50 protein-coding genes and 1 tRNA gene (2 of these 51 cut by a window edge) are annotated in these 57671 nt (G+C 57.4%); 23 read left to right on the top strand and 28 right to left on the bottom strand.

The window, feature by feature from the left end; translation table 11 throughout:
* Together trpC and O3S85_RS00220 are read right to left on the bottom strand one after the other, a co-directional pair.
* Positions 1 to 30: the 5' end (the start) of an indole-3-glycerol phosphate synthase TrpC gene (trpC, locus tag O3S85_RS00215; protein WP_269536943.1), read on the bottom strand. It extends 762 nt beyond the left edge of the window; 30 of the gene's 792 nt are visible here — the first part of the coding sequence; it begins with the start codon at positions 28 to 30; the stop codon falls past the left edge of the window.
* Positions 31 to 84: 54 nt separating this feature from the next.
* The gene (locus O3S85_RS00220) at positions 85 to 864 is read right to left on the bottom strand and encodes an EI24 domain-containing protein (RefSeq protein ID WP_269536944.1); all 780 of its coding nucleotides are present in this window, start codon (positions 862 to 864) and stop codon (positions 85 to 87) included.
* Between the two features lie 100 nt (positions 865 to 964).
* Between O3S85_RS00220 and O3S85_RS00225 the strand changes: the two genes are divergently transcribed.
* Positions 965 to 2350 carry a lactate racemase domain-containing protein gene (locus O3S85_RS00225; protein WP_269536945.1) on the top strand — a complete coding sequence of 462 codons (1386 nt, stop codon included), beginning with the start codon at positions 965 to 967 and terminating at the stop codon, positions 2348 to 2350.
* Positions 2351 to 2414: 64 nt separating this feature from the next.
* Here the strand turns inward: O3S85_RS00225 and O3S85_RS00230 are convergent, their stop codons facing one another.
* Positions 2415 to 3392 (bottom strand): ChaN family lipoprotein, encoded by a 978-nt coding sequence (locus tag O3S85_RS00230; protein ID WP_269536946.1) that lies wholly within the window; start codon positions 3390 to 3392, stop codon positions 2415 to 2417.
* A 322-nt stretch (positions 3393 to 3714) separates the two neighbouring features.
* On the opposite strand from O3S85_RS00230, the gene O3S85_RS00235 reads away from it, so the two are divergent.
* From O3S85_RS00235 to O3S85_RS00265, 7 genes are all read left to right on the top strand, one after another.
* Positions 3715 to 4401 carry a MazG family protein gene (locus tag O3S85_RS00235; RefSeq protein WP_269536947.1) on the top strand — a complete coding sequence of 229 codons (687 nt, stop codon included), beginning with the start codon at positions 3715 to 3717 and terminating at the stop codon, positions 4399 to 4401.
* Complete coding sequence (locus O3S85_RS00240; protein WP_269536948.1) at positions 4367 to 5113, top strand: M48 family metallopeptidase; 747 nt, start codon at positions 4367 to 4369, stop codon at positions 5111 to 5113. Before O3S85_RS00235 ends, O3S85_RS00240 begins: the two co-directional genes overlap by 35 nt.
* Positions 5114 to 5347: 234 nt before the next feature.
* A complete protein-coding gene (locus O3S85_RS00245) occupies positions 5348 to 5800 on the top strand; it encodes a transposase (protein WP_269536949.1) in 453 nt (150 codons plus the stop codon).
* A 333-nt stretch (positions 5801 to 6133) separates the two neighbouring features.
* Complete coding sequence (locus tag O3S85_RS00250; RefSeq protein WP_269536950.1) at positions 6134 to 7528, top strand: sigma-54-dependent transcriptional regulator; 1395 nt, start codon at positions 6134 to 6136, stop codon at positions 7526 to 7528.
* A gap of 62 nt (positions 7529 to 7590) precedes the next feature.
* Positions 7591 to 8067, top strand: a complete 477-nt coding sequence (locus O3S85_RS00255) for a hypothetical protein (protein WP_269536951.1) — start codon at positions 7591 to 7593, stop codon at positions 8065 to 8067.
* 3 nt (positions 8068 to 8070) lie between these two features.
* Positions 8071 to 9018, top strand: a complete 948-nt coding sequence (locus tag O3S85_RS00260; protein ID WP_269536952.1) for an RluA family pseudouridine synthase — start codon at positions 8071 to 8073, stop codon at positions 9016 to 9018.
* Between the two features lie 214 nt (positions 9019 to 9232).
* A complete protein-coding gene (locus O3S85_RS00265) occupies positions 9233 to 9436 on the top strand; it encodes a hypothetical protein (protein ID WP_269536954.1) in 204 nt (67 codons plus the stop codon).
* A gap of 103 nt (positions 9437 to 9539) precedes the next feature.
* Here O3S85_RS00265 and O3S85_RS00270 read toward each other — a convergent pair whose 3' ends face one another.
* The gene (locus tag O3S85_RS00270; RefSeq protein WP_269536956.1) at positions 9540 to 10706 is read right to left on the bottom strand and encodes a DUF7452 domain-containing protein; all 1167 of its coding nucleotides are present in this window, start codon (positions 10704 to 10706) and stop codon (positions 9540 to 9542) included.
* Positions 10707 to 10766: 60 nt separating this feature from the next.
* Here O3S85_RS00270 and O3S85_RS00275 point away from each other — a divergent pair, with 60 nt between their 5' ends.
* On the top strand, positions 10767 to 11657 hold the full coding sequence (locus O3S85_RS00275; protein WP_269536958.1) for a hypothetical protein: 891 nt from the start codon (positions 10767 to 10769) through the stop codon (positions 11655 to 11657).
* A gap of 99 nt (positions 11658 to 11756) precedes the next feature.
* Here the strand turns inward: O3S85_RS00275 and O3S85_RS00280 are convergent, their stop codons facing one another.
* The gene (locus O3S85_RS00280; RefSeq protein WP_269536960.1) at positions 11757 to 12359 is read right to left on the bottom strand and encodes a PEP-CTERM sorting domain-containing protein; all 603 of its coding nucleotides are present in this window, start codon (positions 12357 to 12359) and stop codon (positions 11757 to 11759) included.
* 344 nt (positions 12360 to 12703) lie between these two features.
* A complete protein-coding gene (locus O3S85_RS00285; RefSeq protein WP_269536962.1) occupies positions 12704 to 13771 on the bottom strand; it encodes a class I fructose-bisphosphate aldolase in 1068 nt (355 codons plus the stop codon).
* A gap of 263 nt (positions 13772 to 14034) precedes the next feature.
* Here O3S85_RS00285 and fbaA point away from each other — a divergent pair, with 263 nt between their 5' ends.
* Positions 14035 to 15066 (top strand): class II fructose-bisphosphate aldolase, encoded by a 1032-nt coding sequence (fbaA, locus tag O3S85_RS00290; RefSeq protein ID WP_269536963.1) that lies wholly within the window; start codon positions 14035 to 14037, stop codon positions 15064 to 15066.
* Positions 15067 to 15127: 61 nt separating this feature from the next.
* Here the strand turns inward: fbaA and O3S85_RS00295 are convergent, their stop codons facing one another.
* A complete protein-coding gene (locus O3S85_RS00295; protein WP_269536964.1) occupies positions 15128 to 16063 on the bottom strand; it encodes a class I SAM-dependent methyltransferase in 936 nt (311 codons plus the stop codon).
* A 120-nt stretch (positions 16064 to 16183) separates the two neighbouring features.
* On the opposite strand from O3S85_RS00295, the gene O3S85_RS00300 reads away from it, so the two are divergent.
* Positions 16184 to 17038, top strand: a complete 855-nt coding sequence (locus O3S85_RS00300; protein ID WP_269536965.1) for a hypothetical protein — start codon at positions 16184 to 16186, stop codon at positions 17036 to 17038.
* Here the strand turns inward: O3S85_RS00300 and O3S85_RS00305 are convergent.
* On the bottom strand, positions 17022 to 19505 hold the full coding sequence (locus O3S85_RS00305; RefSeq protein ID WP_269536966.1) for an InlB B-repeat-containing protein: 2484 nt from the start codon (positions 19503 to 19505) through the stop codon (positions 17022 to 17024). The genes O3S85_RS00300 and O3S85_RS00305 overlap by 17 nt on opposite strands.
* A 148-nt stretch (positions 19506 to 19653) precedes the next feature.
* Entirely contained in the window at positions 19654 to 20403 is a 750-nt protein-coding gene (locus tag O3S85_RS00310) for a thioredoxin-like domain-containing protein (RefSeq protein WP_269536967.1), read from the bottom strand.
* 117 nt (positions 20404 to 20520) lie between these two features.
* Here O3S85_RS00310 and xerD point away from each other — a divergent pair, with 117 nt between their 5' ends.
* Positions 20521 to 21432: a site-specific tyrosine recombinase XerD gene (xerD, locus tag O3S85_RS00315; protein ID WP_269536968.1), complete on the top strand. Its 912-nt coding sequence runs from the start codon at positions 20521 to 20523 to the stop codon at positions 21430 to 21432.
* On the opposite strand, the gene O3S85_RS00320 is transcribed toward xerD, so the two are convergent.
* Positions 21433 to 21885 carry a MarR family winged helix-turn-helix transcriptional regulator gene (locus tag O3S85_RS00320; RefSeq protein ID WP_269536969.1) on the bottom strand — a complete coding sequence of 151 codons (453 nt, stop codon included), beginning with the start codon at positions 21883 to 21885 and terminating at the stop codon, positions 21433 to 21435.
* A 112-nt stretch (positions 21886 to 21997) separates the two neighbouring features.
* On the opposite strand from O3S85_RS00320, the gene O3S85_RS00325 reads away from it, so the two are divergent.
* The 3 genes from O3S85_RS00325 (at position 21998) to O3S85_RS00335 (ending at position 27194) form a co-directional block, all read left to right on the top strand.
* Positions 21998 to 22071 (top strand) — tRNA-Gln (locus O3S85_RS00325).
* A 456-nt stretch (positions 22072 to 22527) separates the two neighbouring features.
* Positions 22528 to 26103 (top strand): pyruvate:ferredoxin (flavodoxin) oxidoreductase, encoded by a 3576-nt coding sequence (gene nifJ, locus O3S85_RS00330; RefSeq protein ID WP_269536970.1) that lies wholly within the window; start codon positions 22528 to 22530, stop codon positions 26101 to 26103.
* Between the two features lie 86 nt (positions 26104 to 26189).
* Entirely contained in the window at positions 26190 to 27194 is a 1005-nt protein-coding gene (locus O3S85_RS00335; RefSeq protein WP_269536971.1) for a dihydroorotate dehydrogenase-like protein, read from the top strand.
* A gap of 89 nt (positions 27195 to 27283) precedes the next feature.
* Here O3S85_RS00335 and O3S85_RS00340 read toward each other — a convergent pair whose 3' ends face one another.
* A complete protein-coding gene (locus O3S85_RS00340; RefSeq protein ID WP_332107529.1) occupies positions 27284 to 28402 on the bottom strand; it encodes an LptF/LptG family permease in 1119 nt (372 codons plus the stop codon).
* A 51-nt stretch (positions 28403 to 28453) separates the two neighbouring features.
* Entirely contained in the window at positions 28454 to 30904 is a 2451-nt protein-coding gene (locus O3S85_RS00345; protein ID WP_269536972.1) for a glycoside hydrolase family 3 C-terminal domain-containing protein, read from the bottom strand.
* A 142-nt stretch (positions 30905 to 31046) separates the two neighbouring features.
* On the opposite strand from O3S85_RS00345, the gene gdhA reads away from it, so the two are divergent.
* Positions 31047 to 32384, top strand: coding sequence for an NADP-specific glutamate dehydrogenase (gene gdhA, locus O3S85_RS00350; protein ID WP_269536973.1), 1338 nt, complete (start codon positions 31047 to 31049; stop codon positions 32382 to 32384).
* Between the two features lie 220 nt (positions 32385 to 32604).
* Here gdhA and miaA read toward each other — a convergent pair whose 3' ends face one another.
* On the bottom strand, positions 32605 to 33537 hold the full coding sequence (gene miaA / locus O3S85_RS00355) for a tRNA (adenosine(37)-N6)-dimethylallyltransferase MiaA (protein ID WP_269536974.1): 933 nt from the start codon (positions 33535 to 33537) through the stop codon (positions 32605 to 32607).
* 50 nt (positions 33538 to 33587) lie between these two features.
* Here miaA and O3S85_RS00360 point away from each other — a divergent pair, with 50 nt between their 5' ends.
* Both O3S85_RS00360 and O3S85_RS00365 read left to right on the top strand, forming a co-directional pair.
* Complete coding sequence (locus tag O3S85_RS00360) at positions 33588 to 34727, top strand: glycosyltransferase family 4 protein (protein ID WP_269536975.1); 1140 nt, start codon at positions 33588 to 33590, stop codon at positions 34725 to 34727.
* Between the two features lie 141 nt (positions 34728 to 34868).
* A complete protein-coding gene (locus O3S85_RS00365; RefSeq protein ID WP_269536976.1) occupies positions 34869 to 36008 on the top strand; it encodes an alpha-hydroxy acid oxidase in 1140 nt (379 codons plus the stop codon).
* A 347-nt stretch (positions 36009 to 36355) separates the two neighbouring features.
* On the opposite strand, the gene O3S85_RS00370 is transcribed toward O3S85_RS00365, so the two are convergent.
* Positions 36356 to 37684 carry a homoserine dehydrogenase gene (locus O3S85_RS00370; RefSeq protein ID WP_269536977.1) on the bottom strand — a complete coding sequence of 443 codons (1329 nt, stop codon included), beginning with the start codon at positions 37682 to 37684 and terminating at the stop codon, positions 36356 to 36358.
* Between the two features lie 460 nt (positions 37685 to 38144).
* On the opposite strand from O3S85_RS00370, the gene O3S85_RS00375 reads away from it, so the two are divergent.
* Together O3S85_RS00375 and O3S85_RS00380 are read left to right on the top strand one after the other, a co-directional pair.
* Entirely contained in the window at positions 38145 to 38849 is a 705-nt protein-coding gene (locus O3S85_RS00375) for a hypothetical protein (protein ID WP_269536978.1), read from the top strand.
* Positions 38850 to 38867: 18 nt separating this feature from the next.
* Positions 38868 to 39572, top strand: coding sequence for a hypothetical protein (locus tag O3S85_RS00380; protein WP_269536979.1), 705 nt, complete (start codon positions 38868 to 38870; stop codon positions 39570 to 39572).
* A 251-nt stretch (positions 39573 to 39823) separates the two neighbouring features.
* Here the strand turns inward: O3S85_RS00380 and O3S85_RS00385 are convergent, their stop codons facing one another.
* From O3S85_RS00385 to O3S85_RS00415, 7 genes are all read right to left on the bottom strand, one after another.
* Positions 39824 to 41041, bottom strand: a complete 1218-nt coding sequence (locus tag O3S85_RS00385) for an MFS transporter (protein ID WP_269536980.1) — start codon at positions 41039 to 41041, stop codon at positions 39824 to 39826.
* A 76-nt stretch (positions 41042 to 41117) separates the two neighbouring features.
* Positions 41118 to 42524, bottom strand: a complete 1407-nt coding sequence (locus O3S85_RS00390) for a C39 family peptidase (RefSeq protein ID WP_269536981.1) — start codon at positions 42522 to 42524, stop codon at positions 41118 to 41120.
* Positions 42525 to 43697, bottom strand: a complete 1173-nt coding sequence (locus tag O3S85_RS00395; RefSeq protein WP_269536982.1) for a hypothetical protein — start codon at positions 43695 to 43697, stop codon at positions 42525 to 42527.
* Between the two features lie 39 nt (positions 43698 to 43736).
* Complete coding sequence (locus O3S85_RS00400) at positions 43737 to 47225, bottom strand: efflux RND transporter permease subunit (RefSeq protein WP_269536983.1); 3489 nt, start codon at positions 47223 to 47225, stop codon at positions 43737 to 43739.
* A 12-nt stretch (positions 47226 to 47237) separates the two neighbouring features.
* The gene (locus O3S85_RS00405) at positions 47238 to 49190 is read right to left on the bottom strand and encodes a heavy metal-binding domain-containing protein (RefSeq protein WP_269536984.1); all 1953 of its coding nucleotides are present in this window, start codon (positions 49188 to 49190) and stop codon (positions 47238 to 47240) included.
* 58 nt (positions 49191 to 49248) lie between these two features.
* Positions 49249 to 49797, bottom strand: coding sequence for an NADPH-dependent FMN reductase (locus O3S85_RS00410; RefSeq protein WP_269536985.1), 549 nt, complete (start codon positions 49795 to 49797; stop codon positions 49249 to 49251).
* 121 nt (positions 49798 to 49918) lie between these two features.
* Positions 49919 to 50713: a FecR family protein gene (locus O3S85_RS00415; protein ID WP_269536986.1), complete on the bottom strand. Its 795-nt coding sequence runs from the start codon at positions 50711 to 50713 to the stop codon at positions 49919 to 49921.
* 213 nt (positions 50714 to 50926) lie between these two features.
* Here O3S85_RS00415 and ppgK point away from each other — a divergent pair, with 213 nt between their 5' ends.
* Positions 50927 to 51682, top strand: coding sequence for a polyphosphate--glucose phosphotransferase (gene ppgK, locus O3S85_RS00420; RefSeq protein WP_269536987.1), 756 nt, complete (start codon positions 50927 to 50929; stop codon positions 51680 to 51682).
* 18 nt (positions 51683 to 51700) lie between these two features.
* Here ppgK and O3S85_RS00425 read toward each other — a convergent pair whose 3' ends face one another.
* The 7 genes from O3S85_RS00425 to O3S85_RS00455 form a co-directional block, all read right to left on the bottom strand.
* The gene (locus O3S85_RS00425) at positions 51701 to 51841 is read right to left on the bottom strand and encodes a hypothetical protein (protein WP_269536988.1); all 141 of its coding nucleotides are present in this window, start codon (positions 51839 to 51841) and stop codon (positions 51701 to 51703) included.
* Positions 51842 to 51962: 121 nt separating this feature from the next.
* Positions 51963 to 53351, bottom strand: a complete 1389-nt coding sequence (locus O3S85_RS00430; protein ID WP_269536989.1) for a dihydrolipoyl dehydrogenase family protein — start codon at positions 53349 to 53351, stop codon at positions 51963 to 51965.
* A gap of 201 nt (positions 53352 to 53552) precedes the next feature.
* Positions 53553 to 53897, bottom strand: a complete 345-nt coding sequence (locus O3S85_RS00435) for a histidine triad nucleotide-binding protein (RefSeq protein WP_269536990.1) — start codon at positions 53895 to 53897, stop codon at positions 53553 to 53555.
* A 22-nt stretch (positions 53898 to 53919) separates the two neighbouring features.
* A complete protein-coding gene (locus tag O3S85_RS00440; RefSeq protein WP_269536991.1) occupies positions 53920 to 54396 on the bottom strand; it encodes a hypothetical protein in 477 nt (158 codons plus the stop codon).
* 6 nt (positions 54397 to 54402) lie between these two features.
* Positions 54403 to 54804 (bottom strand): GxxExxY protein, encoded by a 402-nt coding sequence (locus O3S85_RS00445; protein WP_332107530.1) that lies wholly within the window; start codon positions 54802 to 54804, stop codon positions 54403 to 54405.
* Positions 54805 to 54864: 60 nt separating this feature from the next.
* Positions 54865 to 55320, bottom strand: coding sequence for a transcriptional regulator NrdR (gene nrdR, locus O3S85_RS00450; protein WP_269536992.1), 456 nt, complete (start codon positions 55318 to 55320; stop codon positions 54865 to 54867).
* A gap of 38 nt (positions 55321 to 55358) precedes the next feature.
* Positions 55359 to 55952 carry an anthranilate synthase component II gene (locus O3S85_RS00455; protein ID WP_269536994.1) on the bottom strand — a complete coding sequence of 198 codons (594 nt, stop codon included), beginning with the start codon at positions 55950 to 55952 and terminating at the stop codon, positions 55359 to 55361.
* Between the two features lie 162 nt (positions 55953 to 56114).
* On the opposite strand from O3S85_RS00455, the gene tgt reads away from it, so the two are divergent.
* Both tgt and O3S85_RS00465 read left to right on the top strand, forming a co-directional pair.
* Positions 56115 to 57242 carry a tRNA guanosine(34) transglycosylase Tgt gene (gene tgt, locus O3S85_RS00460; protein WP_269536996.1) on the top strand — a complete coding sequence of 376 codons (1128 nt, stop codon included), beginning with the start codon at positions 56115 to 56117 and terminating at the stop codon, positions 57240 to 57242.
* Positions 57243 to 57338: 96 nt separating this feature from the next.
* Positions 57339 to 57671 carry the beginning of a LuxR C-terminal-related transcriptional regulator gene (locus O3S85_RS00465; protein ID WP_269536997.1) on the top strand. 363 nt of this gene lie beyond the right edge of the window, so the window shows 333 of its 696 coding nt (coding positions 1–333); it begins with the start codon at positions 57339 to 57341; its stop codon lies off the right edge, out of view.

Consider the following 57671-nt stretch of genomic DNA (forward strand, 5'->3'; position numbering starts at 1 on the left):
GTGCGCCATGATCTCGGCAAGTTTGTCCATGATGAAAACCTGCGAATGAAACGCATTCCCGTGCCGCTGGCAAGGCGGGAGGCGCTACTTTTCGCCGATCGTTTCTGGTGCCGTGGCAGGCGCGGCAGTGTTGTCGTTATCGATCCGGATGCCGTAGAGCACCCCGGCGACCACGGAATACGTCGGGCCAACGAACCAGCCGACGACCGGAATGGCCTGGATCAGCAGCCCGAGCATGGCGAAAATCGCCGAGCCCGCAAAGTGCTGCCGGATGGCGCGAAAGGACTCTCTTGGCGTGTAGCCCGCGCGGTCCATATACGGGTCGATGTAGGAGACGCCGCTGAGAAACATCTGAATGGGAAACTGAATGACCATGCCGAGCAACACACCCACCAGCGGCATAAAGCCGAGCGCGACGCTCGCCAGCAGCACGCCAATTGACGCGGAAAAGGTCCAGATAAACATCAGCAGCGGGCGCTGGATGGACTCCCACAGCGTGCGCTCGGTTTCCATGACTTTGCCCTGTTCCGCGCGCTCGATCTTGGTCGAAAGCGTGTCGAGAAACGGCCCGTAGCAAATCAGGACCAAGCCGCGAAACGCCACATACAGTGGCCCTGAAAACTGGACCACCAGCAGCAGCCAAAAAATCGCCCGCAGCCAGGCCGGCAGTTGCTCTTCGCCAAAGAAGAAGGCTTCAACCTCGCTGAACAACCAATTACCCATCGCCAGGTAGCCCACAAACAGCAGCACCGTCAGCGCTATGGAGATCAACACTGGCCAAACTAGTATTTTCCAGAACTGCATTTTCCAGAGCAACTGGTGAGCCCGCCGATAGGCAGCAATGGGATGGCGAATGCATTTCATGATAGCGCGGATTCTCGTGTAGATTAGCCGATGTTAATTAGCAAGGCTTTGCGCTTGAAGCGGATTGACGCCCATGGACCATGCGATTGAATATTTCGTCATGAATACCCTCCAGCCCGTGCATCTGCCCTTTGGCGCAAAGAATATTGCCCTCAACTTTCCGGAGAATGTTGAGGTGCTCTCGATGGGGACGCCGGTGGCGCTGGAGAACCCGGGACAAGCCGTACAGGATGCGCTGGACAACGCCATTGGCAGCCCGGGGCTCGATGCCGTCATTGCGCACAAGAAGTCGCTGGGCAAAGACCCGTCCGCGGTGATCGTGATTTCCGACAACACCCGGCCCGTGCCGTATCGTGGCGAGTCCGGCATCCTATGGCCGATTGTGGAGCGCTTGCTCAAGCAGGAGGTCCGAGCGGAGAAGATCATGGTGCTCGTCGCCACGGGCATGCACCGCGGGCTAACCAAGGACGAGATCGGCTGGATGATCGATGCACGTGTGCTCGAGGCCGGTGTGCGCGTGATCAACCACGACTGCCAGGAAACGGAATACCTGACCTACCTCGGCAAGACCCGGCGCGGCAGCGAGACGTATATCAACCGACGTTACCTCGACGCGGACATCAAGATTTTAACCGGCCTCGTGGAGAGCCATTTCATGGCCGGGGCCTCGGGCGGGCGTAAGTCGATTTGCCCGGGCATTATCGGGGAGGCGAGCACGTTTGTGTTCCATGGCGCGCCAATGATGGCCGACCCCAACACGACCGATCTCAAGCTCGCGGGCAACCCTTGCCACGAGGAGTCGTTTGAAGTCGCGAGCAAGGCCGGGGCGGACTTCATTGTTAACGTCACCCTCGACCACGAGTTTAACCTGACGGGTGTCTTTGCGGGCCACCTGAAAGATGCACACGAGGCCGCCGTAGAGCATTTAAAAACCTACACCGCTGTGCCGTGGTCCGGCGAATACGACGTAGTGCTCACGCACGCGGGCTTCGTCGGCATCAACCACTATCAAGCCGCGAAGGCAGGCACCGTCGCCGCGCGCATCGTCAAGCCCGGCGGGCATGTGCTGATGGTTGCGGACACGACGGACACAGACGTCGTCGGCAGCCTGGCTTACCGGACGGTGTTGCAGATTCTCAAGCTCAGCGGCCCCGACGCGCTGGAGCGTACGCTGCTGTCGCCGGACTGGAAATTCATCCCCGAGCAGTGGCAGGTGCAGATGTGGGCGCGGCTCTTTAAGAAGATTCCGCTGGATCACTTTCATTACTACAGCCCGCAGTTCACCGAGGCGGATTACCGCGTCTGCGCCGGTGAACGTCTCGCCGCGCTGGCTGACGTGGACACCACCGGCGCTGATCCTGAAAAACTGATCCCCGAGCTGTTCAAGAAAGCGCTGGCCAAACTGTTCGCCCGGCACGATGGCGACGAACCCCTCCGCGTGGCTTATCTGAAGGACGGCCCGTATGGGATTCCGTTGAAGGATTAATATTTGCCCCGTTGGGGCAGCTTGTTGGCAAAGCAATGGGCTGTGAATTTCCTATCAACGCTGGCTACTCCACCATCGTCATCCCATCCGGGGTGACGGGTTTGGCCGTGTAGATCACGTAATCGGCGCGGGTGGCGTCGTCGGGGTTCCATTGCTCGGGGTCGGCTTGGGCGACGGCGCTGATGGTCGCCACTTGGAGGCTTGGTGCCTGGTGCTTGATGCGTTGCAGGGTGCCGCCGAGGTTGGCGATGTGGAAGTCGCCGATGAAGAGGAGGACCTTGCTGTGTGACTCCTTGGCGGTGACGACAGCGTTGGCCATGGTGGCGTCCCACACGCGCTGGGCACGAAGGAAGGCCTGGGCGTCAATCTGCGGAGCCTCGCCGTGACCATGGCCATGGCCGGTCATCATGCCGACAAAGCGGTCGTGGTAAGCTTGGTCGTTGACGGACTCATCGGGCACGACGGCGAAGGGTGGTTGGTGTGCGTTGATCGCGGCTTGCAAGGTTTCGTAATTCTCCAGGCGGGCGGCGCGGGCGTATTCGCGCGGGGCATTGGCGGCGATGACGGCGGCACCGTGCGGGCGCTGTTTTTTGGCAGCGTCGATGATGGGCTGATACCATGCAGACCAGGTGTTTTTGCCGCCGCCCCAGTTGGCCGAGTTGGTGAGCTCGATCAGCGTGGCGGTCTCGATTTGGCCGTCGAGGTAGAGGTCGATCCACACCTGCTCGTGGCGCTCCAGCATTTCCATCGCAATGGCGGCATCGGGGTGCGCGCTGAGGAGGTCGCTGGCCAGTCGCTGCTCCAAGTGGTGGCCAATGACGTCGTTATGTTGCTCTCCCCAGAGAATGACGTCGGCCGCAAGGACGCCGTTGCTCATGGCAATCCAGTTCACCGGCGTGCCGGTTTTGGCGTCGTAGATCACCCAGTCTGGCCCCGGCGCTTTGGCTGCTGGTTGGCTGCTGGTCGCGCAACCGGTGAGCAGTGCCACGGCGAGCAGCGAAAGCATAAAATAGGGCCACGAAATAGGAGTCATCTTTTGCATGCTGGGCAGTGTGTGCGGTTGAGAATGGATTTCAATAACTGCTTTGCGGAATGTTCGCCGGAGTTTGCCCATAGGTTTCGTGACACGATGACTATAGTCAAACAGCCACAATACACCTGGGTTTCACGACAGTTTGCCCATAGTTAAACTGTCACGAAAGGTATAGGAAACTGTCACGAAACCTATGGGCAAACTGCCGCGAAAGGCATAGCCAAACTCCGGATGATGCCGCAGGGGGAAAAGGCTTGGTCGTGAAGTTGGCTTTTCCCGCGAAAAACGGGGTTGTGGCGATGCAAAGCTTAGCTTATGAAGTTGAGCAAATATGGCTTCGATCGACGATTTACGCGAAACAGTTTCCCGCCTGCGCGGGCCGGGCGGTTGCCCGTGGGACATTGAGCAGACGCACCAGACGCTCTGCGATTGCCTCGTGGAGGAGTGCGCCGAGCTGCTCGATACCATCGACCGCCTCGACTACGAGCACATGCAGGAAGAGCTCGGCGACGTGCTGCTGCAGGTGATCATGCACACGCAGATGGCTGAGGAGGAGGGGCGCTTTACCTTCGATCAGGTCGCGGCTGATATTAACGAAAAACTCGTGCGCCGCCACCCGCATGTCTTCGGTGATCTGGATTTGAAGGACTCCGACGCCGTCCTGAAAAAGTGGGAGGAGATTAAGGAGGAGGAAAAGAAGAACGGCCTGCGTCCGCTGGAAGACGGCCCGTTCAAACACCTGCCGCCCCAACTGCCCGCGCTGCGCTATGCGCTCAATGTTTACAAGCAGATCGACAAGAAAGAGCTGCCCGTCGCTGATGAATTTTCCACGGCCGCCGTTAATGAATTGGCCGATGGTCTGACCGAGGAGCACGCCGGACGCGCGCTCTTTGAGCTTGCCGCCGCTTGCCGCAAGGCAGGCATTGATCCCGAGTCCGCGCTTCGCCGCCACGCCAGTGAGACGCAGCGCGCCATTGCCGAACGTGTCACAGAAGCAGAACAGTCTCCGGCTGGTTGAAGTTGATACCAGCCAAGGCGCCCTGATGGTGCCCTACGAGATCCGCCGCTCCCGGCGGGCGCGTTACATACGGCTGAGCATCGGGCGGCACAACCACGCGCTGCTTTCCGTGCCGTGGCGCTGTGCGTTTGTCGAGGCGCTGGAGTTTCTCCGGAGTCAGGGCGACTGGCTGATGCGCAACCTCAGCGAGCACCCGACACGCACCTCGCTCAAGGATTATTTGGAGACGCACCCGCGGCTCTACGCCATGGGCAAGGCGCTGCGCCTGAGCCAGGGCTTTACCCGCGCCAAGCCGTTCTATGTTTATTCGACCGACAACGACGAGGTGGAGCTCCGCATCCGCGCCGAGGGAGACGTCGAGGAAAACCTGATCGCGCTGGTCCGTACCTTCGCGCAAGAAGTTATTGAAAAGCGCACTATGGAGTTGGCCAATCAAGTCGGTGCCCGCATCAAGCGCGTCAGCGTGCGCAACCAGGCCACGCGTTGGGGCAGCTGCTCCAGCAGCGGCACGATCTCGCTCAACTGGCGGTTGGTGCTTCTGCGCGCCAACCTGCAGGACCACGTCATTTACCACGAGCTCGCGCACGTCCAGCAGATGAACCACTCAAGCAAGTTCTGGAACCTCCTCCGCGCCTACGACCCCCAAACTGACGCGCACAATGAGCAGCTCAACCCCGCCGGTGCCAAGCTGATGCCGTTGGGGCGGCTGTGATTCCGAACTACATATCTAGGCGAGGTTTTCGCGAAATGTTTGAAACTGAATATCGGTGTATGGCTAGTAGATAGGGCAATCGTTCCGCTATTTGCCTAGATGCCGATCGGTAGCGCCAAAGGTGCGATTGCATATTAGCCTAGGCCGAAGGTTGCGAAGCAACTGGAGGCCTAGGTAAATTTGTTTAGAAATATGAATTGAGCGCCAACGGTGCGGTCGCATGCTACGTGGAATATGCCGCAATCTCTTAGCTCTGTATTGGTGCATTTCGTCTTTTCGACAAAGGATCGGTACCCGTATATCGATGATGGTGTCATGGAAGCATTTCACGCCTACTTGGCATCAATATCCCGTGGTTTAAATTGCGTAACTTTTCGTGTTGGTGGTGTGGAAGACCATGTTCATTTTGCGGTGGGTTTAGCACGTGAAGTTTCCCAGAGCGTGTGGATTGAGCATGTGAAGACGGAGTCGTCCCGATGGATCAAAACTCAAGGAGAGCAGTATGCAAATTTCGCCTGGCAGCGCGGTTATGGGGTGTTTTCAATTAGCCCAAGCCACTTGCCTTCATTGATCGAATACATCAATGACCAAAAAGAGCATCATCGTAGAGAAACATTTCAGGATGAGTATCGACGGTTGTTGCGCAAGTATGGGCTGGCATTCGATGAAAAGTATGTCTGGGGGTGAAGGTGGTGCATTGTGATGATGCCGCCGCGCCGTTGGCGCTCCATCTTGTAATTACCTTAATTACCTAGGACTACGGTTGCTGAGCAACCTTTGCCCTAGGCTAGTATGCGAGCCGCGCCGTTGGCGCTACTGAATGGAATTCTTTGGATAGAGTTTGATGTCCATCCTCAGTGTATGGCAAAATTGATTTTCTCAGCATTTATATGCTTTGATGCCGTTGGGGCGGCTGTGAGACGGGCGGTGAGCGAGGTATCTGCTCCCGGAGTCTGATAGGGTCAATATGGCGCTATTTTGCCTTTGCGCCGGGGGGCGAAGTTTGGCAGATTACTCGCTATGTTGCACAGCCTCCTCATCGTCGACGACGAGAAGCACACGCGTGACGGCCTTATGGCGGCGTTTGAAGACGACTACGAAGTATCCGTGGCGCGGGATGCCGAGGAGGCTTTTCGCCTGCTCGATGCGGACGAGTTTACCGTCGTGCTGACCGACTTACGCATGGCCGGGCAAAGCGGCCTCAAGGTCATCGACAAGGCTGTGGGCATGGCTTACCGCCCGATCGTTATCATGATGACGGCCTATGGTAATGTGGAAACTGCGGTCGAAGCGATGAAGCGCGGTGCCTATGATTTCGTCACTAAGCCGCTGAATCTTGAGAAGCTGGAAATCGTCATTAAGCGCGCGATCAAGGGGCGCAAGATGGAGCAGGAAAATGTGGAGCTGCACGAGCGGCTGGACCGCAAATTCAGCTTTAAAGGCATCATCGGCAACAGCGCGCCGCTGCAGCAGGTGCTGGAAGAGGTCAAGCAGGTCGCCCCGACCAAGGCCACCGTGATGCTCTACGGCGAGACTGGCACAGGTAAGGAGCTCGTCGCGCAAATGGTCCACCAAAACAGCCCGCGTAGCCGGGGCCCGTTTGTGCCGGTGCACTGCGCCGCGATTCCGGCGAACCTGCTGGAAAGCGAACTGTTTGGCCACGAGAAGGGTGCCTTTACGGGGGCGAATGAGCGGCGCATCGGGCGCTTCGAGGCAGCCGATGGCGGGACGCTTTTCTTGGACGAAATTGGCGAAATCGACGCGCAGACCCAGGTAAAGCTGCTGCGTTTTCTGGAGACGCGCACCGTGGAGCGCCTTGGCAGCATGAAGCCGATCCCGGTAGACGTGCGCCTGGTTTGCGCGACCAACCGCGACCTGCGCGCCGAGGTCGATGCGGGCAAATTCCGCGAGGACCTTTACTTCCGCCTCAGCGTGGTGCCGTTAACCTTGCCGCCGCTGCGGGTGCGCAATGACGACATCCCGCTGCTACTCGATCACTTTATCCACCAGTTCGCCGAGGAGAATAGCCTGCCCGCACCGCGCCTGGCCTCGTCCGCGATGAAGGCGCTGCAGGGCTACAAGTGGCCCGGCAACATTCGCGAGCTGCGCAACTTCTGCGAGAACGTCGTGGTGATGAAGCGCGGCGGAGAGATTACGGAATACGATCTGGACCCGCGGTTCCTGGGCAGTGGCGAAGCTGCCGCACGTGCAACGGACGGAGCAGGGAAGGGCGCGGCTTTCACCAGCGAGGCAACGCCACCCCTTTCCAAAGAAGAAAGCGAAAAGCGACTGCTCCGCCGCGCTTTGCAGGAAGCCCATGGCAATCGCACCAAGGCCGCGCAGCTCATGGGCATCTCCCGCCGGACGCTCCACCGCAAGCTCGCACGCTGGCCGGAGCTGGACACGCAGGCCTGAGTTATGGGGAAACTGCGGATTGCTGTTGATTCGCGGGGTGGGAATGTTTCACTGACACGATCATGGATTTAACGGACGAACAGAAACAGCAGGTTTCCCAATGGGTTGCCGCAGGCGAAGGCCTGGCGGAAATTCAGCGCAAGCTCGAGAGCGAGTTTGGCGCGCAGATGACCTACATGGAAGTTCGCTTCCTCGTGGATGATCTCGAGTTGGACCTCGTGGACAAGAACGCCCCCAAGGCCGATCTGGACGCGACTGCGAACGACAAACCGGCCGTTGACGCCGAGGCGAGCCTGGTGGACGACGGGCCGTCGGGCAGTGGCCAAGTGAAGGTCGAGGTCGACCCGGTTCAGCGCCCCGGAGCGATGGTCAGCGGCACCGTGACTTTCTCCGACGGAGAGAGCATGGGCTGGCAAGTCGATCAGATGGGCCAACTGGGCTTGATCCCCGGGCCGACGCCCGGCTATCGCCCGTCCGAAGACGACATCATGGAGTTCCAGACCGCGCTCGAAGTCGAACTGCGTAAGAAAGGAATGTAAGCTTTGGAAAACGATACGCAGCCTCCGGGCGAATGGGTGGAAATCACCGCCAGCCCGGAGGATGCCGGTGGCCGCGCCGATAAGGCGCTAGCCCGTGCCTTGCCCGATTGGAGCCGACAGAGGCTCAAAGTCCTGTTCGATGAGCGCAAGGTTTCGCTCAATGACTCGCCGACGGCGGGCAAGGTAAAGGTGGCCGAGGGCGATGTGCTCAAGGTTTTCCTGCCGGAGCCGCCGTCGACCAAGGTCACGCCGATTGAATATCCGCTGGAAGTGCTGTTTGAGGACGAGCACCTGGTGGCGATCAATAAGCCGGCGGGTATCGTGACCCACCCCGGTGCTGCGGTGGAGCCACCGACGCTCTGCCACGCGCTGCTCCACCACACTGGCGGTAAGCTGGCGCAAGCTGGCGGCGAGGACCGCCCTGGCGTGGTCCACCGGCTCGACAAGCCGACCACGGGCGTCATCGTTTTTGCCAAAACCGACGAGGCCTACTATAACCTGGTTAAGGCCTTCGCCGAGCGGGCGACCAAGAAGGAGTATTTTGCCATTGTCGCGGGCTCACCACAGCTGGAGGCGGGGAGTATACTGGAGCCGGTTGAGCGCGATCCTTTTTACCGCACGCGCATGGCCGTGCGTGAGGATGGCAGGCCCGCGCACACGGATTGGCAGGTCGTCGAGCGGCTGAGCCACCACCATTGCCTCGTGCATTGCCGGATTCACACCGGGCGCACGCATCAGATCCGCGTGCACATGGGCCACCTGGGAATGCCTTTGTTAGGTGATAAAATCTACGGCTATCAGCCCAGGGCAGGGGAGCGTAAGGCGACGGACATTTATCTGCACGCCGCGCGGCTCGAGCTCCCGCACCCCGAGACGGGAGAGAGCCTGGTCATCGAGGCGGAAAGACCGGCGGCCTTTGAGTCGCAGCTCGAAGCATTGCGCCAAGCTTAATGTAGGCTTAATGCCTTATTCAGATTAAACGATTGTGTGAATTATTTACACTAATTAGACCGCTTTGCATCGATTTTATTGTTGAAATGCCCTCAAAATTGAGGGTAGTGTAGTGTCCTGATTAGGTTACAATACCGTTAAGAATCGACACCCCAACCTAAGGCCTAACACTTAGATTTCCTTGGTTCCCCAGTTAATCTCAATTCCCCCTCTCATGTCTTACATTCGCCGCCGCAATTCCGTTCATATCAATATCAATGGTCATCGCATTCGCAAAGACGTCTTCTGGCGTTGGTTATGTGGTAGCGCGGCGATTTTCATGCTAGTAGTACTTGGTATCGCCTGGACTTTCTATCAGAAGGATCAGGTGGTGCATCAAGCGGCTTCTCAACTAATGGAATACCTGTTTGGGCGTTAGTTTCTTCCCAACCCTCCCCTCCAGAAGGCCGCGATTCACTTAGAGTCGCGGCCTTCTACTTTTTCAATATTCACCGAGAAGCGGAGGTGATTTTAAACGCGGGTTATTCCACCAGCTCCCATTTGGGTGCCTGTAAGTCGCCGCTGAATCGGAGGGTCGCATTGGGGATGGCATCGAATCGTTCATTGATCGGGCTTTGGATGGTTTTCCCATCGGTGATGTCTCCGGTCAGCTTTAGCTCTACGGCGCGTTCGGGTACACGGATACTGATTTTGCTTCCGGGTTGCAGGACCGGTGTCGAAAGACTGCGGGGCGTGTTTTCGAGCAGAAAGTCCAACTTTAAACGCGCGGCATAGCTGGCCCGATTGTCGATGATGAGCCAACCGATGTTTAGATTACCCGCGTCCACTCTTTCCGTGGCGGCGTAAGACGGGGTGATGTGGAGGCAGTTGAAGACTTCGTGTCGCTCAAGGGGGGAGTAGTCGTGGTGAAGGATTTGCCAATCGGAGCCATCGTAGCGGAGCACGGGAGCCGCCGCGTTTTCGCCCGGGCCGGTGCGGTAGCGGAACACAAAAAGCTTGGCCTGCGAGTCGATGTATTTGATCGCGGTGGCGTTGTTGCGGGTGTTGCCAATGTCGATCGTGTGGGTGTCGGCAAAGGCCTTAAATGGGGTCATGCCCAGGGACTCGGTTTTGCCCTCCTGAACTGCGATCACGTTAAAGCGTGCACCATCGGGAATCGGCTGGCCGTCTTCACGCTGGATGATCCAGTAAACGCCGTTGTAGCTTGTGCTGAGCGCTCCCATGGGCGGTGTTTCGGAATCCTGAGTCGTGACAAACAGCCGGGCGGTGGGGTTGAAATCGCTCGCCGGGTGGGAAACCATGATGCCTCCCCGCGTGCGATTCTTCGACGAAGCGGTCACGCGGAAGGCATGCTTGGAGGCCGGGTCGACCGCGAGGACGTTGAACTTTGCGCCGAGCGTCATGGGGGCACCGTCCTCATTGATAACCTGCCAGCGATCGGAAACGGTATCGTAGCGCGCGCGCAGATGGTGGGGGTTCAACTCGCCGAGATTACCGGTAATCAGGAGTAAATGCTGTGGGCGGTCGTTGGTCGTAGCGTGGTCCAGTGTGGTGGCGTTCGCAGTGGTGTTTTCAGCCGTTGCCGTGTGGGTAAATGCTTCCAGGGCAGCATTTAACGGAATGCTGAGGGCGCACAGTATGGCAGTTAGGCCAATCGTGAAGAGTTGACTGAAACAGGGAGGGGACATTGAGGAAAGTGAGGCTGAAACAAGATTGCTTCGAGCGGTAAAAGCAATTTGATGAATCGCATGCTAATAAAACCTCTCTCCGCCTCAATACTTTACGTCACCGCAGCCACTGCGCTCATGGCGCAGGACGGCCAACCCGCGAACGACTACGCATCGGCCGCTCCCAGTGAACCGCTCAAGGTCAACACCGAAGCCTGGGACAGCTTCATCAGCTTCAACGGTGAGCGTATTATGGGCGATCCCGCTGATCACCAATATGTCCCGAGTGTGACGTATTATACCTCCTACGCCTCAGTGGGTAAGCGCATCGCGCGCGACACGATTGTGCCCAGCTTCTCCACCAGCGGCCCACTGTTCGGCGGTGATGGTTATGGCACCTTCTCCGGCGTATTACCTTTCGATAGCCAATACGCGAAGCAATTCAATGGCGTCGGCGGCTGGAAATACCACCTGATGGAGAATATCGACATTGATGTCGGCGGCGGTTTTGGCCTCTACGATAAAAATAGCTTCGGTGAAGGTCAGCCCAACGGTTTTGGTTCTTGGTATCGCAGTAAGTTATACCTCGGATTCATTGGTGACTTCATGCTGCAACCAGCGGCTTATTTCGTTTACGACACCCAACTGGAGCAGGTTCAGGGCGTGTTTGGCGTTTCCGAAAAGTGGAATTTAGCCGAGAATTGGGATCTCTTTGCCGAGGCCCGCGCCGGTTACCTGAACGCGAATTCTTACTTCGGCGATAGCGGACCGCCTGCTGGTGGCAAATGGCAGAATGGTTATGCCTATGTGTTGACCTCACTGGAGATCAACTGGACGCCATTCAAGAATGCAAAGGTCGGCCTCGGCGTTAGCTACACCGCGAACAATGACGGCACCACTGGTTTCGCGAATATCGATATGGGCCCCGAAGACACTGTATACGGCAAGTTTAGCCTGAGCTACGCTTTCTAGTTTAGGGCGCATTCGTCCAAACTTTCGCAAGTTTTAAAAAAAACAACCGCTGGCAGGAACGCCAGCGGTTGTTTCGTTCTAAAGTTTGTTGCGAGGCCGTTAGGCGGTAGCTGACTTGGTCGCTGTAGCGGATTTCCGGCGGCGCCACACGAAGAAGGCCAGGGCGGCGAATCCACCAACGGCAATGTAAGTCGTGGGCTCTGGGATGACATTCAGCACAATGGTATCGCCGCTATCCAGCGTCCAAGTGTAGCTGGTGCCACGGGTCATGCCAAGGCTGGCCGGGCTGAAGTCCACGCCGGTGAAGGTGGCGGTAAAGGATATGGGGTCATTGCTGGAATAGCCTTCGGGAACCCAGAAACCATTGTTACGCAAGCCGAAGTTGTCACCGGTGGGCGTGCCAGTGGTGACCGCCGTGCCGCCGGTGCCAAATGCGCCGGGCGCGCTGGGACCTGCCAATGAGTAGCGGTCAACATTGGGGCTGCCGGGTGCCTGACCCAAGCTTTGAAATTGCGCAGCGTTTGGTCTGACTCGGAGCGTCCCGGTGGAGACTGTGTCAACGTATACAGCGCCCGTCATATCGAGCGAGCCATTACCTTCAAAGACGACGTTGCCGCCATCCTCGTAGGCCTTGATGATCACGATACCCTGAGAAATATGTGCTGTCAGGAGGCAGCTAAGTAGTAGAATTGAGCTTTTCACCCTACTAACATGTGCAGTTTGCAGCCTAATGTCAATGAGGATTAATATTCCATTAATCATACATTTAGTAATTGATTAGGATTAGGTATTAATGCTCTTTTTAAAGTAGATTGTAAGATGTATGGATGGATTTGGAGATTATGAGAAACGGATTCAGACAATAGAATATGCCGGCATTGGAGTCTGACCTATAGCAGCGACTACACTGGCAAAAAGACGATAGGGCAGTTCAAGTATTTGCCTAATCGGTTATTGGACCCCGTATCGTGCCGTGGGTAATAAAAACCGCCGACCCAGTTTGGATCGGCGGTTCATCTTTGATTACTACGAAGAATTTTGCGGTTTTAGGCCACCGTTACCTCTTTACACAGGTAGACGTCCTGAATCGCGTTCAGCAGTTTTACGCCTTCGGCCATGGGGCGCTGGAAGGCCTTGCGTCCCGAAATGAGGCCCGCGCCGCCCGCGCGTTTGTTAACCACGGCGGTCTTCACGGCATCGCCAAAGTCATTTGAGCCAGATGCACCACCGGAGTTGATCAGTGGCTGGCGGCCCATGTAGCAATTGGCGATTTGATAGCGGGTCAGGTCGATCGGGTGGTCAGTGGTCAGCTCGGTATAGATGCGCTCGTCGAGCTTACCGTAGCTGCTGTTGCCGGTATTGAGCGCCTTGTAGCCGCCATTGTTTTCCGGGAGCTTCTGCTTGATAATGTCCGCCTCGATCGTGACGCCCAGGTGGTTGGCCTGTCCGGTCAGGTCGGCTGAGACGTGGTAGTCGACCCCATCCTTTTTAAAGGCTGGGTTGCGCAGGTAGCACCAGAGGATGGTGGCCATACCGAGCTCGTGCGCGCGGTGGAAGGCTTCGGAGACTTCGATGATCTGGCGGTTGGACTCCTCGGAGCCGAAGTAAATCGTGGCACCCACGGCGACCGCGCCCATGTCGAAGGCTTGGTCGACCGTGCCGAACATAATCTGGTCGGCCTGGTTTGGGTAGGAGAGCAGCTGGTTGTGGTTGATTTTGACGATAAAGGGAATCTTGTGGGCGTATTTACGCGCCACTGAGCCGAGCACGCCATAGGTGGAGGCGACGGCGTTGCAACCGCCTTCGATGGCCAGCTTGACGATGTTTTCGCTGTCGAAGTAGTCCGGGTTTTTGGCAAATGAAGCGCCGCCGCTGTGCTCGATGCCCTGATCGACGGGCAGAATGCTCAGGTAGCCCGTGCCCGCCAAACGACCGGTGTGCAGGAGCCAGTTGAGGTTGTTCAGCACGCGCTGATTGCGGTCGGAGGAGGCGAAAATACGGTCAACAAAATCGCCACCGGGCAGGTGAAGGCGGTCCTTGGAGATCGTTTTGCATTCGTGGTTGAGCAGCGAGTCGGCGTCGTCGCCTAGGTATTCTTGGATCTGGTCGATCATGGTAGGTGCGGTTGGTGGTTTGCGAAATGAGGGTAATCTCACCACTATTTAATACGGGCCGCGCCGGTCGCACAAGAAAGGAATCGGGGCAGGGGAGGCAAATGGCGTGTTTTCTGGTGACGATTGGGTGGCGATTAGCGGCGGCATTGCTGAATAAGGCTCCGCTAATATAACAATGTTAGGACCTTATTGGTATTGATTCCCCCTTGGCACGCTTTACGCTGCCCAGCTTCTTTCAGCAAAAACCTAAACCAAAAGCACTCATGCCAGTTGCAACACCGAAGCAGTACGAAGCGATGATCGACGCCGCCCAGAAAGGCAATTACGCCTACCCGGCCGTCAATGTTACTTCGATCACGACCATCAACGCGGCGCTCAAGGCCTTTGCCGACGCCAAGTCCGACGGCATCATCCAGGTTTCCACCGGCGGCGGCCAGTTCGCGTCCGGTCTGAGCGTAGCAGACGCCGCCTTTGGCGCGATCATCCTCGCCGAAGCCACCCACCGCCTTGCCGAGAAGTATGACGTGCTCGTTGGCCTGCACACCGACCACTGCCACCCGGAAAAGGTTGATAGCTTCCTGAAGCCGCTGCTTGAAGCCTCCCGCCAGCGCAAGGCAGAGGGCAAGGGCCCGCTGTTTAACTCCCACATGTTCGACGGTTCCGTCGTATCGTTGGCTGAGAACCTGGAAATCTCCAAGAAGCTCCTCAAGGAATGCGCCGAGCTGGACATCATCCTCGAAGTTGAAGCCGGCTGCGTCGGTGGCGAAGAAGACGGCCACGACACCTCTGGTCTGCCCGCTGACAAGCTCTACACGACCCCTGAAGACATGGTGGAAGTTTACGAGGCGCTCAACCCGATTGGCCGCTTCATTTTCGCCGCGACCTTTGGCAACGTCCACGGCGCTTACAAGCCCGGTGCCGTTAAGCTGAAGCCGACCATCCTCCGTGATGGCCAGAAGGCAGTCGTCGAAAAGCATGGTGAAGGCGCATTCATGGACCTCGTTTTCCATGGCGGTTCCGGCTCCGACCTCAGCGACATCCGCGAGACGCTCGAATACGGCGTGATCAAGATGAACATCGACACCGACACGCAGTATGCCTTCACCCGCCCGATTGTGAACCACATCTGCACCAACATCGAAGGCGTGCTCAAGATCGACGGCGAAGTGGGCAACAAGAAGACCTACGACCCGCGCAGCTACCTGAAAAAGGCGGAAAAGAGCATGGCCGAGCGCATGCAGCAGTGCTGCGACGACCTCTGCTCCACCGGCAAGACCATCTTCGGCACCGTCTAATCAGGCTGCCAGATTTTCCCCAAGCCGGGTCCGTTCGCGGGCTCGGCTTTTGTTTTGGCTGCTATTTGAGGTGTGGGTTTCTGGGGAGGTCTTTTAAGACCCACTCTGTCTTTGATAAGTATTCTCGGGTTTGAGCATCAGGACTTTGCTTGAATATTATCGCCATTAGCATGCTCGTAGTTCCATACCCAGCAGCGACTTTTTCATCGGCATCTTTTATCCGCTCTTTCATTTCGCGGAATAATTCAGAGGAGTCGTCCTTTGGTTCAGATCCCAGGATAGGATCGTAATAATCATTGAGTCCCTTAAAGGCTACAGCAGGTAAGTTTAGGCCGAGGGCAATTTTTTCAATCTCACGAGATGAAATAGTGAAGATATAATTGCCTACTTCTTCGTAACTAGCCTCATCACCAAAGTTATAACGTTGCGAAAGTGGGATTTCCTTTTCTGGCAGATTAAGGCGTGCGCGAATCCATTTGATGAAATCTTTCATGAGTCCCTTCGGACCCCTGGGGTGATATTTGGAGCCATCAATCATGTAGTCTCGAGGTTCCACTAAGATGACTGCTCTACGGGCCACTCGAAGCATCTCATAAAGAGCAATCGTCGGGCGGGGAAAGTGGTGATAGCTTTCCTTGCAGTATGCTACATCGAATGATTCATCTTCGAATGATAAATTTTCGGCATTTTCACATGAATATTCCTCAATGAGACCTTCTGCCTTAGCTTTAATTAGCAGTGAATCTGCAATGTCAGTGGGAAGCACGCTATTGATTCCGCGTTTCTTAATGTTGACTGAATCCAAGCCCAATCTGCCATCGCCGACAGTGACCCAAGTCCAATCTGGATGATGGCTAAATGCATTTACTAGCTCATATTTTCGTTCGTAGCGCCAGTGGTCAGCTGTGTCTGTTCTTAGCCAGCCATCGAGATTTTCCGATGCACTTTGATTGTAGTGATTGCCATGTTTGTCATACGATTTTTTCAATACCGACATGGAATAACAGATTAATGATACGTTTAGTGGAAGTCACTAACATTTGGTGATGGATCAATCGGGGTTCGCGGTTACAATAGCGTTTGCAATGTCTGCGCTATCCGCCATTTGCTAAATACCGTGATCAAGACCATCCAGCCACGCTTACTCTCTTTTGACATTGAATGGACGCCCGATCCGATGGCGGCTGAGGCGCTTTACGGCGTGGAGTATAACCCGCCCTACAGTATTCCTGACGCCTACCGCCGTATGTGGAAAGAGGCGGGGGCTACGGAGGAGTATCCGCGGCCGTGGGTGAAGACCATGCTTTGTCGCATCGTCACCATTGCCGGTATTTTTCGCGAGGTGGACAAAGACGGCAAAGTCTCGCTCAAGCTGGTGTCGCTGCCGAGCGATCCGTTCGACCCCGAGAAGTGCAAGGAGCGCGTGCTGCTGGAGGCGTTCATTAAAGGCATTGGCCGGAGCAAGCCGCAGTTGGTCGGCTTCAACTCGGGCAACGCCGACGTGCCGATCTTGGCGCAGCGCGCTGTGGTCAACGGACTGCCAGGCTTTGGCTTTGGAGAGCGCCCAGATAAGCCCTGGGAGGGGGCCGACTATTTTTCCACCGCCAGTGATTACCACGTAGACCTGCAATTCGCGCTCGCTCGCGGCCAGAATACGCCACGACTGCACGAGGCAGCGACGATCTGCGGTATTCCGGGCAAGGTGGATGTCTCCGGGGACAACGTCTGGGCGCTAATCGAGCTGGGCAAGGTCAAGCAGGTCGTCGACTACAATGAGTTCGACGCCTTCACGACGCATTTGCTCTGGGCGCGCATGGCCCACTTTAGCGGTTTATTGAACACTCAGGAATACGAGGCGGAACAACGGCTAATCCGCGAGCTGCTCGAAAGCGAAATCGCCGCCGGTCGCGACCACCTACAGCGCTACATCGCCGAGTGGGACCGCCTGCAGGCAATTACTGCGAAGTATTGAAGAGTCGCGGGGCGTCGCTTTGTGGCGCGCCGTGGAGGCGCGCGAAACGTCTGTTGGAATCACTCTCCAAATAGATTAACAAGCTGCCATCGGGGCGTAGTTGGTAGGTTAGGCGGTCCAGCGGGGCTGGTGTCCAAGTGTTGAGATCAGAGGATTCACTAAGCCAGAACTCGAGCGCGAAAGTGCCGTCGAACTGCGTCGTCTGCGGCTCCATGAAGCCGCGGATTTCAATTAATTCGCTGATGGGGGTGAGTCCGAGCTCGGGCGCATACTGGTTAACCAGAGCCAGTAAGTCGCTATTATCCTCGTTGGGATCGAGATATTTCGACAGCGCGATTTCGTGGTCGTCACGGATTTTATCGCTGTCGGAGTCGGGGTCGTCGATTTTGGTGCCGTAGATGATCAGCTCTTCGTAGTTGGTGAGGGTGTCGCCGTCGAAGTCGCGCGTATCTGGTGCGAAGATCGCCTGCACTGTTTCAGCTCCTTCAGGTTGGAAGGTGTATGGGTTGGCTTTTCCGGCAAATTTTCCCACCCAGTCCACGAACACATAGCCGAGGTTTGGCGTTGCCTGAATGGTAGCAAGCTCGCCGTCATCATACTCTCCAGCACCAGAGATTGATCCGTGCTCATGGAGTCCAACGTCGACCGAATTGGGTAACTCGAATGCCTGGAAGAACACGGCCTGATACGCTAGATTGGGCTCGTTGACTCTCACTGAAATGGTGGGTGATGCGGAATGAGTGACTCCATTTTTGCGCCAATATAGGAATGAAAAGCCGGTCTGAGGAATCGCCGTCAGGCTAAGGTTGCTATTATATTCCACTGGGTTCGGAAGGGTGCGCGCGTAGCTTCCACCGGGCGTGGCGCTGACATCTACATCGGCACCAAAGACCGGAGTTGAGACGATATTAGCGGTAACTTGAATGTGGGTGCTTGATGGCTCGCCGGCCAGTGATCCCGTCCAGCGGACAAATTTCCAACCGCTGGAGGGGGTTGCGGTGATCTGAACAGTATCATTCTCCAAATAGGTCGATTTATTCGGAGATTTAATCGCGGAGCCTACGGATCCGTTGCCTAAAGAAATGGTGTAGGCGGGCACAATTTCGAGCTGTACAGGTTCGGCATCTAGATAGTTGGCAAAATCCTGGGTGTAGGTGCGTGCCCGAATCAATGCGCTTGAATTGAGTGAAAACTGAGTGGCGTAGACGTTTTTAGTGGGATTGGGGGAGGTGCCATCGAGCGTATAGAAAATCAAGCCATTGGGGATGGTCGTTGACATGGATATCGTGGCGGGCGCTGCGGAGCGGTATGTGGTTAACCCATTTACGCGGATAACTGGCGCACCTATACCCGTCACCGTAAAGAAACGCCGGGCACTGGTATCTCCAATGAATACCTCAATTTCGTACTGACCAGCATCGGCGCTGCTGAAAGAAGGGTCGATGTATTCAAGCGTATTGGCACCTTCGATAATTTCACCTTCGTGCCTCCAGATGGCTCGATCATATTGCTCCGCCAGTGCGTAGAGGCGAAAGCTTTCTCCTATCTCAACTTCCAGATGAGAGAAGGGGGTGTCAACGACGACAGGTCCGCTATTCGAAATGACGGCGGCATGCGACACGCCGAGATCCATATCGATAATCGGCAATTGAAAACTGGGTGTATCCGAGAGCGTCAGATTGTTCCAGACGACCACTTGATTATCCTCTTGGGCATACATGGATGAAAATAAATTGGCGGCAATTTTTACAGCGGATGTGCTCGGTGGGATATTCAGGGAGCCGTTTACATCGTTACCCCAACTGCGGATTTCACCATTTCCCAGAAGGGCGATGGTATGTGATAAACCGGCGGCCAGGTCCACCACGTCGGTCAAATTGGCGGGGACATTTGTTTGGCCGTAGGTGTTGATGCCCCAAGCGACCACTTGACCTTCCGAAGTTAAGCCAACGACGAAGCCAAGGCCTGCGGTTACACGTCGATATTTTAGGGCTTGATGGTCGCTAGTCGGTGCTGGGTAATCGGGGCCCCAGCCGACAAGGGTTCCGTCTTCTTTGAGTGCCATGGCATAATTGACACCCGCGAATATCTGGCGATAGCCAGTATCGGTGGGTGTACTGCTAATGACGCTCCCATTAGTGCCCCATGCATGGATGCGCCCTTGGGTATCTAGTGCCAAGCGGAAATTTACCCCGGCCTCCACCGCAACAATATCGCTGAGAAAGTCCGTATTTTCGATCGTGCCGTTTGCGCTAAATGAAGCGACTTGCCCGTTGATACCAAGGACTACGAATTGTCCGTTTTCCGTAGCAACATCCACCGCACTGGCGTGATATCCGGCGGGGATTGCAGGCCAAATGGTTACTTGGCCAGATGGTGGGAAATCTGCATCGTCGTTCGGGTTGGTCCCACGATAAATTTCGATTGCGTCGGTGAAGCCGTCGTCGTCGGAGTCTGCAGCGTGCAAGTTGGACAACGCTGTTAGGGCGCAGAGGCAGAGGGTGGAAAATTTGAATAAAGTCTTTAGCACCAGATCAAATTAGATTGTCCGGTGCGCTCGTAAAGAGATTGATTGTTACGTTTTAGGGGCAATTGACATATTTGACGTGGGCTAGTTATCCACGCTTTTCCTTAAGCAGGTTGGCCAGCTCATTCATGACACTAGTTGGGCCGACGTAGGTATCGCCCTCGTAGCTGTGCTTGATGACTTTGCCGTTGCGGTCGACGAGGACCAGGCAAGGAATACCGCGTGCGCTAAATTGTGTGAGTTCCTTGGAGCGCTTCTTTTTGTCAAATTCGAGGGCGGGCCAGGGCATGGAATACTCCGTCATGTAGTTTTCCATGCTTTCTTCGTCGCGATCACTGCTGACGAAGATGATCTCGAAATTGTCGTCGGCTGAGTCATTATAGAAGTCGACGAGCTTTGGGGTAAATTTCTTGCAGGGCGGGCACCAGTGGGCGGAGTAATAAATCGCGTAGTAAGGCTTGGGCTGAAATTCGTCCGGAGCATGACGGCCAACGCGGTTACCCGTAGCGATAACGAGGTCTTTGGAAATAGCTTCTTCAAACGCGGTTAAGGTCATTGCGGGTTCGCTGCTGGTGGTGGGGGATGCGCTCGGGTCGACTCCACCATTGGCTTCGATTTTGGCGATATAGGCCTGATCTTCCTGGCTCAAGCGGCTGAGTGGGACCTGGTAGCGCATGCCGTCGCCCTTGGTGAAAACGACCATTTTTACGCCGTCGCGCTCGTAGGACTCGACATAGTCTGCGGACATTTCGCGGCCGTCCTGGTCTTTCCAAAGGCGTGCTTCGGTGAGGCTGGCGAGCAGGGCTAGCACGGAGAGGATTGGGATAAATCGTTTCATGGCGTTGCGGAGAGCTTAAGGTGAATGTGATAACATTTAACTGCGTTGGCAACGAATTTCTGTTTGTGGCAGGATCAGAATTTACAGGCGGCAGACATGCGTAGATGATGCAGCCATATGAGCCGTGCCGCAGCCTTTGAAGATGCCTTGCAGAGCTTTTTAGCGACGCTGCAATTAGAGCGCGGTTTGGCGGATCATACCCTGATGGGGTATGAGGGCGATTTACGGCAGTTTATCGCGTTTCTGGTTGCGCAAAATGTCGCGGATTGGCAGGCGGTTCAAGGTGAGCACCTGTCGGATTGGATTGGCTCTCTGAGTGACGAGGAATACGCCGTGTCCAGCCTTGCGCGTAAGCTGACCGCCGTCCGCGGCTTGGCGAAGCACCTGGTTAGCGAGCGCTGGCGGCAGGATGTGTTTTCCGAGCTGGTGCGTGGTCCGCGGTTGAGCCGCAAGTTGCCCGGTGCGCTGTCGCCAGATGAGGTCGACCGCCTGCTCCGCGCTCCTGATGAAACGACGCCCCAGGGCCTGCGCGATCGCGCGATGCTGGAGCTGATGTATTCCAGCGGGCTACGTGTCAGCGAGCTGTGTAACGTCTCGCTACAGGCGATTGATCTGGAGTCCGGCTTGCTCCGGGTGACAGGTAAGGGCTCGAAGGAACGGGTGGTGCCACTGGGTAAACCGGCAATTGAGGCGCTGGAGCGTTACCTGGAGGTTGCCCGCCCAAAGCTCGTGAAACCACGGACCGGCAGCGAACTTTTCCTGAGCCAGTGGGGCAGGGCGCTTTCGCGGAAAACGTTTTGGGTGATGATTAAAAAGACCGCACTGTTGGCCGGTATTGAAAAGCCGGTAAAGCCCCACCTGCTGCGGCATTCATTTGCCACGCACTTGCTGGAGGGCGGGGCTGATTTACGCGCGATTCAAGAAATGCTGGGACATGCGGATATCGCAACGACCCAGATTTACACTTTCGTTCGCGGTCAATCGCTGACCGCCGCGCATGACAAGCACCACCCGCGCAACCAGACCTGATCATTCGCTAGCCAGAGCTTCCGCGCGTCGGCCGACTTTCTTCATCAGGTGGTAGATCTGGAGGCGCTCATCTTTCGACAATTCGCCGAAAATCTCTTCCAGCGCTCCAGCGTGTTTTTCATAGGCATTGGCAATGTGCGCTCTGCCCTCGGGCGTCAGGTGGACCTCGACTACGCGGCGATCTTTGGGAGAGGGGCGACGCTCGACGTAGCCCTTTTTCTCCGCCCGGTCGACCGCGGCGGTAATCGAGCCGCTGGTCAGCATGACCCGTCGGCCAATGGTATTCACGGGCTGCGGGCCTTTATGCAAAAGCACTTCCAGCACGGCAAAGTCACTCAGGCCATCGAAGCCTTGCTCCTTGATGCTCTGCCGGTCTCGTTGCTCGATGGCGCGGTAGGCCTTCCAGCAAACCAACCACAAGTGCGGGGCTGAGGTATCCGGAGCGTCTGACATAGTGTTAACTAACGCCAGAAATCTCTAGATATCAAGATGAATGAGTACCATTTCGGTGACAGAATTTCGCTTGACGCCGGCGTGCATAGTCGAGATTTTCTCCGGCTTTGCTAGGCCCGTGGTGTAATGGTAGCACTAAGGATTCTGGTTCCTTCTGTCGGGGTTCGAGTCCCTGCGGGCCTGCCACCAAAGCACAGCTTCAATAAAGGCGTTGAAGCCGATTTTTAGCGGTTCTGAGGAGCTTTGAAAGGGGATGGTTTTGGAATTATTTGGCGTGCTGTGCTCTTATATTCCCGTTTTCGTGGAACAAACTGGAACAATTCGAGAGCCAAGTGCGTGAGTTGCCCAAGGGGTTTGATTAGACGACGAAGCGCAGCGCAGTCGGTCCGAAGGACTTGCGAAACCCGCGTTTAGTTGACCCTTGAAAGCGGATTTATCCTCAGAATTTGCTACGCGCAGAAGGCAGTTCTTGCTGATTCGTTAAATTTTCAATCACGCAACCCACGTCTTCCATAAGGCGCGGGCTTTTTCGTGTCTGAAAATTTATACCTTAGTAAAATTGCTAAATAAAATCAAAATTACCATTAGTTTTGCTTGCGCTGTTTGTTTTGATTAGTTAGTTTTTCTAATCGTAAAGCAACCATGAATAAGCCAAACGTATTTGCCATCACCGACGCCAATGAGGCAGCAGCGTCGGTGGCCTATCGACTCAGCGAGAACATCGCGATCTATCCCATCACGCCGTCGACCCCCATGGCCGAGCTTTCCGACGAATGGTCGCAGGCGGGTAAAAAGAACCTGTGGGGGGACATTCCCACGGTCGTTCAAATGCAGAGCGAGGGCGGGGTCGCTGGGGCGCTCCACGGTGCGCTGACCGCCGGCACACTGGCCACGAGCTTTACTGCGTCGCAGGGGCTTCTGCTGATGATCCCCAACATGTATAAGATCGCCGGCGAGCTGACGCCCTTCGTGCTGCACGTAACCGCCCGTAGCCTGGCGACGCATGCGCTGTCGATCTTTGGCGATCATTCGGATGTGATGGCCTGCCGCCAGACCGGCTTTGCGATGCTTTGCTCCAACAGCGTGCAGGAGGCGCAGGATTTCGCCGCAATCGCCCACGCGGTCACTTTGAAATCACGGGTGCCGTTTCTGCACTTCTTTGACGGCTTCCGCACCTCGCACGAGATAAACACCTACGAGCCGCTGAGCAACGACGTGCTCGACCAACTGATCGACCGCGATGCGCTGAAGGCCTTCCATGACCGCGGGTTAACGCCGGACGCGCCGATGATCCGCGGCACTGCACAAAACCCGGATGTGTTTTTCCAGGCGCGCGAAGCGGCCAATGGCTTTTACGACGCGCTGCCTGAGATCGTCGAGCGGGTGATGGCGCAGTTTGCCGAGCTGACCGGCCGGCGTTATGATTTGTTTGAGTATAGTGGGCCCGACGATGCGACCGACGTCGTCATCGTGATGGGTTCAGGGGTAGAGACCTGCCAGCAAGCCGCCGATGCGCTCAATGCAGAGGGGCGCAAAGTCGGCGTGCTGGCGGTCAGACTTTTCCGCCCGTGGTCGCTGCAGCACTTCGTCGAAGCGCTGCCGAAAACGGTGCAACGCATCGCCGTGCTGGACCGCACAAAAGAGCCTGGCGCGCTCGGCGAACCGCTTTATCAAGACGTCATTACCGCGCTGCGCGAGGCGAAGGACCTGGGCAAGCTCGACGCCGAGCCCGCTGTTATCGCCGGGCGCTATGGCCTGGGCAGCAAGGAATTTAACCCGGCGATGGCCAAAGCGGTTTTCGATAACCTGCTCGACCCCGAGCCGATCAACCATTTCACCGTGGGTATTGTTGATGATGTCACCCACCGTTCACTGCCGGTCGATGAAGACTTTCAGGTTGCTTACGGGGACCAGTTCTCCGCCGTCTTCATCGGCCTTGGCAGCGATGGCACCGTCGGCGCGAACAAGAACACCATCAAGATTATTGGGGAGGAAACGGACAACTGCGCGCAGGCTTACTTTGTTTACGATTCCAAGAAAAGCGGCGCGATGACGGTCAGCCACCTACGCTTTGGGCCGAAGCAAATCAAAGCGCCATACTTGGTCGAGAGCGCGAACTTTGTCGGCATTCATCAGTGGCAGTTCGTCACGAAATACGACGTGCTCAAATACGCCTCGCCCGGGGCAACGGTCCTGATGAACTCGCCGTTCCCGCCGGAGAAAATCTGGGCTAAGCTGCCCTTTGAGGTGCAGCAAACGCTGATCGAAAAGCGTCTCGAGCTCTACACGATCGACGCCTACGCCGTGGCGCGCAAGGCCGGCATGGGCGGGCGCACTAACACCATTATGCAGACCTGCTTTTTCGCGATCTCGGGCATCCTGCCGAAGGATGAAGCCATTGCGAAGATCAAGGGTGCCATCGAGAAGACTTACATGCGCAAAGGCCCGGCGATTGTGGAGAAAAACTTCGCCGCCGTGGACATGGCGCTCAGCTCACTTTACCTGGTAGACCTCCCCGCCGCCGCCAACTCCTCCATAGCCTTCCCACCGGCGGTGGCGGCGGAGGCACCAGACTTCGTTCAACGCGTGACCGGCGTCATGCTGCAGGGCGATGGCGACAAGCTGCCCGTCTCGGCCTTCCCGGTCGACGGCACATGGCCCTGTGCAACCAGCCAATGGGAAAAGCGCAATATCGCCACGGAAATTCCCGTCTGGGACCCCGATGTTTGCATCCAGTGCGGCAAGTGCGCGCTCGTCTGCCCGCACGCGACGATCCGCTGCAAGCATTATCCCGAAAGCGCGCTCGACGAAGCGCCGGACGATTTTCTCTCCGCGCCGTTTAAGGACCGCAAGATCGCCGGGCACCGCTATACGATCCAGGTTGCGCCGGAGGACTGCACTGGCTGCGGGCTCTGCGTGACCGCTTGCCCGGCCAAAAACAAAGCCAACCCGCGCGAGAAAGCCATCAACATGCGGCCGTATCAGGAAACTGTGGCGTTGGAAAAGAAGCGCTGGGATTTCTTCCAGGAACTGCCTCGCCCCGAGCGTACCGAGCTGGGCTTGAGCACTCGCGATACGCAACTGCGCGAACCGCTCTTTGAGTTCTCGGGTGCCTGCGCGGGCTGCGGTGAAACGCCTTACTTGAAGCTGCTCACTCAGCTCTTCGGCGACCGCCTGCTCATCGCCAACGCGACCGGGTGCTCGTCCATCTACGGGGGCAATTTGCCCACCACGCCTTACACGACCGACGAGAACGGCCGCGGCCCGGCCTGGAGTAATTCGCTCTTCGAGGACAACGCGGAGTTCACCATGGGCATGCGGTTGGCCGTCGATAAAAAGACGGAAATCGCCCGCCGCCTACTGGAGCAATTCGCGCCACAAGTCGGCGACATGCTGGCCCGCGAAATCCTGATGAGCCACCAGAAGGACGAGATGTCCGTCTTCGCCCAACGCGACCGCGTGGCCGAGCTCAAGCGTAAGCTGGCCGGCATCGATGACCCAGCGGCCAAGCGGCTGCTGACCTTTGCCGACTTCCTGGTCCGCAAGAGTGTGTGGGGTGTCGGGGGCGATGGCTGGGCCTACGACATCGGCTTCGGCGGCCTCGACCACGTCCTGGCCAGCGGGCGCAACGTCAACATCCTGGTGCTCGATACGGAGGTTTACTCCAACACTGGCGGCCAAGCCTCGAAGTCCACACCGATGGGCGCGGTGGCGAAGTTTGCCGCTGGCGGAAAAGAAACTCCCAAGAAAGACCTCGGTCTCATCGCGATGGGTTATCAAAATGTTTACGTGGCCAAGATCGCCATGGGCGCGAGCGAGCGGCAGGTCATCCAGGCCTTCGATGAGGCAGAAAGCTTTGACGGGCCGAGCCTGGTCATCGCCTACAGCCACTGCATCGCCCACGGATATAACCTCAACTTCGGCCTACAACAGCAAAAGTTGGCCGTGGACAGCGGGCACTGGCCGCTCTACCGCCACGATCCAAGAAGGCTGGAGCAGGGCGAGCCCGCGCTACAACTGGATAGCAAGTCCGCGAAAAAATCCCTCAAGGAATACGTGGACAACGAGGTCCGCTACCGCGCATTGGCTCAAGTCAACCCCGCGCGCTCGAAGGACTTGATCAACCGGGCCGAGGCAATCGACGGCGATCAACGCCGGCTCTATGAAAACCTTGCCCAGGTCAACAAACCCAAACCCGACACCGGGGCACCGATTTAAATTCAAAATGATAAATGCAAAATTCAAAAAGGCTAACAGGCAGCCATTCTGATTTTGCATTTTGAATTCATAATTTTGCATTTCCCATGAATCTCACCACGCAATACCTCGGGCTGGAGTTGGCCCATCCGTTCATTCTGGGCGCGTCGCCGCTGGCCTCCAACCTCGACCGCGTGCGACAGGCAGAAGATGCTGGCGCGGCCGCGATCACCCTGCACTCGCTTTTTGAAGAGCAGGTCGTGCACCATGAGGAGGGGCTCGATGCGCACGTCTTTGCGCATGAGGAAAGCTTTGCCGAGGCGGAGAGCTATTTCCCGAAAGAAGTGGAGTATCACTACGGGCCGGACGAGTATTTGGCGCACCTGGCGGCGGCTAAGGCAGCGGTCGATACACCGATCATTGCCTCGCTCAATGGCACGCATTTGAGCGGCTGGTCACACTTTGCGCGGGAGATCGAAAAGGCCGGTGCCGACGCGCTGGAGCTCAATCTGTATTACCAGCCGCATGTGACCTACGAAACCGCGGACAATGTGGAAACCCGCCTGGAGGAGATCGTGAAGTCCGTCTGCGGAACTATCGACATCCCGGTGGCGGTGAAGCTCTCACCGTTCTTCACTTCGCTGGGACACTTCGCGCGTCGGCTGGAAGATGCGGGAGCCAAGGGCCTGGTGCTCTTTAACCGCTTTTACCAGCCGGATATTGACATCGAGGAGCTGGAGCTTACGTCCACGCTCGCCCTGTCGGACTCATCGGATCTGCTGCTCCGGTTGCGTTGGCTGGCAGTGCTCTTTGGGCGCAATCAGCTGGACCTCGCCTGCACTGGCGGCGTGCACACGCGTGATGACGCCATCAAGGCGCTGATGTGTGGCGCGGACGTCGTGCAAATCGTTTCCGAACTGCTGACCCACGGGGTGGGGCGGCTTGAGTCGCTGCGCCGTGAGCTCAGCGATTGGCTGGAGGCGCATGAATACGAATCCCTCGCGCAATTGAAGGGCAGCATGAGTTACCAACATGCGCCAAATCCCGAAATTATCGAGCGTGGCAACTACGTTCGAATCCTGCAATCATGGGAGCCCAAAGCGTCTGTTTGAGGCGATTATGGGATATCAGTTCCCGTTGAGTTGAGGGCTGATCCGGCGCGTTGGCCACGCATGATTTTATATGCGCTGCGGCGCTTCGATTACCGTCGGCTTGCGCGCCAGAAAAGGTATCCACCGAGCGCCTGATAAGCGAAATTGGGTACCCAGATCAGTAAATCCGGTCGCATCGTGGGGTGTTTTTCCAACCACGAGCAGAAGATGAACACGACGAAGTAGGAAATGGCCAGTAGCAACGCCAAGGCAAAGTTGGCATAGGTCTCGGTGCGGCTGGCCTTGATGCCGAGCGGGATCGCCACCAGCGACAGCGAAAGCACGGCAAAGGAGAACGAAAACTTCTTCTGAATCGCCGTCTGCAGCTCAATGCGTTTTTCGAAGGCATCCTCGGCATCGGAGTTAATCGCCGCCTGCCGCAGCTCCATCAGTTCGTCGATGGCTTTGATCGACAGCTTGGTCTGTTTCTTATCGCCGAGAATGTCGGCGAGGGACAGGCGGAACTCCGAGCGCTCAAACTCCAGAATGGGCATATCCGCAAGATTGGCCGGAGTGTCGGGGTCCATTAGCTGGACGTTGGCGTCAAACACGGTCAGCACGATCTCGGTGGTACCTTCGTCAAAGTCCAGCAAGGCGCGTTCACCTTGTAGCTGGCGTTGGGCGCGCCATTTATCGTCGAGCTCCCACACGTGGATTTCTCTCAGCTCGTTGCCTTCGCGGCGCTCGGTGAAGATTATGTAGCCAGGAAAGTCCTTCACGAATGTGCGCGGCGCAAAGAAGCTGAGCGGGTCCGTCTTCACGGCACCCTGCAGCGTGGTGCGAAACGCGGTGTCGGCAATGGGTGCGTAGTAAACATTGATCACGCCTGAGAGCACCACCCCCAGTAAGGCCAGGGCAAAGACCGGCGCGGTAATCCGCCAGAGGCTGAGGCCCGCCGCCTTCATGGCGACGATTTCATTCTGCGCCGAGAGACGGCCCAGCACGAGCAGGATCGCCGTCAGCAGGCCCAGGGGGAGGGCGTAGGGCAGCATGACCGGAATCGTGATGCCGATCAGGTAGAAGAACATTTCGCCGGAGATCTGGCCATTGGCCAACGGCCCGCCGACGACCTTGATCATCTTAAAGAAGACGAGCACGAACACAAAGACGGCCACCGCCATCGCGCCCGCTAAAAGTAATTGCCCAAATATGTATCGGTGTAATCGGATGCGGCAAGATTGTGCACTACCGCGCTGCGAGTAAAGCGAGGAAACGCGACTTTAATTCAGCGGCAGGGGGATGCGTTGCAGGCTGCGGGACGAGTTGCCCACGCAGATGTTAAACTCGTGGTGCTCCAGCTCCCAGGCGGCGCTGGCGGGATTGTAGGTCAGCAGCTCGCGGTAGGGGATGGCAAACATCGCCTCCCGGGTCTCGCCGGGAGCCACTTTCACCTTGGCGAAGTCGATCAACGCACGCGGTGGTCGGCCGGCTGGCGGGTTAACCCACTCCAGATATATTTGCACGACTTCCTTGCCCGCGCGGTCGCCGGTGTTGGTCACTGGAACGGTCAGGGCGATTTCTCCGCCTTCGTGGAGCGTGCCGACCAACTGGGGAGCGCCAATCTCAAACGTCGTGTAGGACAGCCCGAAGCCAAAGGGAAACACCGGCGCGAGCCCCGCTGTATCGTAGTGACGATAGCCGACCATCAGGCCCTCGCCGTAGTCGGTTTTTCCGTTTTCACCGGGATAATAATGCATGCTGGGAACCTCCTCCCAGCAGTTTGGGTGGGTGTCGGGCAGCTTGCCGCTGGGGTTGACCTCGCCAAAGAGCACGTTTGCAATCGCGGCACCACCGGCTTGCCCGGGGTAGTAGGCCTCCAGCAGCGCAGGAACGCTGTCCAGCCAGTCGCGGTAATCGACGGGCGTGCCGTTCTTGAGCACGACCACGGTCTGGGGATTGGCGGCGGCCACACGGCGGATTAGCTCAGCCTGGCGACCGGGTAGTTCGAAGAATTTTCGGTCGCAGGCTCCACCCTCAAATTGGTTGCTTAAGCCGCCGGCGATGACGACGGCGTCGCAGGTTTTTGCCAGCTCGACGGCTTCTTCAATCGGGTCCTGGCTAAAGGGCGTCTCCCAGCCAAAGTGCATGCCGCCACGGGTCTTGGTTTTGCGGTAAATGACGAGCAGCTCGACTTCGCGGGCTTTGGTAATCTCCAGCTCAAACTCGCCTGATAGGTTGGCATAGGCGCTTTCGAAATTGCCCTCGTCGAAGTCATTCCAGCAATCGATGACGGTCTCGCCGTCGAAATCGACACGGCCTATTCCTTCCTGGGTGGCGATGGAGAAGCGGTATTTGCCGGGCTGGGGCAGGCGGAGTTTTCCGGTCCAGCGGACCACGTAATCGTTGCGCGGCAGGCCGGTGGCGGGGGATGCCCAGCCCCAGGAAAAGTCGATCTGCGCATCGGTCTGAGTAACGCTGGGGGCATCGTCGGCGAGGAACTTTTTCACCTCAAAGTATTCGGCCGTCAGGCCCTTGCCGAAGTCGCTTCCAGAAGGGGCGAGATAATCGGCATGCACCGTAGGCAGATTGCTTCCCTGGGAGCAGCCTTCGGCAAAGAGCACCTCCGCATCATCGCCCACCAGATCGCGTATGCCTTGCAGCGGGCTGATCGAAAAATACGGGCTGACGGACGCACTGCCGCCGCCGCCGAGGCGCGCATTGGCGGCGTTGGGGCCGATCACGGCGAGACGCTTGATCCGGCTGCGGTCCAGCGGGAGCACCGCTCCGTCGTTTTTAAGTAAGGTAATCGCCTCTTCGGCGGCGCGCTGGGCAACCGCGCGGTGGCGAGGGGAATCCAGCTCGGGGGGGGAGTAGCGCTCGCCTTTGCGGGCGGGTTCGCATTTTTCGTAAAGGTCGATTAAGCGCTGCATACGGCGCTGGATCTCGGCTTCGTCGATAAGGCCGCGATCGAGCGCGTCACGCAGGCGTTCGGCGGTGAGCACCTTGCCCGGGCCGGGCATTTCCATATCGCAGCTGGATTGGATCGCGCCTTCGCCCTGCAAGGCGGTCCAATCTGAAACAATGAATCCATCGAAGCCCATCTCGTCGCGAAGCACGCCTTGCAGCCACTCACGGCTGTCACCTGGGTATTCGCCATTGATCGGGTTATAGCAGGTCATCACCGCCCACGGATCGGCTTCGCGAAAGGCGATGGCGAAGATCTTTAAATACAGTTCGCGCAGGGTGCGCGGGTCGACTTCGGCACTGATCTTTTTCTGATCAAACTGCTGGTTGTTGCAGGCGAAAGACTTGATGCAGGCCGAGGTTCCCTCCGATTGAATGCCGCGAATGATCGCGCTGGCCATTTTGCCCGCAAGGACGGGGTCTTCGGAAAAGGTCTCGTAGTTGCGCCCGCCACAGGGCAGGCGATGCAGATTGACCATCGGGCCCAACAGCATGCGGCAGTTTTTGGCGCGGGTTTCGCGGCCCAGGGCGGCACCAACTTCCTCGATCAGCGCGGGGTTCCAAGTCGCCGCCATCCCCACCGAAGTCGGAAAGCAACTGGCGCTGCCGTAGGGCGGGGCAACCAGGGTGACACCGTGGCCACAGTCGGCGACCTGCATGGGCGGAATGTCCATGGAAGGCACGCCGGGGAAATTCCAGGCATCAAGGCCGGCAAACAGCCTTAGTTGTTCTTCAAGCGGGGGAACAGCGATTTTATCAACAGACATAAAAGGCAGGGATATCGTTGGATCAAACGTTAGTTATAGCTGAAGATTTGCCAATCCTTTTATTCGGTTAATGGTGCGTGATTCAGGGCGATATATTAACTTATTGCTTTAGTGTCTTGGAAACTTCAGCTAGAAACGATTTATGCACCCCTATATCGCCCAAACTCTTGAGACCGTCGAAAAGCGCAATCACAGCGAGCCGGTCTTCCTGCAAGCTGTCCGCGAAGTCATCACCACCTTGGAGCCCATTCTGGCCGAACACCCCGAGATCGAGGACCTCAATTTGCTGGAGCGCATGTGCGAGCCGGAACGCCAGGTTATCTTTCGCGTTGTCTGGCGCGGCGATGACGGCAAGGTGCGCAGCACGCGGGGGTTCCGCATCGAATTTTCCAGCGTGCTCGGGCCCTACAAGGGCGGTCTGCGATTCCAGCCAGTCGTCAATATGGGCGTCATGAAATTCCTGGGCTTTGAGCAGGTCTTTAAAAATAGCCTAACGGGCCTCAACATCGGCGGTGGCAAAGGCGGGGCAGAATTCGAGCCCTACGGCAAAAGTGACGACGAGGTCATGCGCTTTTGCCAGGCCTTCATGAGTGAACTTTACCGCCACATCGGGGAACAGCGTGACGTGCCCGCGGGCGATATGGGCGTCGGCGCGCGCGAGATCGGCTACCTTTTTGGCCAATACAAACGCCTGACGAATCGCTACGAAATGGGCGTGCTTACCGGCAAAAGCGTGGGGTGGGGCGGCTCGCTGGCCCGCATGGAGGCCACCGGTTACGGCGTGGTTTACTTCACCCAGGAGATGCTCAAGACACGTGGCGAAAGCGTGGAGGGCAAGCGGGTAATCGTCTCTGGCGCAGGTAACGTTGCCACCTACGCGATGAAGAAGCTGACCGAGCTTGGGGCCAAAGTCGTCGCCTGTTCGGACATCACCGGCACGCTTTATCATGAGGACGGCATCGACGTGAGCGTCATCAAGCACCTCGCCGAAGTGGAGCGGAAGCATATTCGCGCCTATTGCGACCATCACCGTGACGCGACTTTCCGGCTCGGGGCCAAAGTCTGGAACGTGCCGTGTGACCTCGCGTTCCCCTGCGCCACGCAAAACGAACTCGATGGCAAGGACGCCAAGGAGCTCATCGACAATGGCGTGCAGCTCATCTGCGAAGGCGCGAACATGCCCTGCACCCCCGATGCGATGGAGGCCTTTCGCGCAGCCGGAATCTTGTTCGGCCCGGCCAAGGCGGCCAACGCCGGCGGCGTCGCCGTCTCCGCACTGGAGATGCAGCAAAACGCTGGCCTCGAACAATGGACTTTCAAGCAGGTCGACCACGAGCTGCAAAAGATCATGCAGCGCATCTTTAGCCAGTGCACGCACTACGCTGAGAAATACGCCACGCCCACGGACTACGCTGCCGGCGCGAACATAGCCGGCTTCCTACGCGTCGCCCAGGCCATGATCAGCCACGGCTTGATCTAGCGAAGTCCAGCAAGGCGATTGTTTGCACAGAAGGCAACGAAGAGAGCGCAGCTAGCGAGACGAAATAATTGAGACCGCGTTTAGCTGTAGGGCTCGCGCTTGCGCGATGCCGCACCCTGCTGGCGGCGAGGCAATGGCGGCATCGCGCAAGCGCGAGCCCTACATTCCGAAGAGCGCATGAATGTGATAGATACACATCTCGCCGACTTGAGTTGAGCTATCACTCAAACACCGTCAGTGCTTCGGCAGTGGCATCTCCCTCAATGATCTGATCGGGGGCGAACTGGTTGCGGAACCACTTGCGCTGCTTGGCGATGAGGCGGCGGGTGGAGAGGTTGATTGCTTCGGCGAGCGCGTCGCGATCGTGGCTGCCAGCGTCGAGCCAGGCCAGGGTTTCACGATAGCCGATGGAGTTCGCCGCGGGGGAATTTTCCTCCAGGCCGTCGGCGCGGAGGCGCAGGACTTCGTCAATCAGACCAGCGTCGAGCATGGCTTGGGTGCGATGCTCCACGCGGGGGTGGAGCTCGGAGTTGTCGCGGAGCAGGAGCACGCTGCGCTTGGCAAAGGCATCAAATGGGCCGGGGCGTGCGGCGAAGTCGGCCTCTAGTTCACGTAGAGTCTTGCCGGAGATCAGGCAGCGCTCCAGTGCGCGGGCCACGCGGCGGGGGTTCTCGCGGTGGAGCTCACCCGTGCCGTCGGGGTTGAGCGCATCGAGCTGTTCGAGCAACCCAACTAGCCCGGCCTTGGCTTCCAGTTGCTCGACTTGAGCGCGAATCGCCGGGTCGGGCTCAATGCCGTCGACCACCGGCGCGTAGTAACAGCGCAGGTAAAAACCGCTGCCACCGACGACGAGGATTTTTTTGCCACGTTGCGCCAAGTCGCCGACCACGGTTTGGGCGGCGGTCACGTAATCCTTGATCGAATACGCCTCGCGCACGGGCTGGATGTCGATCAGGTGGTGCGGCACGCGGGCCATTTCCTCGCGGGAGGGCTTGGCGGTGCCGATATCCATACCGCGGTAGAAAAGTAGGGCGTCAGCGTTGACGATTTCCGCGCCGTGGGCCTCCGCCCAGTCGAGTGCGAGGGCGGTTTTGCCAACGGCGGTGGGGCCGGCCAAAATGTAAATTGTGTGTGACACGGGGCGTAATGGCATGACAAACTAGCGCATATCGCGTAGTCACGCCTTTTCTTTCTTCAATCGCGATGAAGCTGGTACTTGTAACCGAAACGTATCCTCCGGAAGTGAACGGCGTCGCGATGACGCTGGAGCGCCTGGTCAACAATCTCATTCTGCAAGGGCATCAGGTCGAGCTAGTCCGGCCCAAGCAGAAAATCGACGACACTGGCCCGGCACCGGATTATCCGGTTCACATGGTGCCGGGGGTGCCGATCCCTGGCTATGCCGACCTGCAGTTTGGCTGGTTTTCCGGCGGAAAGCTGAAGAAACTCTGGACCGAGAATCGCCCGGACGTAATCCATGTCGCCACTGAGGGCATGCTGGGGCTGTCGGCGCTCAATATCGCGCGCAAGCTGGGCATCCCGGTCGTGACGAGCTTTCACACGAATTTCCACACCTACGGCGACCACTACAATTACTCCTTCGTGGCCAACTGGCTGATGGCCTACTTCCGCTGGTTTCACAACCGCACGCTGGCCACCTTTGTGCCGTCGCAGGCCACGGTCGACGACCTGGAGAAATACGGCTTTAAAAACGTAAAAATCTTTAGTCGCGGCGTCGACACCGAGCTGTTTGGCAAGCACCGTCGCAGCGATGAGCTTCGCCAAAGCTGGGGCGCGCAGAACGGCGACCCGGTAGTGGTTTATGTGGGCCGGGTGGCGGCGGAGAAAAATATCCCGCTGACCATTGCCGCTTACGAACGTCTCAAAAAGCGCCTGCCCAAGGCCAAGCTCGTTGTGGTGGGCGATGGCCCCGAACGAGCCGGTTTAGAAAAGAAGCACCCCGAAATTATCTTTGCCGGCATGCGGCGTGGTGAGGAGTTGGCGCAGCACTACGCCTCGGGTGATTTCTTTCTCTTTGGCAGCACCACGGAGACCTTTGGCAACGTGCTGACCGAAGCCATGGCCAGCGAAATGATCGTGCTCGGCTACGACTACGCCGCCGCGCATCACCATGTGGTCGACGGCGAGAACGGCTTTAAGGCACCCTTCAAAGATGAGCAGGCTTTCCTTGGTTCGGTCGACCGGCTGCTCGACCAGGAGGCGCGCTTCCCCGAAATCCGCCAGAATGCCCGCGCTAAGGCGCAATCCCTGTCTTGGGGCTCGATCATCAAGGGCTACGCGGACGAGGTCGCCGCGCTTGCGCAGTTGAAAGAAAACGCCTAATATCTTTCAAAATCTTCCAAATCGTGCGCGGTTTTGATTGATTCGTCGCGCGAGAAGCTTCATGTTCATGGGCATTATTCAGCCAGCTTCTGACGGAGCGTGGCCCTGACGCACCCTCATTTCACCAGTTCAAATCTGCCCATGGACTCCCGTTATCCTTCGATCGAGTGGCTCGCCCAGCGCGCCAAGCAGCGCATGCCGGGTTTTGCCTACGATTACCTCGCCGGCGGTTGCTTTTCCGAAATCAACCTGGCGCGCAACACCTCGGACATCCGCGAAGTGCAATTCATGCCGCACTACTTGCGCGACTTCAAGGGGGCCTCGCAGGAGGTTGAGCTGTTTAGCAAAAAGTATGATGCGCCGTTCGGCATTGCGCCCGTGGGCCTGCAGGGGCTGATGTGGCCGCGCTCGTGCGAGATCCTCGCCCAGGCCGCCAAGGATCACAACATCCCGTTTTGCCTGAGCACGGTGGGCACCGCCAGCATTGAGGACATTGCCAAGATCACCGACGGCGATTTCTGGTTCCAGCTCTACCACCCGGCCGAAGACGAGCTGCGGGACAAGCTGCTCCAGCGCGCGTGGGACGCCGGCTGCAAGACGCTGGTCATCCTTGCCGACACGCCGACGTTCGCTTACCGCCCGAAGGAAATCCGCAACGGTCTGTCGATTCCGCCGCGCATGACCGCGCGCAACATTTACCAAATGTGCACGAAGCCGACGTGGTCCTTCAGCCAGTTGGCCGCCGGTTCGCCGGAGTTCAAAACGATGAAGCCCTACATTCCGAAGGGGCTCACCATGAAGCACCTCGGTCTGTTCATGAACAAGACTTTCTCCGGTCGCCTGACCGAGGCCAAGATCAGCGCCATTCGCGAGCGTTGGAAGGGCAATCTCGTCGTCAAAGGCATCGTGAATCCCGAAGACGCGGCCAAGGCTATCGCGCTCGGCGTGGACGGCATGATCGTCTCCAATCATGGTGGCCGTCAGCTCGATCCCGGCCAGTCCACGATCAAGCCACTGGCCAACCTCGCCAAGGAATTCAAGGGTAAGGTAAAGCTGATGATGGACAGCGGCATTCGCTCCGGCCCAGACATCGCGGCCAGCCTCGCCTGCGGCGCGGACTTCGTGTTCTGCGGCCGCGCGCCGATGTTTGGTGTCTGCGCGATGGGCTCCAAGGGCGGCGACCAAGCCATCAGCATTTTAAAGCGTCAGCTCCAGCAAGTGATGGAGCAGATCGGCTGCGAAACCATCGAAGACCTGCCCAAGCACTTGATCAAGCCGTAGGCGGTTGGCTTCAGCCATCCGCCCATTGGTTGGTTCGATTCCACGACTTATAAGGGTAGGGCGCAGTCTCCAGACAAGACGCCAGCGTCTGATGGATTTCGTTGTGAAGGTGGGCTTTCGCTTTCGTTGCCACTCCGCCGCGGTGGCTTGCTTGTAAGCGTCGCCCTACCTTTGGTTAGCTGGAGTAGATGATTACTCATGGAACTTCCTGGCGAGGTATGTCTGGCATGGCGGATCTCGAAGCAGACCGGGGTGCGGCGCGAGACGCGCCTGCGCTACCTACTTTAAATAAATGAAGCCCAGACGTGCCCTCGCTACCTGATTAGATGAAGGAAGCCGAGACGTGCTTACGCTAGCTTGAACACGCGCAGGCGGTAGGGCTTCTCCAGGCAGATGTCGAGACCTGCGATGACCGCGAGGGCTTCCTCGATGTCGGCTTCGCTACAAACGTGGGTGGTGAAGATCAGGCGCGCGCTGGCGGAGCCGGTTTCTTCCTCCTGAATCATCGTGGCGACGGAGATGCTGTGGTCGGCAAAGACTTGGGCGATGCGGGCCAGGACGCCGGGCTCGTCCTTGACGCGCAGGCGGATGTAATACGGGCAGGTGAGTGACTCCGGGCCGGCGAGTTGGACTTCGTCCGACAGCGCCTTGTAGGTCTCTTCGTCTTCCTCGGAAATGACGGGCGGCGGCGCACCGAGCAGGGCGGCGACGGCGTCGGCGATGTCGCTGATGACGGCGCTCGCGGTGGCGTCCTGGCCGGCACCACGGCCGACGAGGATTGTTTCGCCGACGACATCACCGGTGAGGCTGATGCCGTTGAAGACCTCGTCTACCTGCGCGATGATTTCCTGCTTGGCGATGAGCGCCGGGTGCAGGCGTACGGAGACGGCGTTTTTCTGAAAGTCGCGGCGGATGACGGCGAGCAGCTTGATCTTGTAGCCGAGGGACTTGGCGTAGGCGATGTCGCCCGTGGTGATTTCACGGATGCCTTCGACGACCATGTCGTCCAGCTTCACCCACTTGCCGTGGGCGAGGTAGGCGAGGATCACGGCTTTGTGCGCGGCGTCGTAGCCATCGAGGTCGAGGCTTTCATCGGCCTCCACGTAGCCCAGAGCGCGCGCTTGATCGAGCACGTTTTCGTAGCTGATGCCCTCGCGCTCCATGCGGGTGAGCATGTAGTTGGTGGTGCCATTAAGGATGCCGTAGATAAGCGGGAAACGGTTGGCCACGAGGCCTTCGCGCAGCGTCTTGATGATCGGAATTCCCCCGGCGACGCTGGCCTCGAAAAAGTAATGCGTGTTGTTGTCGCGCGCGGCGTTAAAGAGCTCCTCGCCATGCTCGCAAATGAGGGCTTTGTTGGCGGTGACGACGGTCTTGCCGTTTTTAAAGGCGAGCAGGGTTAGCTCCTTGGCGAGAGTGGTTCCGCCGATGAGTTCGCACACGATGTCGATCGTGGGGTCGTTGACGATGGCGTGGTTGTCATCGGTCAGTTGGCCGGGGCCGGGCTGGACGGCGCGCGGCTTGGTGATGTCGCGCGCGGATGCGCTAGCGAGCTCGATCTTGGCTCCGAGGCGGAATTCCAGGGCGGAGAGGTCGGCTTGCAGGTGTTTCCAGACTCCCTGGCCGACGGTGCCGAACCCAAGGATGCCAATGCGAATGGTGCGCTTGCTTTTCACGCCGATAGGGAAGCGCCGCACCTATGCCTTTGGCAACGCTAAATCGCGGCAGTCGCACAATGAGCTTAATTGCCGATGTCTCTCTTTAGCACGGCTACAGATCGTAAGTTATGTCAGTTCTTTCATTGGCTCAATGGGGCATCTTGTTCGAAAAGAACATGCGATGTTCAATGGGTGTGACATGTCATTGGCTCGCGAAGTTTTGCGAAGCATCGCAAAGCCAGATGCGTGGCAATAATCGTGCATCTTCGCTAAATTTGGCGGTTTAAGCTTCGGCTCGCATGTTTTCCGGGAAACCATTTTTCAAGTAGTGGCCAGCCATTGATAAGCACTTCCCGAAAATCGCTAAAAGATTATTTAATAAGCGCTTGCGGTTAAATGTTGCTTGTTGGGGTAAATCGGATAGGGTAGTCCAACTACATTTAGCCCTGCTAATTAAACTCCAACTGCTATTCTAACTATGAGTGACGGTACGAATGAAGGCGAGCTTGTGGATCGCCTGATTGAAGAACTGCAAGCTGCTCAACGTGATCGACGCAACGCGCGCAATATTATGACCGCGCTGGTACTGATCGTTGTGGTGGTTTTTATTTTCCTGGGTATTCAGGAAGTAAATAAATTCCAGGAAGAAGAACTCGACGACTTCGCGGTCGCCTTGAGTGAAGAAGCCGGCCAGATGGCACCGGGAATCGCCAAGGACATCGGAGACGCCTTTAACCGCCTTGCGCCGGTTTATGAACAGGCCTTTGTCGATGTCTTCGAAGAAAACGAAGAGCGCTACTACGAGGTTTTGTCCGATGAGTACATCGGCCTGCAGCAGCACGCTCAAGCCGCCTGGCCTAAGATCGAGGAAGGCTTGGCCGAGCTAGTCATTGCACAGGAGGAAACCGCCTCCAAGGAGCTTTCTAAATACATTCCCCGCGAGAAACTCGCCAACCTCAGCGTCCACTACAATCAGGCGCTGGAGAACTACCTTGCCAACTACATGGAGGGCAAGTTTGCCGTGAACCTGGAAGTCAGCCAGGACATCATCAACAAGCTGAGCCAGATCGCGGAAGAGGAAGAAAGCCTCAAGCCGAACGATGTGAAATACACGCTTGGTCTCATGCTGGAGCTGCTCGGCCTGGAAATCCAGGAAGCCGCTGAAATCGAAGCTGAATCCTAAACCACGGGGAAGTTGAAAATGAGCAACGAAAAGAAGCTAATCGATTTTATGCGGGAAGAAATTGCCCGCACACGCAAAGGCGTTGGCCAAACCTACATCTTTGGCATCGTCGCCGCCGTGCTGGTCTCCGGCTACATGGCGTTTATCCTGACCATGGTTAAGCAGGCCACGGACGGCCAGTTCCTCGCGATCGCGGTGCGCCAGCAGGTAGAAGCCGCCGTGCCGGAAATGATCCGCAGTGGTGAGATGGCCCTGGCTGACAACGCCAAGATCTCCGCCAACAAACTCAGCAACCGCTTCATGGAGCTGGTGCCGGAGTTGGCCACCACGGGCAAGGAGAAGATCGACATGGCCTACGAGGATCACATCCCGTATCTCAGCGAAGAATTCTCCGACATGGTTAAGGCCTACATCGAGTCCAACAAAGAAGAGCTTAAGGAGTTCGCCGCGCAACACGACAGCGAGGAGTTCGCCGAGGAGTTCACGAACCAGATGATGGCGGAGTTCGCCACGCAGATCGATAACCGCATGCGCGAAGCAACCGGTGGCGAAGGACTGACTTACTTCAACGAAAACCTGCTACAGTCCCTGGTCGCCATGGACACCACGCTGGAAGAATTAATGAGCAAGCCCGAGGACCAGCTTAACCAGCGTGAGCGCCTGCAACGCCGGATCCTCGCGCGCATGGTATTACATGTCACCGCGCACATGCCGCAATCTTAAGCTCGGCTTGAATTAACTTTGCAATGCAAAGCCTCCGGTTCGCCGGGGGCTTTTTATGTGCTCGGTGGGTGGATGTTTTAACAGGAAGATCGGGAAGAACGGGAAGCCTGGAGAAAGTTGTTTTGAACAGAAGGTAACAAAGGTAGCAAAGTGATTTAAGTAGCTGGCTTTGTTCTCTTTGTTACCTTCTGTTCAATTTCAAATTTCAGCTTCCCGTTCTTCCTGTTAAAACAGTCCGTTTCGTGGTCAGCCTATAGCACTTTGCTAAAGCGCTCATTGCGGCGGAGTATGGCAAACATCGAACTGGAAACGAAGATGAGCCCCGCTGCCAGCCAGCCGACTGCGGGTGGCGAGAAGGCCGTCAACACTAGGTAGCCAATGAATGGCGCGCAGATGCCACGGGCACCGGTGAACATCGTGTGCACGCTCATGTAGGCCGAAACTTTTTCCATCGGCGCAATCTTGGTTACCCACAAATTCCAGCCAATGCGGCCGCCACCCATGCCTAAGCCGAGCAGGATCGAGCCGAGGTAAACGACGCTGAGCGATGGCCCGTTGAAGTAGAGAATCATCCCGAAGAAGAAGCAGGTGTTCACGCAGAGGCGCCAGAAGATGAAGTTCATCTGGTCGAAGAGGGCCCCCCATATCTTGGCGCTGACAAGGCTCGCTATTTGCGGGATAATCATCGACGCCAGCAGCACCTGTTCGTTGGTGGCATTGATCCCGTATTCAGGATTGGCGAGGATCTCGACGCGGATGGGAATTGTCATCAGGTTGCCAAAGCCCATCAGCATCCAGCTGGCCAGTAGCCAGCCAAAAAGCTTGTCACTCCAGGCGAGCTTAATGCTGCGCAGGGGGTTGCCGGTCTCGGCTTGTTCTAACGGATCAGACGGGATTTGCCTCACCAGCAAGGCGTTGACGATACACGATACGCCGAGGAAAACCAGGATCGCCGGAAACCAATTGAACTGCCAGTCAAGCAGCCGGGCACCGAGAAAGGAAAACGCCGCGCTGCTGCCCGAGCCGATCAGCAGCACCGTGGAGACGCGCTGTCCGCGCTCTTGCGGCGTGTAGTTGCGCGAGTAGGTGCTGATCATCATCGGGGCCTGCTGCGAGAAAATCACGTAGGCACCCACGAAGCATAGCGTAAATCCGATCAGCCCACCGGCCACGGATGACAGCATTAGTAGGCCGCCGCAGACGAACAGGTAAAACGCGACGATGCGGGTGGCGCGGGCACCGGTTTTGCCCGCCACAGCGATGAAGAACGTTGTTAGCAGCAGCCCGAGAAACGGCGCGGCATTGAGCAGGCTCTTAATGATGTCCGCGGTGCCGCCCTCATCGGCGCCATAGCCGCGAATCGCGATCAGCGTGGCAATGGCCGCCGTCGACTCGCACACTCCGTGAAACGGGGCGCGGCAAATGTCATAGCGATAGGTCTTCGCGGCATTGTCGTTATCTTGGCTCAACCGGACAACGATGCCCGCAAAGCCAACGCAGACAAATCATTAAATCAGTTTTGTGGTAGCGACGCAGGGGACGCCATCAAAAATCGACTATCCAAAATCCGCCTTGCGAGACATTTTCCGCGAGCTCGGCAGGGATCCAACGTTCGGCGTAGTGCGGACCCCAGGAGTCGCTGACTGCAATCTCGTCGGTCTCCGGATTGTAGCCGATGATCATGCAAATGTGGCCCGTCTCGATGTCGGGCTGGAGTTCTTCCTGGCTGCGCAATTTGTCCTTAAGCACCTTTTCCCAGGCGTCGATGCTCGGGTAGCCAGCACGTTCCTGCGTGATGGCATTGGCGATGTCGTTAAACTCGCGCGTGGAATAAAGTGTCCAAAGTATTGGCTGCCCGGCATCGATGTATTTGGCGACGCTGCGGGATTTGAGCTTGAACTTTTTGCTCTCCATTTCCCGCCCGGCGCTCTTCAGGTAGCCCTCGGTGCCTTCGATCAGTTGGTTTACGTTGGTGCCGCCGCCTACACCGGTCTGGCCTGCCATCGCGAGCAGATACATGTCTGCGCGCACGCCCATGTAGCGCAGCACGCGCTCCAGCGTGGCGGGCACGCAGTAGCCCTTGGGCCCCTGGTTGACCATCGGGATGTTGGTAATGATGACGTCGCGGTTGGCGCGGGTTTCCACGTTAGCCTTGGCGCGGTCGCGCAGGGTCGTGCTCGCAATGCGTTCCGGGCGACCGCGGTTGGCAGCAAGCTCCGGCCGCATGACGCGCACGGTGACGTATTCGCCGTCCTGCACTGCGAGGGTAAAGGTGTGGCCGCGCCATTCCCAAATTTGCAGGCGCTCCTTCATGTTGCGCCCGGTGGCGGTGGTTAGTTGCTCGGACTCGCCCAATTGCCCAAGGCGGTCACTAATCGTTTCGCCATCCTGCTTGATCGCATCTTCGACGATTTTTGTCGCAGCCTTGATGTCGAAAACATCGCTGCCTACCGAGTCGCCCTTGTTCGCGAAAATGATGGAAATCGTGTCCACCTTGCCGTCTTCCACATGCAGCACCGAAGTGTAGGGACGGGCCCCGAGTAGGCGGTCATCGGGCTGGTGGTAAATGCGATAGCTGGCCTGGGTGGCGGTCTTGGATTCCTGCGGCCAGCCAAGGCGCTGAGCGACATCGTCCGGGGCGTCGTCCCAGAGGTTGCCATCAGCAAACAGCTCGGCACCAAATAATTGGTTCAGCCGGTCAATGTCGTCCGCAGATACCGGGGCGGATTTTGCTTCCAGCCAGGATTGGACGTATGCCTGATCTCCCGCCGATAAACGATCAAGCGGCAAGTCAAACACCTGGCCATCGTCGCGGCGAATCTTGACCGTTTCTCCGCCATCGTAGGCGACGATTTCGGCTTCCAGCGTGCGCCCATGCGAATCCGTAAACGTGCGCGCATCGGACGCGAGCGCGGTGATGGCAAGGAGCAGGGTAGTGGCGAGGGAGCGCATTTAATTGGTGGACGTGAGCACCTCGACCCATGGCTGGATCAGCCCCTGGTAATCGGGGCCCGGGACGATTACTTCGTCACCCGGCGCGGGGTTACCCTGAGCTATCCAGAAGCCGGCGGCGCGGCCATCCTGCTCACCGGCGGGTAGGAGCACGCCCGTGGTTTGGAGTTCGTAGTTGCGCGTGACCATTGGCATATTGGCGCGGATGTAGCGCGTCTGCAGCCAGCAAACGGCGATCTCGCGGTCGGTGTCGACGGAGACCAGTTTGCCAATTGCGATATTCGGCGTGGGGGAAATGCTGGCCTCTTGCTCCCATTCTTCGGGGTTAAACTTTTCGACTACGATCTTGCTGGGCGGCTTCGTGGTGTTCGTGCTGCTGCGCTTGCCACGGCCTTTGCTGGAGTAGAAATTGCGCGAACGGTCGCCGCTTTGCTTTTGCAAATACTGTTGGAACTCGGGATTGTTTTTCAGGGCTTCCATCTCGGCCTGAGTCAGCGGCTTGCTGAGGTCGATGATCATCTCGTCCTCTTCGAGCTCTTCCTCTTGCGGTTCGCTGCTGCCAAATAGGAAATCCAATAAGCCACCACCGGAGTCTGCCTCTTCCGTTTCCTCGGCCGCTTCGGTCTCAGCTTCGGTGGGCTCGGCTTCCTCTTGCGCGGCGAGTAATCCCGAAAAATCAGGCCCCATCGAGGCGGGGTGCTGGTTGCTTGGCGCGGGTTGCACGGGCGCGGCATTTTTCACCTGGATGCGAAACATCGGTGCCGTGGTTTCGCCCTGATTGGTGCTGATTTTTTTGAGGCCCATGGGGATGAGCTCGATTTCGGCGGGTAAATTACTCACTTCTTGCATCGTCTCGGGGTCGACAATGACGCCGTCAACAATCGTCACGACCGCGGGCCAATTTCCCTGTGGGGCCACGGGCTTGGCGGGCTGGGCCTTGGGCGTCATCGGGACTTCGTGTCCATTAACACCCTCCACGCTGTAGGTGCGCCCATCGGTGGTCTCGACGACCTGGCCATTGATCATCGTCTTGTAGCCCTTGGTCAGATAACCGGGACCGATGGGAATGACTTCCTCGGGGCGGGGCTCGTCATTCGCCTGCGCAAAAACAACCGCAGACAGCATGGCGCTGCCAGCGAACCAGGTGGCGCATTTGAGAAATCGGGGAAACATGAATTGCCAAAGTTAAGGGATTGCCGCGCGCCAATCAAGCTATGCCTTGCCGCGTTCTTTCATCGCGCTGTAGACGACGGGCACGACAAATACCGTGATCAGCGCCACCAGCATGCCGCCCACGGTGGGAATCGCCATGGGGATCATGACGTCTGACCCGCGCCCGGAAGAGGTGAGCACCGGCAGCAGCGCCAGGATCGTGGTGGCGCTCGTCATGCAGGCCGGGCCGATGCGCCGGTTGGCGGCTTCGATCACCGCCTCGCGCACGCTGGCTTTGTCGCCGGGTTCGTCTTTAAAACGCTCCTGCAGGTAGGTCCCCATGAGCACGCCGTCGTCGGTCGCGATACCAAATAACGCCAGAAAGCCGACCCACACCGCGACGCTCAGGCTGATTGGATGCACTTGGAAAATATCCCGCAAATGCCAGCCAAGCAGGTTTACATCGAGGAACCACGGCTGGTTATAGAGCCAGATTAAAATGAAGCCACCAGACCATGCCACGAATACTCCGCTGAACACGAGAAAGCTCATCGCAACGCGCTTAAACTGCAGATAGATTAGTAGGAAAATCAGCAGCAAGGCTAAGGGCAGTACCAGCCGCATGCGCTCCATTGCGCGGACCTGGTTTTCATAGGTGCCGGTAAATTTATAATACGCGCCATGGGGAAGCTGAAACGCGCCCTCGTCCTGACGCTGGCGGATGATGGCCTGTGCGTTTTGGGCGACGTCGACCTCGCTGCGGCCGGACTCGCGGTCGAAGATCACGTAGGCAGTGAGGAACGAATCCTCACTCTTGATCGACTGTGGGCCGCGCACGTATTCGATAGTCGCGACCTGGCGCAGGGGGATCTCCGCGCCGTTGGAAGTGGGGATTAAAATGCCCTCCAGGCTCTCGACGTCGCCACGCAATTCGCGCGGGTAACGCACGCGCACAGGGTAGCGTTCGCGGCCTTCAACAGTAGTCGTAATGGTGGAGCCGCCAATGGCCACCTCGATCGTGTCGTTGAGGTCCTTCACACTCAGTCCGTAGCGCGAGAGCTCCTCGCGGTTGGGCGTGATTTCGAGGTAAGGCTTGCCCACGACGCGATCGGCAAAAACCGTTTCGGCGCGAATGCCGGGCACCGTTTTTAACTGCTCCTCCAGCGTGAGCGCAGCGGTTTCCAGGTCATCAAGATTCGCCGCAAACACCTTAACGCCCATTGGCGCGCGCATGCCCGTTTGGAGCATCACGAGCCGCGTTTCAATGGGCTGCAACTTGGGTGCTGAGGTGACGCCCGGCATTTGCGTGACGCTGGCAATTTCGTCCCAAATGTCTTCGGGGCTTTTGATTTCATCGCGCCATTGCCTTACCAGTTCGCCGTCTGCGTTGCGCGTGTATTCGGACTTGTAGTTGATGATGGTCTCGACCATCGAGACCGGTGCCGGGTCGAGCGGGCTGTCCACGCGCCCGATTTTGCCAACCACGCTTTCCACTTCCGGAATGGCGCTGATCGCGCGATTTTGCAGTGAGAGAATTTCCGATGCTTCGCCAATGGACGCATGCGGCATTGTGGTCGGCATGAACAGGAAGGAGCCTTCGTCGAGCGCCGGCATGAATTCCTTTTGCAAGCCGGGGAAGACGCCGCGCAATGCGCCAGGAGCACCGAGCCAGCAAAAGCCGCCCATGACGATGACACCGAAAACACCGACTAGAAACGGCGCTTTAAATCGCAGCAAGAACCGGAGAATCGGTACATAAAAGAAAACCAGTGCGCGGAAGAAAAGCAGCACACCGCCAACGACGATGACGACGAACAATGCATTGCCAATGGCGTGCGTTGGCCCGAGTGGTTTCCACGCTGCGGATAACAAAAGCGCGACCAGCAAGGCAATGGCACCATTGAGGAAAAGGACGGGCCAGGGCAGGGTGCGTGAAAAGAACGAGCGCGCTTTCGGCTGCTCTTGGCGTTGCTTGGTGGCGCGCAGCAGGATGAGCGCGAGCACGGGCACCAGCGTCAGGCTGACGAGCACCGAGGCAATCAGCGCGTAGGTTTTGGTAAAGGCGAGCGGGCGAAATAATTTCCCTTCGGCACCCGTCATAAAGAATACGGGCAGGAAACCAATGACGGTCGTGAGAACCGCAGTCAGCACCGCGCCGCCCACTTCGCCACTGGCCTGCCAGACAACTTGCAGACGCGGCTCATCAGGGGCAGCCTGATCGAGCTTTTCCTGGATGTTGCCGCATAGGACGATGCCCATATCGACCACGGTGCCGATCGCGATGGCAATGCCGGCCAGCGCCACGATGTTTGCATCGATACCCGTTGCCTTCATGGCAATAAACGTGATCAGCACCGCGAGTGGCAACACCGACGAGATAATCATCGCGCTGCGCAAGCGCCAAACGAGCAGGATGATCACAAGCACCGTCACCAAGACCTCCAGGCTGAGCGCGTCCTCCAGCGTCGCGAGCGTTTCCAGGATTAACCCGGTGCGATCATAAAAAGGCACAATGGTTACCTGGCTGACAGTGCCGTCGGCGAGTGTCTTACTTGGAAGGCTGCGCGAAATCCCGTCGACTTTTTCATGCACGGCTTTGATCACAGCCAGCGGGTTTTCGCCATAGCGCGCGGTGACGACGCCACCGACTGCCTCGACGCCATCTTTGTCCAGCACGCCGCGGCGTAGTGCTGGGCCGCGCTCGATTTCCGCCACTTGGTCCAAGGTGATTGGTGCGCCCTGATAGGCTTTGACGACGGTTTTGCGCAAGTCATCGAGCGACTGGATCCAACCCAAGCCGCGAATAACGTACTCGATCTTGTTGACCTCGATGGTACGGGCACCGACTTCGTCATTGGACTCGCGCACGGCGTTGTAAATATCATCCAGCGTGATGCCATAGGCGCGCATGGCGTCGGGATCGACGTCGATCTGGTATTCATTCACGTAGCCGCCGATGGACGCCACCTCGGCCACACCGTTGGCACTTTGCAATGCAAAGCGAACGACCCAGTCCTGGATACTACGTAGCTCTTGCGGATCCCATCCGCCGGTGGGCTTGCCGTTGGCATCGCGCCCTTCCAGCGTGTACCAATAAACTTGGCCAAGACCCGTGGCATCGGGGCCGAGGGTTGGTTGCACGTCGTCGGGCAGGGTGCCGGGCGAGAGGCTGTTGAGCTTTTCCAGGATGCGACTGCGCGCCCAGTAGAAATCCACCTGATCATCGAAGATGATGAAGATTGTTGAAAAACCGAACATGCTCGTGCTGCGGATCGCTTTGACGTCAGGCAGGCCGAGCAGGGCAGTGGTCAGCGGGTAGGTGATCTGGTCTTCGATATCCTGCGGCGAGCGACCCGCCCATTCGGTGAAGACTATTTGCTGGTTTTCGCCAATATCCGGGATGGCGTCGACGCCGACCGGAGCACGGGTAACCCCGGGGATCTGCCAGTCAAACGGAGCCATGAGAATGCCACCGGCCGCGAGCATCAGCGCGATCAAGCCGACGACCAGACGGTTGTGGAGGCACCAGTGGATGAGCGCGTTTATCATCGGGCGGTCAGGCTATTCGTAGTCATCCCAGCGTGAGGCATCCGGGTTCCACTTGGCGAGGATCTCGCCGCATTCCAGCATGTCAGGCCCAAAATAGGGGTTGGTCACCTCGGGTGTGGTTTGAAGCCAACGCGCGCCGTGGTCACCGTGCACCATCGGACAGTGCATGAGATAAAGCGGTTCATCGCCGGGCCATTTAAAGATTTGCACGAGCGCAATGAGGGACTCGGAGGTGGCTTCGAAAGCATTGATGCGATCCTTCTCCGGATCTTGCGCGATCGTCTGCGCACCGCTTAAACCGTCGGCCTGATCCTGCATGAAAATCGGCATCGCCTCATCAGATAGCCCCATCATTGGGATGTCCTTAATGTTGTTGGCCAAGGTGGCGGCTTGTTCTTTCGCGGCGGAGAAATCATTTTTGTCAAAGCTACTTTCCAGTGCAAAGTAACTTTGCAATGCAGAGCTAAGGGCGTCGCTTAATTTTTGATCCACGTCGAACTGCAAGGGAATCGTCTTGTGTAGTGAATAGATATCGATGGGTTCAGCGGCGTCGCTGGCTGGCGCGGCCTGCCTATGTGTGCCATGGTTGTGGCCAGCCATTGGCATAGGATCGCCGGAAGGATTCATCATGCTCGGCTTGGCTTTGATTTGCAGTTCGCTGTCGAGGCGGAACGCGCCGTTGGTCACGACTTCTTCGCCTTCGGTCAGCCCCTCGCGAACGACGAAATAATCGCCGGCGCGCGGGCCGAGCTCGATCTCGCGTCCGATGAAATTCGATGGTCCGTCCTTGATGTAAACCACCGCGCGTTTGCCGGTGCGCAGGACTGCGGAGGCTGGGACAATAAGGGGCGGTTCGCCTTCGTTGTAGGCGGCGTAGCCGAGCTGTTCGGCGGGTTCCAGCGCCATGCCGCAAATGGGGCAGTCGCCGGGTTCGTCAGACACGATTTCTGGGTGCATCGGCCCGATCCATTTACCAGCAAATTGAGGGGCGACGACTTTACCGCCATCACCGAGGTAGGCCTTGACCTGGCCGCGCACGAACATGCCGGGGCGAAGCTTGCCATCCGGGTTGTCCATGTTGACGCGCACTTTGATGGTGCGTGTTTCGGGGTCGAGAATGGGTTGGATGAACGCGATGGTTCCCTGAAAGTGTTCGCCGGGAAAAGCTTTGGCTTGGATATCAACCTGTTGGCCGTAGCGGAGCCAAGGGAGGTCGGTCTCGTAGGCGTTGAAGTGAACCCATAGTTTGGTCAGGTCGGTAACTTCGAAGAGGCGGGCACCGGTGTTGACGTAATCGCCTTCGCGGACGTCGAGCTGGGTGACGATGCCACCGGTGGGGGAGTCGATACGCACGCGGTAAACGGGCTTGCGCGTGCTGTCGATGAGCTCGATCTGATCTTCCGGAATATCCCATAGGCGCAGTCGCTCCTTGATGCCCTCGGCCGATGATGCGTTGGTGTCGTAACGCAGCGCGCCGATGAGTTCGCTCTGGGCCTCGACGAGCTCGTCGCTGTATATTTCGGCAAGATGCTCGCCCGCGCGCACACGAGTGCCGACGAAGTTCACGAACAGGCGCTCAATGCGGCCGGGGAATCGCGCCGTAACGGTGGCGACACGGGTGTCGTCTGCCGCGATGACTCCGAAGAGGTGCACATCGCGGGTGACCGATTCGCGCTTGATGGTTGCGGTTTGGATGTCTGCCAATGCCTGGGCGGCATCCGAAAGCTCGAGCTCGCGAGGATTCGCTGCAGCACCAGATTTTAGAGGAATCAGATCCATGCCGCAGATGGGGCAATCACCAGGATCAGATTGCTGGATCTGCGGATGCATCGAGCAGGTCCAAATGGTATCATTGGCCTGCGCTGAAGTCTCAGCACCTTGTGAGTCAGTCTTGGAGCAACCGACAAAGACGCCTGCCAGGCAGACGCAGGCAATGGACAGGTAGATGGAGATGACGCGTTTCATTTGGAGAATGGACACTCGACATTGAAAACGCTCTCTAGTGCCCGCGCAAACTCTTACACTAGGCGTCGAGCTTTTCCGTCAGGCCATCAAGCGCACTTGAGAAATTCGACAGGTCATCGCAGAGAGCGTCGATGCGGCGCTTCAGTTCTGCATCGGCTATGCTGGGACCTTCGAAGTGGCGGCCCGTGGCATAGACAAAACGGGGGACGATCACCGCGCGGAAATCGAGCATGAGGCTGTTGGCTAGAGCCATGATGGACATGTAGCTGCCGTCACCGCCAGCGGCGCACAGAAAGCCGACTACTTTACCCGTCCAGTGGCGGCCGGTGAGCTCCAGCATGTTTTTAAGGGCGGCGTTTACGTCGTAATTGTAAATTGGCGTAGCGACTAGAATGCCTTTGGCAGCCTTGATCTTCTCCGCAATTGCCGAGACGTTCTCGTGGCCATAGGCGGCACCGCCATCGCAAAGGGGCAGTTCGGTTTCCGCCAAGTCAATCCACTCTGCGCCTTCGAGTTTTGCCTGGGCTGCCTGAGCCATGATACGGCTGCGGCTACCGGGATTGAGACTGCACGAAATAATCAACAACGGAGATTTGCTCTTACTCATAGCGATGAGGGTGTTTCGCTTTCGTCACGCTGTCAATCGCCATGCCCGCAGCAAATGGGCAAATAAAAAACCCCGACCGAAGTCGGGGTTTTTGGAAAGAGTTAGCTGAAGCTATCTGCTCTTAGGAACCTACTGGCTCGCTCTGAGAAGGATCGGTGCCGGCTTCCTCGGTGATGATGGTCGTGTCTGGCTGAGATACGATCGTCGAGTCAGTGGAAACGGTGATGTCCGAGGTAGGAACCTGGGCTTGTGTAGCGATGAACTGCCGAGCTGCCGCAAGGACTTCTGGGGAGAGCGGCTCAGTGCTGCTGGTGCTGTTCACAACAACGTGGGTTTCGCCTTCAGCAACGGTGATGGTTTCACCGGAGGGGAGAATCACGTCAACGGCACCGTTCACATTGGATGCGCTAAATTCGCCAGTGGCAGGATCGTAGTTTACAACCCAGACGGTGCCGCGGATACCAGCGGAAGCAACCGGAGTCTTCACCACGAAGTTGGAGCCTGCGTCGATGTTGAGCTTACGAACTTCACCGATGATCTCACCATAGGCGAGGTTGGTCTGGGTGTTGGACATGCTCGGGTCCTTTTCCAAGCGGAGGAAGGAACCGAGAGCCGGATCGTAAGATTCTTGCTGGAAAGTGTTTACGTCGAAGCTGCTATTGGGCGTGATGTTGATAGATGCGCCGTTGGAGAAGAGGAGCAGGGTGGTGGAGTTGTCACCAGTGACGATGGTGTTGCCTTCGGAGAATTCCTGACCACGCTTGAGGGGCGATACGGCTCCAGTTGCATTGTTGACGATCTTAACGTCACCCTTCACGAGAAAGGCTTTAATGACACCGACTTTTTCTTGTGCGGTGGCGACGTTTGCGAGGCACAGCATCGAAGCTGCAAGAGTGATAAGCTTAAGGATTTTCATGGTCAGTGCGTTAGAAAAATTGGGTAATTATGGATCGAAGGTTAGCAGTGTGCGTGTGGTTATTCAAGGAAAATCAGCGGATGGAATCCCAAGTTACAATACGCAGTTCCTCGATATATGGTTTGCTTTCTTATGCTTAGGATTGTCATTATAAAACCTGTGGTCAACTACTGATTCTAATTTGGCCTGAGTTTTTAGCAAAATGTAACCTAAATGGAAGTATTGGGGATTGATATCGGAGGCTCGGGAATGAAAGCGGCGTTGGTCGACACGACCAGTGGCGAGTGGTTGACCGAGAGATTCCGCATCGATACTCCCCATCCGGCCAAACTGCCGGCCATGCTGGACGCCTTGGCCGAAGTGTCGGAGCACTTCAAATGGCAAGGGCCGGTCGGCTGCGGCTTCCCCGGCGTGATCCGCGAACAGACGATCCTAACTGCGGCGAATTTACATAAGTCCTTAATCGGCATCAAATTAGGCGAAGAAATCAGTAAGCTCTTCGGGCAATCTGCGTGGTTGATTAACGATGCTGATGCGGCCGGTTTGGCGGAGGTCCGTTTTGGTTTGGCCAAGGAACGACCGGGGGTCGCGCTGTTTCTCACCATTGGCACGGGGATCGGCACTGCCTTGTTTACCGATGGCAAGCTGGTGCCCAATTCCGAGTTGGGGCACATGCTAATGAAGATCGGCAAAGACAAATACTGTGAAGCCGAGCACTATGCGGCGGATTCTGCCCGCCAGCGGGATGACCTTAAGTGGTCGCAATGGGCCGAGCGCTTTGATGAATTTCTCCACGACATTTACGCGCTGATGCAGCCGGATGAGATCATCATTGGCGGCGGTGTGGCGAAGAAGGGGCACAAGTTCATGGATGAAATTGATCCGCCGTGCCCGCTCCTGCTTGCGACATTACAAAACCGCGCCGGAATCATCGGCGCGGCTTTGGCTGCGGCTGAGCATCATAGCTAAGCCGTTGTCATAAAAAGACTACTGGACGTCAGCGGGGATGACGAGAACTGCGGCTTCGCCTTCTTTCTTATCGTCTTTATCCTTCTTTTGGCATGCGCACGCGCTGGCGATGCTGGCGCTGAATCCGAGAATTGCGAGAACGGTAATGAGTTTCTTCATAGGACTTTAGATTACTAGGTTATCGGTTATAATCAAGAGCGGTTGTGCGATTTATTTATCACATCTATCTCCCTCTCTTCTACTAAACATCGGGTAGGGCAAAAAGTTCCAAGGAGTCAGTTTAGCCTTCGCTGATTAAATCCAGGCAATCTTCCAAAGGGTAGGACCAGATTTCGCTCAGCGTCGGGTGATACCAGTGGACCTTGAGCAGTTGCTCCAGCGTAGCGCCCAGGCTGACGCCGACTGCCGTTGAGTGGATCAGCTCCGAGGCATCTTTGCTCACGCATTCAGCGGCGAGCAGCTTTCCCGTGGATTTCTCTGCCCAAGTCTTCACGTAGCCGTATTTGGCCTCCATTAGGATGGATTTGCCGTGGTCGTCGAAGGGGTAATCAGCGGTAACAAACTCAATGCCGCGCTTCTCCATCTCGGTCTCGCTCAGGCCGACGTGGCCAATCTGTGGGTCGGTAAAGACCACGCCCAGCAGCGTGTCGTAGTTGACGGGTTCAACGGTCTGGCCAAAGGCGTGCTTGGCGGCGACTTCCCCCTGCATGATCGCGATGTGGACGATTTCGTGGGGGCCGGCGACGTCACCCGCGGCGTAGATGTGCGGGTTGGTCGTCTGCTGGTTTTCATTGGTCACGAGGTGGCCGCTCTTACGGGTTTCCAGACCGGCGGCTTCGATATCGAGGCTGGCGGTGTTGGGCTTGCGGCCGAGGGCGTTGAACAAATACTTGGCTTCGCGGACAACCGTTTCACCCTCGTGCTCAAAGGTCACGCGGACGCCGTCTGCGGTCTTTTCGATCTGTTTGAGTGCGGTGTCGGTAATCAGCTCTATGCCTTCATCGCGGAAGGCTTGCTCGACGACTTTGGCCGCCTCGACAGAGACTTCCTTTAAAATGTGCGGGCTGCGCTGGATCTGGGTGATCTTGCTGCCGGCCCGGTGAAGGAATTGCGCCAGCTCGCAGGCTACAATGCCTCCGCCCAGCACGATGACGGATTCCGGTAGGAAATCCAGATCGAGCACGTCGTCACTGGTCCAGACGGGTACCTCATCAAGCCCGGGCACCGGCGGGAAATTAACCGTAGAGCCCGTTGCAACCAGGATTTTGTCCGCCGTCAGCACCGTGCCGTCATCCAGGGTGACTTCGCGTTCGCCGGTGAACTTCGCCTTGTTACGGTAGAGGGTGAAGCGGTCGCTCGCGAGCTGTTCCTGTCGGTAATCAGCGAATTCGGCAATGGTGCGCAGCTTGCGCTCGTGCAGGGCGGCCATGTCAACCTTGGCACTGGGGATATCGAGCCCGAATTGCTTTCCGTGCTGCGCCAGATGGAGAACTTCCGCGGAGTAGATCAGCGTCTTGGAGGGCATGCAGCCGCGCAGGATGCAAAGGCCGCCGAGCGTTTCCGCGCCATCAACGATGGCAACGCTTTCGGTGTGTTCACGGGCTGTGCGCGCCGCAGCGTAGCCGCCGCTGCCGCCGCCGATCACGAGAAAATCGTAGTGGGTGCTCATGGTGTGTTACGTTCGTAGAGGATCGTATCCAGTTGGGTGATTCCAACTTTAGCCACAGTCGGTGTGCTTTGTAAAACCTGACATGAATTTATATTCATGATCGCCTTATCGCGGCAACTAAGTGGCTCGCATTTGCGTGTCAGCCTGCCTGATTCAGCATTGGCGCAGCGCGCCAATCTCTGGGTGCAACGGCACGTTGCTTCAGCCGGGGGGCCATTGGAGGCTGCGGCCAGCGAGGACGTGGATGTGCAGGTGGGGGACGGCTTCGCCGCCGTCGGGGCCATTGTTGATGACCAGGCGGAAGCCGTTTTCACCGCCGAATTGGTTGCCCATCTTGCGGGCGACGATCATCAGGTGGCCGAGCAGGGCGGCATCGTTGTCGGTGGACTCGCCAATGCGGACAATCAGCTTTTTCGGAATGACGAGCAGGTGCGTCGGTGCCTGGGGGGCGATGTCGCGGAAGCAGAGGCAGTCGTCGTCCTCGTATTCGATGGTGGCCGGGATTTCCCGATCGATGATTTTCTGGAAGATGGTTTTTTCGGGCATGGCAGGCTAATTTAGCGAATGACTAAACAAACACCAGCCGCAACCGCGTTTTGGCGGAGGTGTATTTGGCGGCAAGTTGTTCCAGGTAGTCCTGACTGTGGTTGTAGGTTTGCTGGCGTTTGCTGGTGAAGTAGCGCCCAGGGGGGCAGATGCTGCGGCGCAGCCCAGTGATGAGGATAACCGCCTCGCGGCAGCCGCCGACTTTGCGCAAGGCCTGCATCATGGCAGGGCGCAGGAAAAGCGGGTCGTCATCGGCCCCGGTGAGGTCGCAGTGAGCCACGCCGGTATGGCGACTGCCCTGCAGGTGCAGGCGCAAGAGCTGTTCAACGACTTGATTGAGCTCAGTGTAATCGCGTTCGCCGGTCTGCCGGGCAAAGGTGACGGCGGACTCGATTTGCTCAGCCAGTTGCGGATCGCTGTCCGTCGCCAAATGAATCAGCCGGTTCAGCGCCTGCAGGTTGACTGCAGGCAGGGAGCCTTCTGTGGTGGGTTCAGACATACGTGATTATTTCCCGCTGGGGCGCTGAGGCGCTGAGAGCGCTTCTTCCAGATTATTTACGCAGCGCGTAATGCCGTTTTTCAGCAGGGATTCATTAAAATTGAGCAGATAGCCTAATTTGTATCCAGTTAATTTTAGGTATGTCTGGGTTTGTTTTTTATGTATCGGCGAAACTCTTTCTACAGATTTCAACTCAATTAGCACTTTTTGATTAACGATTATATCTGCACGAAACCCTTCATCAAAGATTACGTTCTTGTAGCGGATTTTTACGGGCACTTGTCGCTCGACCTGAAGCCCACGTTCTTCGAGTTCTCTGGCCAGGAGCAATTCATATACACTTTCCAGCAAGCCGGGACCGAGTTCCCGATGAATTGCAATTGCGACTTCAATGATGATTGTGCCGATTTGGTTCTAGTTCATGGAAATCCTTTGCGGCTCTGCGCCCCTGTGGGAAATTTTTTCGGACTAACGCATCACCTTGAGGTCGCTGATCTCGGCGGCGAGCTCTTCGATGTCGCGGAAGTCTTTATAGACGCTGGCGAAGCGGACGTAGGCGATCTGGTCGATCTCCTTCAGGCGGTTCATGATCAGCTCGCCAATGGCTTTGCTGGGGATTTCGCTGCCGAATTCGCGCTCCAGCTCGTCGATCATTTCGACGATCATCATTTCGATTTGCTCGGCTTCGATGGGGCGTTTTTCGGCGGCGCGGCGGATACCGGCCAGCATCTTCATGCGGTCAAACTCCTCGCGGGCACCGTTGCGTTTGACGACCACCAGGCCCTCGCGGAGAATTTCTTCGATCGTGGTAAAGCGGTAGCCGCAGCCCAGGCATTGGCGGCGGCGGCGAATGGACAGGTTGTTCTTGCCCAATCGGGTGTCCAACACCTTGGTGTCGGCGTGCGTGCATTTGGGACACTGCATGATCTAAACCTTGAGCAATCGGGGAATCGGCGGCCTGCTCAATTGGCCGACAGTTTGAGGAAATTATCCAGCAGCTTCATGCCGTGGGCAGTGGCGTAGGACTCCGGGTGGAATTGCACACCGTAAACCGGCAGCTCCTTGTGGCGCATGCCCATGATCTCGTTGGCGCTCTCGGCATAGTCGGGGTCGTCCACCCAGGCGGTGACTTCGAGGCAGCCGGGCAGGGTGGCTTTGTCGACCAGCAGGGAGTGATAGCGGGTTGCGGGGAAGTCCTGCGGTAGTCCGTTAAAGACGTCGCTGTCGGTGTGCTTCACGGGGGAGGTTTTGCCGTGCATCAGGCGCTTGGCGCGGACGACGTCTCCGCCGAAATATTGGCCGATGCACTGGTGGCCAAGGCACACGCCCAGCAGCGGAACTTTGCCCGCGAAGGCCTCGATCATCGCCATGCTGACCCCAGCTTCGTTGGGTGAACAGGGCCCCGGCGACAGCAATACGCGCTCCGGCTTGAGGGCCAGGGCTTCCTCCGGCGTGATCTCGTTATTGCGGAACACGCGCTGCTCCACCCCGAGCTGTCCGAAGTATTGGACGAGGTTGTAGGTGAAGGAGTCGAAATTATCGATGACCAGAAGCATAATGACAATCCGCCACATTGCGTAATAGCCCACAAATAGTCAATATCTGACTTTCCCCACTAAATGTAGGGTTTTTTGCGGTTATATCCTGAAGGAGCACGACGCTTTTGCGGGTGCTTTCAATCTCGACAGCAGGGCAATCTGCCTTCTGCTTGATCTGCGATGACCAACTCCTTCCAGCTTCTACAAGGCGAGGCCAATGGGCCGCGGCGCGGGCGCGTGTTGACGCGTCATGGTGAGATCGAGACACCCATCTTTATGCCCGTGGGCACGCAGGCGACTGTCAAGGCGCTGACCCCCGCGCAGGTGGAGGAAGTCGGTGCGCAGATCATTCTGGGAAACACGTATCATCTCAATTTACGCCCGGGTTCTGAGCTCGTTGCGCAAATGGGTGGGCTGCATAAGTTTATGGCTTGGAATAAGCCAATTCTTACCGATAGCGGTGGTTTTCAGGTTTTTAGTTTGGCGAAACTGCGCAAGATAACCGACAAGGGGATCGCGTTTCAGAGCCACATTGACGGGCGGAAGTTTTTCCTCGGGCCGCGTGAGTGCTTCGACATTCAGCGCAATCTGGGCACCGACATCGCCATGGTGCTCGACGAATGTCCGCCGTTCCCCTGCGATGAAAAAGACTGTGCCGCCGCGGTGGACCGCACGATCCGTTGGGCGCGCGAATTTAAGGAAATTGCGGCTGGTGAGGGGTGGCTCGACGCCGGGCACCACGCCTTTGGTATCGTGCAGGGCTCGATCTACGACGACCAACGCAAAGCCTGCGCACAGGCCCTGGTGGACATCGGTTTCCCTGGCTATGCGGTTGGTGGCGTGAGCGTCGGCGAGCCGGAGCCCGAGATGTTGCGCCAGGTCGCGGCAAGTATCCCTGAGCTGCCCGTGGACAAGCCCCGCTACGTGATGGGCGTGGGCACGCCGCCGCAGTTGCTCAAAATGATCGGCCTTGGCGCGGACATGTTTGACTGTGTGATGCCGACTCGTCTTGCCCGGCACGCCAATGTGTTTACTCCCCACGGAACGATCAATTTGCGCAATGAGCGTTTTAAACACGACGAATCTCCCATCGTCGAAGGGCTCGATAACTACACCTGCCGGACGTTTTCCCGCGCTTACTTGAGACACCTGATTATGGCCAATGAGTTATTGGCGCACACTTTGCTCTCATTACACAATGTGCATTTCTTTCTCGACTTAATGCGCCAAGCGCGAGAGCACATAGCCATTGGTGACTTCACGCCATGGAGTCAGCAATGGATCGAAAGTTATCATTCTCGAGACTAAAGGAATGAAGGGTTCTACCTGTATTTGCATTTTGCATTAAGGGGTGGACTTTAATTCCTTTTTGTCTCATTGTTTAGACATACGCCAATCTACATCATGACTCCCAAGAAAATACTCATCATTGAAGGTGTGGAGCTGACCCGTATCGGGTTGCGCACATTGATTTTAGAAAAAACCGAACACGAAATTGTAGGCGAAGTCGGCTCAGCCGACGAAGCTAAGGCCCTTTACGACCAGACTTCTCCCGACCTGGTCATCATGGACACGATGCTGCCGGACTGTAGCGGTTTGTCGATTTGCCGATATATTAAAGAGTCTGCCAAGCCGGCTAAGCTTTTCCTGATCAGCTCTTGTCCGGATCGCCAGTGCATGATCGAAGCCTTCTCACTGGGTATCGAGGGCTACGTGCTGAAGGATATTTCTTCTTCT

It is taken from the genome of Cerasicoccus sp. TK19100, from assembly GCF_027257155.1.
Lineage (GTDB): Bacteria > Verrucomicrobiota > Verrucomicrobiia > Opitutales > Cerasicoccaceae > Cerasicoccus > Cerasicoccus fimbriatus.

Bases quoted from the DNA above. Each gene is read 5' to 3' on its own strand.
- O3S85_RS00220 (WP_269536944.1), bottom strand. From the start codon at position 864: ATGAAATGCATTCGCCATCCCATTGCTGCCTATCGGCGGGCTCACCAG.
- O3S85_RS00225 (WP_269536945.1), top strand. From the start codon at position 965: ATGAATACCCTCCAGCCCGTGCATCTGCCCTTTGGCGCAAAGAATATT.
- O3S85_RS00230 (WP_269536946.1), bottom strand. From the start codon at position 3,392: ATGCAAAAGATGACTCCTATTTCGTGGCCCTATTTTATGCTTTCGCTG.
- O3S85_RS00235 (WP_269536947.1), top strand. From the start codon at position 3,715: ATGGCTTCGATCGACGATTTACGCGAAACAGTTTCCCGCCTGCGCGGG.
- O3S85_RS00245 (WP_269536949.1), top strand. From the start codon at position 5,348: ATGCCGCAATCTCTTAGCTCTGTATTGGTGCATTTCGTCTTTTCGACA.
- O3S85_RS00250 (WP_269536950.1), top strand. From the start codon at position 6,134: ATGTTGCACAGCCTCCTCATCGTCGACGACGAGAAGCACACGCGTGAC.
- O3S85_RS00255 (WP_269536951.1), top strand. From the start codon at position 7,591: ATGGATTTAACGGACGAACAGAAACAGCAGGTTTCCCAATGGGTTGCC.
- O3S85_RS00265 (WP_269536954.1), top strand. From the start codon at position 9,233: ATGTCTTACATTCGCCGCCGCAATTCCGTTCATATCAATATCAATGGT.
- O3S85_RS00270 (WP_269536956.1), bottom strand. From the start codon at position 10,706: ATGTCCCCTCCCTGTTTCAGTCAACTCTTCACGATTGGCCTAACTGCC.
- O3S85_RS00275 (WP_269536958.1), top strand. From the start codon at position 10,767: ATGCTAATAAAACCTCTCTCCGCCTCAATACTTTACGTCACCGCAGCC.
- O3S85_RS00285 (WP_269536962.1), bottom strand. From the start codon at position 13,771: ATGATCGACCAGATCCAAGAATACCTAGGCGACGACGCCGACTCGCTG.
- fbaA (WP_269536963.1), top strand. From the start codon at position 14,035: ATGCCAGTTGCAACACCGAAGCAGTACGAAGCGATGATCGACGCCGCC.
- O3S85_RS00295 (WP_269536964.1), bottom strand. From the start codon at position 16,063: ATGTCGGTATTGAAAAAATCGTATGACAAACATGGCAATCACTACAAT.
- O3S85_RS00310 (WP_269536967.1), bottom strand. From the start codon at position 20,403: ATGAAACGATTTATCCCAATCCTCTCCGTGCTAGCCCTGCTCGCCAGC.
- xerD (WP_269536968.1), top strand. From the start codon at position 20,521: ATGAGCCGTGCCGCAGCCTTTGAAGATGCCTTGCAGAGCTTTTTAGCG.
- O3S85_RS00320 (WP_269536969.1), bottom strand. From the start codon at position 21,885: ATGTCAGACGCTCCGGATACCTCAGCCCCGCACTTGTGGTTGGTTTGC.
- nifJ (WP_269536970.1), top strand. From the start codon at position 22,528: ATGAATAAGCCAAACGTATTTGCCATCACCGACGCCAATGAGGCAGCA.
- O3S85_RS00335 (WP_269536971.1), top strand. From the start codon at position 26,190: ATGAATCTCACCACGCAATACCTCGGGCTGGAGTTGGCCCATCCGTTC.
- O3S85_RS00345 (WP_269536972.1), bottom strand. From the start codon at position 30,904: ATGTCTGTTGATAAAATCGCTGTTCCCCCGCTTGAAGAACAACTAAGG.
- gdhA (WP_269536973.1), top strand. From the start codon at position 31,047: ATGCACCCCTATATCGCCCAAACTCTTGAGACCGTCGAAAAGCGCAAT.
- miaA (WP_269536974.1), bottom strand. From the start codon at position 33,537: ATGCCATTACGCCCCGTGTCACACACAATTTACATTTTGGCCGGCCCC.
- O3S85_RS00360 (WP_269536975.1), top strand. From the start codon at position 33,588: ATGAAGCTGGTACTTGTAACCGAAACGTATCCTCCGGAAGTGAACGGC.
- O3S85_RS00365 (WP_269536976.1), top strand. From the start codon at position 34,869: ATGGACTCCCGTTATCCTTCGATCGAGTGGCTCGCCCAGCGCGCCAAG.
- O3S85_RS00375 (WP_269536978.1), top strand. From the start codon at position 38,145: ATGAGTGACGGTACGAATGAAGGCGAGCTTGTGGATCGCCTGATTGAA.
- O3S85_RS00380 (WP_269536979.1), top strand. From the start codon at position 38,868: ATGAGCAACGAAAAGAAGCTAATCGATTTTATGCGGGAAGAAATTGCC.
- O3S85_RS00390 (WP_269536981.1), bottom strand. From the start codon at position 42,524: ATGCGCTCCCTCGCCACTACCCTGCTCCTTGCCATCACCGCGCTCGCG.
- O3S85_RS00395 (WP_269536982.1), bottom strand. From the start codon at position 43,697: ATGTTTCCCCGATTTCTCAAATGCGCCACCTGGTTCGCTGGCAGCGCC.
- O3S85_RS00400 (WP_269536983.1), bottom strand. From the start codon at position 47,225: ATGATAAACGCGCTCATCCACTGGTGCCTCCACAACCGTCTGGTCGTC.
- O3S85_RS00405 (WP_269536984.1), bottom strand. From the start codon at position 49,190: ATGAAACGCGTCATCTCCATCTACCTGTCCATTGCCTGCGTCTGCCTG.
- O3S85_RS00410 (WP_269536985.1), bottom strand. From the start codon at position 49,797: ATGAGTAAGAGCAAATCTCCGTTGTTGATTATTTCGTGCAGTCTCAAT.
- O3S85_RS00415 (WP_269536986.1), bottom strand. From the start codon at position 50,713: ATGAAAATCCTTAAGCTTATCACTCTTGCAGCTTCGATGCTGTGCCTC.
- ppgK (WP_269536987.1), top strand. From the start codon at position 50,927: ATGGAAGTATTGGGGATTGATATCGGAGGCTCGGGAATGAAAGCGGCG.
- O3S85_RS00425 (WP_269536988.1), bottom strand. From the start codon at position 51,841: ATGAAGAAACTCATTACCGTTCTCGCAATTCTCGGATTCAGCGCCAGC.
- O3S85_RS00430 (WP_269536989.1), bottom strand. From the start codon at position 53,351: ATGAGCACCCACTACGATTTTCTCGTGATCGGCGGCGGCAGCGGCGGC.
- O3S85_RS00435 (WP_269536990.1), bottom strand. From the start codon at position 53,897: ATGCCCGAAAAAACCATCTTCCAGAAAATCATCGATCGGGAAATCCCG.
- O3S85_RS00440 (WP_269536991.1), bottom strand. From the start codon at position 54,396: ATGTCTGAACCCACCACAGAAGGCTCCCTGCCTGCAGTCAACCTGCAG.
- nrdR (WP_269536992.1), bottom strand. From the start codon at position 55,320: ATGCAGTGTCCCAAATGCACGCACGCCGACACCAAGGTGTTGGACACC.
- O3S85_RS00455 (WP_269536994.1), bottom strand. From the start codon at position 55,952: ATGCTTCTGGTCATCGATAATTTCGACTCCTTCACCTACAACCTCGTC.
- tgt (WP_269536996.1), top strand. From the start codon at position 56,115: ATGACCAACTCCTTCCAGCTTCTACAAGGCGAGGCCAATGGGCCGCGG.